At 42.8% G+C, this 43,236-nt stretch carries 33 protein-coding genes and 2 tRNA genes; 10 read left to right on the top strand and 25 right to left on the bottom strand.

Going from position 1 to position 43,236, the window contains the following annotated elements; all coding sequences use genetic code 11:
- The 3 genes from ACT3QP_RS06405 to ACT3QP_RS06395 form a co-directional block, all read right to left on the bottom strand.
- A partial coding sequence (locus ACT3QP_RS06405; protein ID WP_444524887.1) for a Na+/H+ antiporter NhaC family protein occupies positions 1-1,070 on the bottom strand: 1,070 nt, incomplete at its 3' end.
- 231 nt (positions 1,071-1,301) lie between these two features.
- Complete coding sequence (locus tag ACT3QP_RS06400; protein ID WP_444524886.1) at positions 1,302-4,235, bottom strand: valine--tRNA ligase; 2,934 nt, start codon at positions 4,233-4,235, stop codon at positions 1,302-1,304.
- A 129-nt stretch (positions 4,236-4,364) separates the two neighbouring features.
- Entirely contained in the window at positions 4,365-4,943 is a 579-nt protein-coding gene (locus tag ACT3QP_RS06395; RefSeq protein ID WP_444524885.1) for a hypothetical protein, read from the bottom strand.
- A gap of 240 nt (positions 4,944-5,183) precedes the next feature.
- Between ACT3QP_RS06395 and ACT3QP_RS06390 the strand changes: the two genes are divergently transcribed.
- Positions 5,184-6,320: a formate/nitrite transporter family protein gene (locus tag ACT3QP_RS06390; protein ID WP_444524884.1), complete on the top strand. Its 1,137-nt coding sequence runs from the start codon at positions 5,184-5,186 to the stop codon at positions 6,318-6,320.
- A gap of 383 nt (positions 6,321-6,703) precedes the next feature.
- On the opposite strand, the gene ACT3QP_RS06385 is transcribed toward ACT3QP_RS06390, so the two are convergent.
- The 10 genes from ACT3QP_RS06385 to ACT3QP_RS06340 all read right to left on the bottom strand — a co-directional run bounded on the left by ACT3QP_RS06385 (position 6,704) and on the right by ACT3QP_RS06340 (position 18,369).
- Positions 6,704-7,627 (bottom strand): bile acid:sodium symporter family protein, encoded by a 924-nt coding sequence (locus ACT3QP_RS06385; RefSeq protein ID WP_444524883.1) that lies wholly within the window; start codon positions 7,625-7,627, stop codon positions 6,704-6,706.
- A gap of 191 nt (positions 7,628-7,818) precedes the next feature.
- On the bottom strand, positions 7,819-8,520 hold the full coding sequence (locus ACT3QP_RS06380; protein WP_444524882.1) for an IS1 family transposase: 702 nt from the start codon (positions 8,518-8,520) through the stop codon (positions 7,819-7,821).
- Positions 8,521-8,738: 218 nt separating this feature from the next.
- Positions 8,739-8,825: transfer RNA gene (locus tag ACT3QP_RS06375), tRNA-Leu, on the bottom strand.
- Positions 8,826-8,949: 124 nt separating this feature from the next.
- Positions 8,950-9,023 (bottom strand) — tRNA-Cys (locus ACT3QP_RS06370).
- 190 nt (positions 9,024-9,213) lie between these two features.
- Positions 9,214-9,348 (bottom strand): putative transporter small subunit, encoded by a 135-nt coding sequence (locus ACT3QP_RS06365; RefSeq protein ID WP_444524881.1) that lies wholly within the window; start codon positions 9,346-9,348, stop codon positions 9,214-9,216.
- Between the two features lie 110 nt (positions 9,349-9,458).
- Positions 9,459-11,129, bottom strand: coding sequence for a sodium:solute symporter family protein (locus ACT3QP_RS06360; RefSeq protein ID WP_444524880.1), 1,671 nt, complete (start codon positions 11,127-11,129; stop codon positions 9,459-9,461).
- Between the two features lie 1,018 nt (positions 11,130-12,147).
- Positions 12,148-13,200 carry a formate dehydrogenase accessory sulfurtransferase FdhD gene (locus ACT3QP_RS06355; RefSeq protein WP_444524879.1) on the bottom strand — a complete coding sequence of 351 codons (1,053 nt, stop codon included), beginning with the start codon at positions 13,198-13,200 and terminating at the stop codon, positions 12,148-12,150.
- Between the two features lie 88 nt (positions 13,201-13,288).
- Entirely contained in the window at positions 13,289-15,676 is a 2,388-nt protein-coding gene (locus ACT3QP_RS06350) for an FdhF/YdeP family oxidoreductase (RefSeq protein WP_444524878.1), read from the bottom strand.
- A 348-nt stretch (positions 15,677-16,024) separates the two neighbouring features.
- A complete protein-coding gene (locus ACT3QP_RS06345) occupies positions 16,025-16,993 on the bottom strand; it encodes a c-type cytochrome (RefSeq protein WP_444524877.1) in 969 nt (322 codons plus the stop codon).
- On the bottom strand, positions 16,993-18,369 hold the full coding sequence (locus tag ACT3QP_RS06340) for a cytochrome c (protein ID WP_444524876.1): 1,377 nt from the start codon (positions 18,367-18,369) through the stop codon (positions 16,993-16,995). Before ACT3QP_RS06340 ends, ACT3QP_RS06345 begins: the two co-directional genes overlap by 1 nt.
- Positions 18,370-18,871: 502 nt before the next feature.
- Between ACT3QP_RS06340 and ACT3QP_RS06335 the strand changes: the two genes are divergently transcribed.
- Both ACT3QP_RS06335 and ACT3QP_RS06330 read left to right on the top strand, forming a co-directional pair.
- Positions 18,872-20,977, top strand: coding sequence for a sensor histidine kinase (locus ACT3QP_RS06335; RefSeq protein WP_442063332.1), 2,106 nt, complete (start codon positions 18,872-18,874; stop codon positions 20,975-20,977).
- Positions 20,978-21,006: 29 nt separating this feature from the next.
- A complete protein-coding gene (locus tag ACT3QP_RS06330) occupies positions 21,007-21,708 on the top strand; it encodes a response regulator transcription factor (RefSeq protein WP_442063335.1) in 702 nt (233 codons plus the stop codon).
- Positions 21,709-21,779: 71 nt separating this feature from the next.
- On the opposite strand, the gene ACT3QP_RS06325 is transcribed toward ACT3QP_RS06330, so the two are convergent.
- The 4 genes from ACT3QP_RS06325 to ACT3QP_RS06310 form a co-directional block, all read right to left on the bottom strand.
- Complete coding sequence (locus ACT3QP_RS06325) at positions 21,780-22,574, bottom strand: ABC transporter ATP-binding protein (protein ID WP_442063338.1); 795 nt, start codon at positions 22,572-22,574, stop codon at positions 21,780-21,782.
- A 31-nt stretch (positions 22,575-22,605) separates the two neighbouring features.
- The gene (locus ACT3QP_RS06320) at positions 22,606-23,505 is read right to left on the bottom strand and encodes an ABC transporter permease (protein ID WP_442072949.1); all 900 of its coding nucleotides are present in this window, start codon (positions 23,503-23,505) and stop codon (positions 22,606-22,608) included.
- Positions 23,506-24,008: 503 nt separating this feature from the next.
- Positions 24,009-25,046, bottom strand: a complete 1,038-nt coding sequence (locus ACT3QP_RS06315) for an ABC transporter substrate-binding protein (protein ID WP_442072948.1) — start codon at positions 25,044-25,046, stop codon at positions 24,009-24,011.
- A 109-nt stretch (positions 25,047-25,155) separates the two neighbouring features.
- The gene (locus tag ACT3QP_RS06310) at positions 25,156-26,208 is read right to left on the bottom strand and encodes an ABC transporter substrate-binding protein (RefSeq protein WP_444524875.1); all 1,053 of its coding nucleotides are present in this window, start codon (positions 26,206-26,208) and stop codon (positions 25,156-25,158) included.
- Positions 26,209-26,672: 464 nt separating this feature from the next.
- Here ACT3QP_RS06310 and ACT3QP_RS06305 point away from each other — a divergent pair, with 464 nt between their 5' ends.
- Positions 26,673-27,035 carry a hypothetical protein gene (locus ACT3QP_RS06305; protein ID WP_442440100.1) on the top strand — a complete coding sequence of 121 codons (363 nt, stop codon included), beginning with the start codon at positions 26,673-26,675 and terminating at the stop codon, positions 27,033-27,035.
- A 573-nt stretch (positions 27,036-27,608) separates the two neighbouring features.
- Here the strand turns inward: ACT3QP_RS06305 and metG are convergent.
- Both metG and ACT3QP_RS06295 read right to left on the bottom strand, forming a co-directional pair.
- On the bottom strand, positions 27,609-29,702 hold the full coding sequence (metG, locus tag ACT3QP_RS06300) for a methionine--tRNA ligase (protein WP_192520351.1): 2,094 nt from the start codon (positions 29,700-29,702) through the stop codon (positions 27,609-27,611).
- Between the two features lie 356 nt (positions 29,703-30,058).
- Positions 30,059-31,474, bottom strand: coding sequence for a GntP family permease (locus ACT3QP_RS06295; protein WP_444524874.1), 1,416 nt, complete (start codon positions 31,472-31,474; stop codon positions 30,059-30,061).
- A 271-nt stretch (positions 31,475-31,745) separates the two neighbouring features.
- Between ACT3QP_RS06295 and ACT3QP_RS06290 the strand changes: the two genes are divergently transcribed.
- The 6 genes from ACT3QP_RS06290 to dcd all read left to right on the top strand — a co-directional run bounded on the left by ACT3QP_RS06290 (position 31,746) and on the right by dcd (position 36,709).
- Positions 31,746-32,459, top strand: a complete 714-nt coding sequence (locus tag ACT3QP_RS06290; protein ID WP_442062868.1) for a CoA transferase subunit A — start codon at positions 31,746-31,748, stop codon at positions 32,457-32,459.
- Between the two features lie 54 nt (positions 32,460-32,513).
- Positions 32,514-33,143, top strand: a complete 630-nt coding sequence (locus tag ACT3QP_RS06285; protein ID WP_442062870.1) for a CoA transferase subunit B — start codon at positions 32,514-32,516, stop codon at positions 33,141-33,143.
- Positions 33,144-33,286: 143 nt separating this feature from the next.
- The gene (locus tag ACT3QP_RS06280) at positions 33,287-34,087 is read left to right on the top strand and encodes a 3-hydroxybutyrate dehydrogenase (RefSeq protein ID WP_442062873.1); all 801 of its coding nucleotides are present in this window, start codon (positions 33,287-33,289) and stop codon (positions 34,085-34,087) included.
- A gap of 260 nt (positions 34,088-34,347) precedes the next feature.
- A complete protein-coding gene (gene apbC, locus ACT3QP_RS06275; RefSeq protein ID WP_442072969.1) occupies positions 34,348-35,577 on the top strand; it encodes an iron-sulfur cluster carrier protein ApbC in 1,230 nt (409 codons plus the stop codon).
- An 11-nt stretch (positions 35,578-35,588) separates the two neighbouring features.
- Positions 35,589-36,026, top strand: a complete 438-nt coding sequence (locus ACT3QP_RS06270; RefSeq protein WP_442063419.1) for a hypothetical protein — start codon at positions 35,589-35,591, stop codon at positions 36,024-36,026.
- Positions 36,027-36,133: 107 nt separating this feature from the next.
- Positions 36,134-36,709 (top strand): dCTP deaminase, encoded by a 576-nt coding sequence (gene dcd, locus ACT3QP_RS06265; RefSeq protein WP_442063417.1) that lies wholly within the window; start codon positions 36,134-36,136, stop codon positions 36,707-36,709.
- A 79-nt stretch (positions 36,710-36,788) separates the two neighbouring features.
- Here the strand turns inward: dcd and ACT3QP_RS06260 are convergent, their stop codons facing one another.
- The 6 genes from ACT3QP_RS06260 to abc-f form a co-directional block, all read right to left on the bottom strand.
- On the bottom strand, positions 36,789-37,223 hold the full coding sequence (locus ACT3QP_RS06260; RefSeq protein ID WP_442072968.1) for a ClpXP protease specificity-enhancing factor: 435 nt from the start codon (positions 37,221-37,223) through the stop codon (positions 36,789-36,791).
- A 131-nt stretch (positions 37,224-37,354) separates the two neighbouring features.
- Complete coding sequence (locus ACT3QP_RS06255; RefSeq protein WP_442072967.1) at positions 37,355-37,969, bottom strand: glutathione S-transferase N-terminal domain-containing protein; 615 nt, start codon at positions 37,967-37,969, stop codon at positions 37,355-37,357.
- 212 nt (positions 37,970-38,181) lie between these two features.
- Entirely contained in the window at positions 38,182-38,898 is a 717-nt protein-coding gene (locus tag ACT3QP_RS06250; RefSeq protein WP_192520097.1) for a cytochrome c1, read from the bottom strand.
- Complete coding sequence (locus tag ACT3QP_RS06245) at positions 38,898-40,103, bottom strand: cytochrome b (protein ID WP_192520100.1); 1,206 nt, start codon at positions 40,101-40,103, stop codon at positions 38,898-38,900. Before ACT3QP_RS06245 ends, ACT3QP_RS06250 begins: the two co-directional genes overlap by 1 nt.
- Positions 40,104-40,125: 22 nt before the next feature.
- Positions 40,126-40,710, bottom strand: a complete 585-nt coding sequence (gene petA, locus ACT3QP_RS06240; RefSeq protein WP_192520098.1) for a ubiquinol-cytochrome c reductase iron-sulfur subunit — start codon at positions 40,708-40,710, stop codon at positions 40,126-40,128.
- 458 nt (positions 40,711-41,168) lie between these two features.
- Complete coding sequence (gene abc-f, locus ACT3QP_RS06235; protein WP_192520099.1) at positions 41,169-43,106, bottom strand: ribosomal protection-like ABC-F family protein; 1,938 nt, start codon at positions 43,104-43,106, stop codon at positions 41,169-41,171.
- Positions 43,107-43,236 lie beyond the last annotated feature (130 nt).

Genomic DNA, 43,236 nt, shown 5'->3' with positions numbered 1-43,236 from the left:
TCACCTGTGGCCGTTAATACCGCACCGAAACTAGAGGCGATAGTAATAATCACAGCGATTTCAGCCATTAACCGAACACCTTGAGTAAAGACATCATCCTGAGCCCGCCAGCGATAAATACCAGAGAAGCCAAGAATCATAAACCCTATCATTGCGCCAATAAACAAAGAATCAAAATACATTTGGAACAGCAATACCACTATCACGGCCAATGCGGTAAATAGCAAAGGCTGTATGCCTATTTCTATTTTTTCTTGATCGGCTGATACTGGCGTTTCTTGTTTTTCTAATTCGATATAAGCGCGTGGCTTACGATACGTGATAAATACAGCAACCAACATGCCCGCCAAAATTCCCATCACTGGAAAAAACATCGCTTTAGGCGCCATACTCGCTGTAGCGACAAACCCAGATGCCGCGCCTACCGTATTAAAATTTTCTAATAAAATTTCATTGAGATAAATCGCACCAAAACCAAACGGTAATAACAGATAAGACGCACTGATACCACAAGCCAGAATACAAGCGATGGCACGGCGGTCAATTTGCAGACGATTCATCAATCCAAGTAATGGCGGGATCAGTACGGGAATAAAAGCAATATGTACTGGAATCAAATTTTGTGAGAGTAATGAGGCGACAATGAACAGTATAAATAGCATCCATTTGACTTGTTTGCGCACATGAGCATCTTCACGATTTAGGCTACGAGCCATTTTCTGCGCCACCCAATCAAGAACACCGCTTCGCGATAGCGCAACGGCAAATGCCCCGACCATGATATAAGTCATACCTACCTGCGCACCACTGAGTAAGTTGTCATTCAATACTTGCAAGATATCTGGAAACGCCATTTGCGCATGCATACCACCTAGCAAAGCTGCTGAGACCAGAGAGACCGCAACAGGAATCTTAATAAGACAAAATACAACCATGAGTACAATCGCCAATACCACGGCATTGATCGGAATAGACAACAATGACAACAGTCCATAAATAGCCGCTAAAGCAACCAGTACGGGTAACGCTCGACTAAGAAAAAACGTATCATCTCGATAAGCAGCTAACATAATATCTCTCAAAATAATGTTTCAAATAAATCAAATGGGTAAAGTGAGCTCAAAAATAAAAAACAGCATGCAATATACACCTATTCACGATAAGGACTCATTCCTATTTGACTACTAGGGTATTACTACTCTTTAACAGTATACGTCTGAGTCTTGACCGTCATTCTGACAATAAAAAACGCCATCACAATTGTGACGGCGTTTTTATTCATACAGCTGTTGTTATAGCAATTACAGGTTCTTTAACTCTTCCATCTGCGCTGTCATGGCGGTCAACTGCCCTTCTAGCTCAGCCAATTTCGCTTTCTCTGCTTCAACCACTTGTGCAGGTGCTTTACTGACAAAGCCTTCATTGCCTAACTTACGAGCGATGCCGTCGGCTTGACCTTTCAATTTATCATATGACTTACCCAAACGCGCCAGCTCAGCCGTTGGATCGATTAGCCCTTTCATCGGTACGAGTACCCGTAGCTGACCGACCATACTTGATGATGATAATGGTACTTCATCACCTTCTTTTAGAATGGTTAAGCTGTCTACTTTGGCAAGTGCTTTAAACTGATTGGCGATACGTGATAGACGCTCGTCTTCTGCTAGCGAAATATTTTGTAGTAGCACTGGCAAGCGTACCGCATTACCCAGTTTCATCTCACCACGGATATTACGGACGCTAGCGATTAGCTCCTGTAGCCATGCCATATCCGCCTCAACTTGCTCACTGATTTGTGCCTCATCCGTTTTTGGATAGTCAGCGACCACGATGCTGTCGGTGTTTTTACGACCCAATAGCGGTGCCACTGTCTGCCAGATTTGCTCAGTCAGATACGGCATGATTGGATGCGTGAAACGCAGCGCTGTCTCAAGCACATGCAGCAGCACATAGCGGATTTGCGCTTTACGCTCGTCCGATACCGAGTCATCATTTAGACTGGCTTTGGCAAGCTCAACGTACCAATCGCAGTACTCATTCCAGATAAACTCATAGATATCTTGGCTGACCATATCGAGACGATACTGAGCGAAATGCTGATGGATATTGGCGATACTAGAGTTCAGACGGCTCATAATCCATTTTTCTGGTAATTCCCAAACGTCAGGGTTTGCCGCTTGATCAATAGGCTTGGCATTGCTGTCACCATCGACACAGTTCATGAGGACAAAGCGGCTGGCGTTCCAGATTTTATTACAGAAGTTACGATAGCCCTCGACACGCTTTAGATCAAAGTTGATATCGCGACCCGTACTGGCTAAGGACGTGAAGGTAAAGCGCAATGCATCCGTACCAAAGGCTGGGATGCCTTCTGGGAACTCTTTACGCGTTTGCTTTTCGATTTTGGCCGCGTCTTTTGGATTCATCATATTGCTGGTGCGTTTTTCTACCAGCGCTTCTAGATCAATACCGTCGATTAAGTCAATCGGATCTAAGACATTACCCTTTGATTTTGACATTTTTTGACCATTGCCATCACGTACCAGACCATGCACATAGACGGTCTTAAACGGTACTTGTGGCGTGCCATCTTCGTTTTTCACGAAGTGCATGGTCATCATGATCATGCGGGCAACCCAAAAGAAGATAATATCAAAACCTGTCACCAACACGCTGGTTGGATGAAAAGTATCCATCACGCGTGGATCAGCGTTGACGTCTGCCCAGTCAAGCGTACTGAACGTCCATAGACCTGAGCTAAACCACGTATCGAGTACATCATCATCTTGACGCAATACAACATCGTCGCTGAGATTATACTTGCTACGCACTTCGGCTTCGTCACGGGCGACATAGATTTCACCCGTCGCATCGTCATACCATGCAGGGATACGATGTCCCCACCAGAGCTGACGACTGATGCACCAATCTTGTAGATCGGTCATCCACGCCATGTACATGTTTTTGTACTGTGCAGGGACGAACTCGATGCTGCCATCTTCTACTGCATCAATCGCAGGCTTGGCAAGCTCTTTGACCGCGACATACCACTGATCGGTTAACCATGGCTCAACGATCGTACCGCCACGCTCAGCACGTGGGGCTTTGAGTGCATAATCTTCGATATCTTCTAGCCAGCCCTGCTCGCCTGCTTGCGCCACAAGGAACTTACGCGCAGCGAAACGCTCAAGCCCTGCATACTCGCTAGGCGTGGTTTCTAACTCTGGCTCACGTGTCTGCAGGTCAGGATAGACTTCCATCGCTGGCAAAATGTTAGCACGCTCATCAAGAATATTGATGAGTGGCAAGTCATGACGACGGCCGAGTTCATAATCATTAAAGTCATGCGCTGGGGTAATTTTTACGCAGCCCGTACCGAAGTCTTTTTCGACATAATCATCAGCAACGATAGGCACGATGCGACCAGTGATTGGCAAGGTAATAGTTTTACCAACTAAGTGTGCATAACGCTCATCGCTTGGGTTTACAGCGACAGCGGTATCACCTAATAAGGTTTCAGGACGTGTGGTTGCTACCACTAGGTAGTTTTTACCATCTTGAGTGGTTAGGTCTGCATCCGTGAAATGATAGCGGAAATGCCACAAACTGCCTTTTTCGTCATGGTTTTCTACTTCTAGGTCAGACAGCGCGGTTTGGAACTTAGGATCCCAGTTGACCAAACGCTTACCACGATATATCAAACCATCATCGAATAGGCGTACGAACACTTCTTTTACCGCGTTAGACAGACCATCATCCATGGTAAAGCGCTCACGCGACCAATCGACCGAGCTGCCCAAACGGCGAATTTGGCTGGTGATATTGCCGCCCGATTCTTCTTTCCATTCCCATACTTTATCGACAAAGTCTTCGCGAGTCATATCGCGGCGCTTGATGCCTTGTGCTTCTAGGCGACGCTCAACAACCATCTGGGTCGCGATACCTGCATGATCCGTACCTGGTTGCCACAGCGTATTGTCACCATCCATGCGGTGATAACGGGTGAGCGCATCCATAATAGCGTTGTTAAACCCATGACCCATATGCAGCGAGCCTGTGACGTTTGGCGGTGGCAGCGCGATAGAAAACGACTCGTCTTTGTCAAAGGTCGGTTGAAAATAGCCGCTTTCTTCCCAGTCTTGATACATACCTGCTTCGACTTCTGCAGGATTATACGCATTCTCTAACTGGCTTAAGGCCGCTTGAATAGATGTGGTGAGGTTGTGGTTACTCATAATGGCATTATCTTTTATTGATTGAATGTGAACAAAGTTAATTGAGTTAAAGCGAATATAAAATTAGGAAAATAACGAATAGAGTGATTTTAACGCAGATAGGCAGATTTTGTTAGATGGTAAGACAATTTAAGCGTATAGCGCTTCGAAAATACACTCTATTTTTGGCTTATTATCTTTTATCCACTGTTGGCAAAGCTGGAAAAACTGACATTGCATACGATACAACGTTACAGGATCATTACAGCCATGCGTGATGTATCCCATATAAAAATTGTCGCTAGCATCCTCTATACAATAAAGTAAATCCTTGAGCTTACTTATCTCTTTTAAATGATTATCATTGTTGAAAAAATCATCAAATTTATAATAAAATCCTACTGCCTCATTAGCAAAAACATAGTGATTGTTTGGTGCTGTCGCATATTTGTTCATGAGCCTGTAAGTATAAATCCACTTAGCCTGCTCTGTATTAATGTCTGGAAAGCCTAAATTAAAAATCGCCCTTTGGAACGACTCTTTATTGCCTCTCGGATATATAGGATCATCATCAATTATCGATAACATCGCATCACCATAATATCCATTATCAAGTAAATAATGAGTGTATTCGAAAATTTGATTATCGGATAATAAATCAAGCTTTAGGAGACTAGCCGTCACTACCATCTCGCTCTGCCAAGGGCTATATTTAGATAATGTTCTCATAATCTCTCACCGCTACATTAGACCTCTTGCATAAGTCATCGCTAGCCCTTGTGGTTCTATCAGTGGAAGTCAATGAACTGGTACTTTTGCAAGAAGTCTATTAAAAAAATAACTTTGACTAAGAGTCAGGATAAACAATTAACAACAGCAGTCAGCTGAATACTAAACATAATAAATTATAGTCCTGCTATAAAATAGATCAGATACTAAAATTATTATCTCTTAACCAGTGAGCTGACCGTGCCCCAAGATATTGATAGTCGTACTGATCATCAGAAAGACCCGCAGAACTCATATGCAGATTATGAGGGTGTGGTTGATGACAATCATAAAGCAGGAAAGCAAAAAGATCAGCAAGAAAGCCGTCAAGACAGTCAGCAAAAAAGCAATCAAAAAGACTCTGAGGAAGACAGCGCCGACGGTCAAGCTAATGACAATGCTGATAAAACAGAAACCACTGAAGACCTAAAAGGAGACGATCTCCCAGAAGAAATCAGTGACGAAGACAAAGAAACCATCAAAAAAGTCGCCAATGACAATGATTCGAGTCATGCAAAAAGCTATGCCAGTATCCTAGTCGAGCAAGTCATGGATGCCAAAGAAACCTTTGAGCGCTCGCTTGGCTCACTTTTTACCAGTGCTTTTACCGCTGGGCTTGAGATTGGTATTAGCTTCTTTATGATTTTATCGGCTTTTGCGCTCCTAAGCGGAGTAATACCCAGTGAATACGCCATCGTACTCGCCTCATTACTTTACCCCATCGGCTTCATTATTGTGGTCATCGGTCAGTCACTGTTATTTACCGAGCAAACCTCCCTACTAAGCTTGCCAGTGCTCAACGGTATTGAACCCTTGAATAAATTGCTACGTTTATGGGGCATTGTGATTGCTGGTAATCTGGTTGGCGGTTGTTTATTTGCCGCGTTAATGATTGGCCTCGGCTTGAATATGCAGTTGTTTAGTACCAGCGACATTGATGCATATGCCGAGCATGTTTTAGCATTTGAGTGGTGGGTGATATTTGGTAGCGCAGTACTGGCTGGTTGGATGATGGGCGTGACCGCGTGGCTGGTGACCTCAGCACGCGATACCCTTAGCCGAATTGTCTTAGTCACCATCATCACAGGTAGTATCGGATTTTTAGGCTTACATCATAGTATCGTGGGCAACATCGAGGTGTTTTCTGCCTTACTGTATGGCAGTAGTGTCAGTCTTTGGCGTTACTTACTGTTTTTAGCGATAGTGCTGGTGGGCAATACGATCGGTGGCGTGGTGTTTGTCGCAGTGCTCAAAAACCGTACCTTCCTATTTGAAGTTGAGAAAGTAAAAGAGCAGACAGCCAAGACCAAAGCAAGAGTAGATGTACATCATCGCTAAGCGCTATCTTTAATCCTATCCTGCTCTATTTCTCATTTTCTTCTATAGTCGATCCACTATAAAATAAATATAGCGATACAGGTTACATTTTGCGCCACCTCTGTCTACGTAGGCACAGCAAGCAAGAAAAACGTAACCCGTATCGCGTGGTTGTGTCTCTTTTATTTGGGACTGACTATACCACTTATCGGTAATTAGGGAATGCATCATGACGGCTGCGTGACGACTATATAGCGGCTATATAACGACTATAAATGCAAAAACCCCACAATCTGCTTTAACATATCAAGCGGGTTATGGGGTCAGTTAATAAAGCATTGGTCACAATTTAAAAAATAGTCAATTAAAAAGCGCGTGAGCGATTTCGATTTAAAGCTTAACAGTTAAAGCCTACGTGCTGCCATCACACTACGGTCTATCTCAATTTGCTTCGCCTTATTGTGTTGCGCGCTGAATACTCTCACCATAATACCTGCGGTTAAAAACATAATTAGCGTATAAATAGCTGGGGTCATCGACATTTTATAATTGGCCAATAGCGTCAATGCCATAAACATCGAAAGCGTACTGTTCTGTAGGCCAACTTCCATGGTGATCGATCTTCTTTGTTCTGGATTCAGACCGAACCATTTACTGGTGTAATAACCAAGTGCCATCGTTGACACATTCAATATCAATGATACAGGGCCAGTGGCAATCAAGGCCTCTACAATGATATCTTTTTGCACATAGCTTAAGAATAGAACCAAAAAGCTCAAAAACATCACGCCAAAACGAGAAACCATAACTTGCGTTTTATCTGCCACAGTAGGGGCATAGCGTTTGATCAGCATGCCAATACTAACAGGTAGAATAGTCAGGGCAATTAAGCTAATCATAGTTTTGGCGACTGGCAATTGAAACTCACTGCCAGCACCCATGAAGTATATCAATGAAAAACTGAGTACAATCGGGATGCTAAATACCGTGACCACGCTTGAAATAGCCGTCATGGTCACCGAAAGCGCGACGTCGCCTTTGGCTAGATAAGTGAATAAGTTGGAGGTGGTGCCACCAGGACACAGTACCAATAACATCACCCCGACTGCGTATTCGGGCTCTAGTGACATCAGGCTTGCAAAGGCAAAACCAATTAATGGTAAGAACAGTAACTGATTGGTGAGCCCTATCGCGACTGCTTTGGGGTATTTGACGACTCTTTTAAAGTCATTGGTGACTAGGGATAATCCCATTCCCATCATAATCAAAAAGATACCAATGGGAATGACTTTTGAATTTACAAACGTGACTAACTCCACACCTTCCATAACTACATCCTTGTAGATAGGACCCTTTTTTGGGCCAGTTTGTGTTGCTTCTATGATGTCCTATCAGCCATCCTGCCGATATTTAGGGACACCAATGTCATGGATGCGTTACGTGCAACATACCTTCCTAGTATTTGCAGTCATCACTAGACACTAAAAAATAGGGTGGTGTTCTAAAAAGTATGCTGGCATCAGACATAGCCATAATTGACATAGAAGAATACCAAATCAAACACCTTAAAGTGGTTATCAAACTTCTTTGAGAAGCAGCAGGTCTTTCGAACGGCTCGTCGCAATCGGTGCCTAAGGCGACAGTTATTACCTTCTATGCCTACCGTATGCTGCTTGCCGATTTGTTTCTTGTCAGGCTTGAATGCGGTTATAAAGCTATCCCAGTTATCCATGCTAATAGAGCCATAGCTGACTTTCAGTTGTTTAAGACGGGCTCTTAGCTTCTTAGCTGTTTTCAGGTCACGTTTGCCCCAAACATAAGCAACAATCTCATTGGTAGCGCGGTCATAAGCATAAATAAGCCAAACTTTACGCTTTTTGCGATACACGTAAGTCCAAAACTCATCAACTTCTAAGCGTTCATAATAGCGCTTTTTAGGTGTAATCTTATAGACCGATGAGCCTATGGTGCTAAGGACTTTACCAATACTAATAGAGGCTATAACGGCTATGTCTCTGACGCCGCAACCTCTAACCGTCATTAGCCGTATGATGTCTTCTATTTTAGAGTGACAGCCATGATAAGTTAAGGCATGGTCGCCAATGAATTGACGTTTGCAGTTCTTACACTGGTAGTTCTGCTTGCCATAGCTTTTTATACCATTTTTCTTTAAACTGGAGCTGTGACAGTCGGGGCAATTGATCTGTATTTGTGTCTTCATAACCTCAAATATATCATCTTGCTTCGGCTGTCACCCTTCTTTTATTACTCCAGCATACTTTTTGATACACCACCCAATTATGAAAGAGTGGTTCTGAAAAAACATAGCCTAGAAATATGAACTTCAGCTTGGAGACCTCTAAGAAGAGACTGACTTTAATAATAGACGTTATCGCATAAGAAAAAGGCCTCCAATTGCTTGGAGGCCTTTTAATATAATGGTACCCGGAGCCGGACTTGAACCGGCACGCTATTGCTAGCGAGGGATTTTAAATCCCTTGTGTCTACCAATTTCACCACCCGGGCAAAACTTGTGTTATCTAATACGTAAGCTAGCTGATAGACCATCTAGTTACTAGATAAGTGCTGGCTATTATAATCAGTTATGATAATAATGCAAGCTTAAATTAACGTAAAGTTAATAAATAATTGGAGGCTGGAGTCGGAATCGAACCGGCGTTAACGGAGTTGCAGTCCGCTGCATGACCACTCTGCCATCCAGCCAATCAAGGTCGCCTATATTAGCAAAAATATAACAAATTACAAGCCCTTTTTTCATTAAAAATAAGTTATTTGCTACCTTACCTATAAATAACCCTTATTTAGAGTGATTTATACTATCAATAGGCTTGATAACAATACCACTAAGCTAGTGCTCAGGAATATTTTCTAGAAATATAGTGGTAATGGCATATTAAACGATATCTTCATTATTGCGTTTGGCTTTTTTAATATCGCGATAAGTAGCGGTGCAAATTAATATCAGTACACCAAGTGTTATGGCTGGCCAGATTAAAATATATGAGCCGTAGATAAAGACGTTATCCATAATATCTCTCCTTATAGTCTTTTTTAACAGTTTACGATTAGTCAGTTGTATTAAGCTAATTCAGACTGACTAACCGTTATTTGCATAAGACAGTTTTTGTTTAAGACAATTTAAATTTTTGGTACTTGTGACGCATCAGGCTTTTTATCGTAGTCGCCCACACGCTGTTTGATTAAGTCAAAGTCAAAATGCTCGTTACTCATGAGGCTGACTATGACACAAACGATAGTACTGGCACCATAAGCGGTCAGTGATGCCAGTAAGACCATGTATTGACGTAAGAAGCCCGTGGCAAAGATTAACATCAGCACCAGCGTGATAGCAGCGGCTCCCATACCAACCTTACGACCTAAGAAGCCAAATACCATTAGACCTATAACGACAGCGCCACCGACACTGGCTAGTATTTCAAAAAATAGGGCAGTGAAACCTGTAATCGGTAGTAATTCAAAGCGCACAACGCAGAACAAGAGTAGTCCGACGATAACCGCAGAAGTAAAGGCGGTATTGGTCACGCGATTCCAGAACACACTAGCGATGACAGGGAAAACAATCGCACCCCACAATGCACCAACAAAGACCAGCATAACCAAAATATCGAGCTTAAAGCTGGCAAAAATCAATCCTGCGGCTGTTGCGACAATCATGGTGCCACGACCAACGAGCATCATGGTTTTTGGTTTAACTTTGCCTTTTTTAGCAATATTTTTGCCGTAGACATCCGCCATCATAATCGTCGATAGCGCTGATAAATCAGAGTCAGCCGTTGAGGATAGAGAACCAATCACTAAAATAAAGAACAAAGCGATAAAAATAGGATGCAGATAAGTACTCACCATTTGTGGAATCAGGTTATTCATATTGCCATCAAGTGGTTCGATACCAATGGTGACCGCCATTAATCCAATCATGCCTAGGCCGATGACGATACCTGCATAGCCAACAGTAGCAGTGACAAAAGTCGCTTTAATCTTGGTTTTGTCTATCGCAAATAATCGCTGAGTAATGGTCTGATTACCGATAGCGTATGCTAATACCGCGACGAAATAGGGCGCACCTTGTTGGAAAAATGCTTCAGAAGAAAAGAAGTTTTGCTGTTCCAATGTCAGATTTGACAGTCCTTCAACCATGACTTCAGGTCCACCCATAGCAAACAACACCGCTGGGATAATGACGACACCAATCGCCATCAAGGCGACTAATTGGGCAAAGTCAGTAAAGACAGATGCACGAAAGCCTGACGTTAACGTATAGCTCAGGACGCCGATACCCGCGATTATCACACCAGTTTGGAAGGATAACGGTGACAAGACTGACACCAATGCCCCAGCGGCAGTAAAGTTGACCATCAAGCTAATTAAGCTGCCCATAATATTGGATATCGCTAAAATTAATTGGCTTGATGAACCATGGCGGGCATGGATGAGTTCGCCTAATGTATGACCGTCTGGCGCCAACTCACGAAAGCGCATACCAAAAGGATAGATGAATAAAATCATCAAGGCGCCCCAGAACCCATAATGTATCGGTCCTGACACCCCATATTTATAACCTGAAGTGGCAGCGGCGTAAAATGATGCTGCCCAAATCCAAGTGGCCGTCATACTGGCTGCACCCATACCAAAGCCAACACCGTGACCTGCGACCATAAATCCAGACGTCGTTTCTTTGTCTTTTTTGATTAATAAAGACAGTAAGTAGGTGCCGCCATAAAATGTTAGCAACAATAAAATAATGGTTAATGATGAAAATTGGAACAATGACTCAGTTTTCAAATTCATACCTCGCAATTGTTTGAATTAATAAAGTTTAGTAAAATTAAATATACCAAACCTTTCGGAATATAATACAGCCCACAAATTCTCATACTGAGTGAATGTACGTGGCTAAGATAAATAGCAAAAATATCAACGGTAGTGATAAGCAAATGCTAAGTGTTGTGTCCCTGTCTTTTTAATGACTCACATAGTGATAAATCAAAAAGACAGGGGCTACTCTTAATAGGCGTTAGTTGATGGATAAACCACCACGCTATTAATATGCATACACAAAGGTAGCTAAGTACTAAAGAAGGCTCATATGATGAGCGTCTATAGCAAAATTACGAATAAGCACTAAGCCATGACTGCATGGCTTGAGCTAGGTTTAGACAGCCTTATCAGCTGTAATACGCAATAGTTAAGAGGTTTTTACTCAACTATTGCAATTGATGCATCATCTATCGTTTGAATGCTAAGAAGCGTATTGTCTGAATTATCAATACAATAGGTTTAGCATCGATAAATAAAACGACAGATCTGTTAAGTGTATGTAACATGTTCGTGGACTAAGGGTAACCTATTATCTCTCTAACCTCAAATTTTAGACGATATTGATTAGGAAATGTCTTTAATTCACTCGATGGGCTAAAAATGGCTAAATTTTGCCAAACATCGTCAAACAGCTGGTTACTATTCCGATATTATCTGCGCTATTTTTCTTGTTTGACGGCAATTTATCTCATTCTTATCACCACTTTTGAAATGAAGACACGTCCTAGTGCTATAGTCGATTCAATTTAAAAGTAGTACAAGACAACCAAGTGTAGATGTATATGTGATACTTCAAGCGAGGTTGACGCTGTAGTACTTTTATAGTGGAATGATTATATAGCGGAAGTAAGCGATTAACAGATTTTATAGGTATAACAAAAGAGGTGTTTTGGAAGGGGTTTACTGATTTATACGAGAGGATTTAAGGCTGAGCTATCTACAATTTTTCGAAGAAAGTAATATGGATTCAATGATGTGTGAGGGTCGTTTAAACGCCTGAATAATAAGTCACTCTGTCGTTACGCAAGAATCCAGCCAATCCCAATCCATAACGCTCAGCGACACGTACAGCGGTACTGGTGGGTGCAGACATACCGACCAGCCAAGGGATGCGACCACGGATAGATTTTTGTACCAGTTCAATGGATAAGCGAGAGGTCATTAGAACGCAGTCGTTCTCAGTTTTTTGTCGTAGCTGCCAACCGATCAGTTTATCAAGGGCATTATGGCGTCCCACATCCTCAAATAGATATAACTGATTATCATGTATCGTTGCTGCGGCATGTACGGCACCGGTTAGTTGATGTGTGTGCTGCATAGTATCGACTTGTCGTCGCATGTCTAATAAATAATCCAGACTTGGTATGGTTGCTTCTCTCTGCGTGTTATTTTGCAAATCGCCTTGAGTGTAGCTGCTTAGATCAGGTAGCGCTTGTGTCAATCCAGTGATGCCGCACATACCGCAACCTGTACGCCCTGCGAGCTGACGTTTTTGGGCTTGGATACGTTGATGGCAGCGTTGGTTTAGTACCAGATCCACGATATAAATATCGTAGTCCTGTAGCTGCTTTAAGGTTTGTTCGAGGTTTTCTGATTCAATATTTTTTGACTCAGCGCGTTGATCAACAGAATCTTGATCAAAGGTGAAAGGTTGATAGCTAGCAGTATCGGTAAGTTGAGTTACCTCCCAATCGAGTAATTCATGACTGTGTTGAATGAGACCTTCGCTAAATAAAAACCCAACGGCTAAATACTCTAGCTGATGAGGACTTGCCATCAGCACCGCGTAGTGAATACCATTGATGATAATGGCAACCGCAGCTTCTACAGCGAGGCTAGCTGGTTGGCAATCAATAAATGCTCCATCGGTATTGTCACGGTCTTGACTGGCTGCTGCATAAAAATGCTTTTCCGAAAAATGAGTACGAACCAGTGGTGACATAGGTTTCTTTATGGCTGTCTTTGTCACCTCAGCTGTCTTGCTTTCACACTGTTGCTTGCTAGTTCGCTTATTATCTTTGACAGGGTTTTTAGTCATCATCATGGTTCGTATATTATTTTACTAACAGTATTGTTTCGGCGTCTGTATCACGAACATTGTCATTATTTGACGACCCATTTATCACTTACTATGCAGGCTCAGCCGTGCTTGCATCGACGCGTTGCAGGACGACCGTTGTTGATTTATACGCTGGTATGTGTGAGTCTGGTGCATACGTGTCTAAGTCAAACAAGTCATTACATTCAGGATAGTAGGCAGCGACGGCGTTGGACGCAATATCCATTTCAGTCAATACGAGTGGCCCTAATATGCGCGGTTGGTCGGCGCTATTCTGGCTAGCGTATCTAGTTACCATGACGCTATCACCTTTTTGCCAACCCAAACGGCTTATCTCATCGGGATGCATAAACAGAACATCACGGCGATTGGCCTGACGATAGCGATCGTGAAACCCAAAAATCATGGTGTTGAATTGATCATGGCTACGAACGCTGGTCAATTGCCAAATTTTTTGCTCGTCATTTTTTACATTGCCTTGAGCATTATCTTGTACATTGTCACTACTGCTGTCTGTTCTCGGACTGTTTTTACTCACATTGTTTTTAAAGGTTAATGTTGTTTCTGCCATCTGTGCGGCAACATAGGTAATTGGGTATTGTGGTACCTCAAACTGCGCTTTGCCACTCTCCGTATTCCACACGCGATGACGGGCCGAATGATACAAATGAAAGCCTCGCTCAGTGGTGCGAATACGTTGATTGAAGTCTTCAAAACCGTCGATAGCTTGGGCAACATAGTCACGAACGACATCGAAATCTTCGCTCATTGCTTGCCAAGGAATAGACGAGTCAGTGCCAAGGACGTGCGTGGCAATATCTGCGACAATTTGTGATTCAGACTTTAGTGTATCACTAACAGGCTTGAGATTGCCTTGTGTTGGTACAATCTGACACATGGAATCTTCGATAGTCGCAAACTGTTCGCCTTTGGCAGTGACGATACGTTCAGTACGACCTAAGCAGGGCAAAATAAGATTGTTTGCGCCTGGGTATAGCATGGTCTCATTTAACTTGGTACCCACAAAGATATTAAGCTGTGTTGTGGTCAATGCTTGTTCAATGGCGGTGGTATCAGGTGCTGCCACGGCATAATTGCCACCCATACCCATGAAGATCTTTATTTTACCGTCGATTAATGCCTTTGCGCCTGTGACCACGTCGAAGCCGTGTTTTTGCGGCATAGGTTTTTTAAATACTCGTTCTAGACTGTCGAGAAGCTTTTGAGCGGGACGTTCATGGATACCCATAGTACGATCGCCTTGCACATTAGAGTGTCCACGAACAGGAGATGCACCCGCGCCATCTATACCAACCATTCCCATCAGTAGTAATAGATTGGTAATCATTGCCACATTGTCATCACCTTGCACGTGTTGCGTGATGCCCATACCCCACGTGCAGATAGTCGCTGGACTATCAGCGACCAGTTTAGCCAGACCAATGATTTCCGCTTGAGGAATACCGCAACCGAGCTCTACATCCGCCCATGTTTGCTCTGTAAGCCACTGTTTTAATGGTTCAAAACCTGAAGTATGGGTAGCAATGAAGTCGTCATTAATCTTATCGTTCTCAATCAGCCATTTTGCGATACCTGTTAGTAGCGCTGCATCCCCACCAATTTGAAGTTGAACCACTTCATCGACCATCTCATCACTTTGACCTGCAGCCATGTGTGTGGGCTTTTGCGGATTTCTAAATTTACTTAGACCTTGTTCGCGCATGGGATTAATCGAGATGATTCGACACCCTTGCTCGTGAGCGTGGGCAAGCATTTCTAGCATGCGTGGATGGTTGGTCGCTGGGTTTTGTCCAAACATTAATATCAGTTTGGCCTGCTCAAAATCTTCTAACCTAACGGTTGCTTTGCCGATACCTAACTGTTTACCAAGCATCACAGAAGTCGGCTCATGACACATGTTTGAGCAGTCAGGTAAGTTATTGGTACCAAAACAGCGTACGAACAGCTGATACATAAATGCTGGCTCGTTGGTGACACGACCTGAAGTATAAAATAAAGCTTCATCTGGTGAATTAAGCTGTTTGAACTGTTCAGCAATACGCTGGTAAGCCGCTTCCCAAGAAATCGCTATATAGCGGTCTTGCGCTGCATCGTAATATAACGGCTCGGATAAGCGGCCACTGTGCTCTAGCTCGTAGCCCGACCATCCTTGTAGTTCGGTGACCGTATGTCGCGCAAAGAATGCAGCATCGGCTTTTTTGGTCATGGTCTCGCTGGCAAGTACTTTGATGCCATTTTCACAGACATCAATGGCTTTATGGGATTTGTGGTCGGGCCAAGCACAACCAGGACAGTCAAAGCCACTTTTTGGTTGGTTACTTTGGAATACACTGGCACTACCACGCAAAAAAGTCTGATAATCCATTAGTTTGCGAGTAGAAGAAAATAGTGCAGGCCAACCAGCAGCAGGATGAGAGTATATAGGGATTTTACGCATGACAGACCTCACAGTTAAATGGCAATAGCTAAGCTGTATATAACACTTATATGATATAAGAGATTGCTAGGGCGTGTCTTCAATTTGAGTATTAAAATTTACATAAGCTAAAAATCGCTAACTCCTTGCCAAACTGCATCAAGTCGCTTCGTTAATATCTCGATATATCTGTATGACGCTCTTTGCTGTATGACGCTTTTTGTTTGGCTACAGTTTATCTGTTTTTACATGAGGACACGTGCTAGAAGTTTATAGACTATGATAACAAAAAAGCCTTTAAGAAAAATTAGTTTCCTTAAAGGTTTTTTAATAATAAGAGGGTGTAGAAATTCATCTCCTTAATAAGTATTAGTACCGCGCGTCTTTAGGCTTTTTGCCACTTGGCCAATCATGTATCTTACCAGCAAAGTCGGGGCGTGGCTGATGAGTAAAGAAATGTGCGACATCGACTGCATCTTGATCACTTAATACATTACCGTGACCCCATAACCCTTTGGTCTGAATACCCATCGGCATATTGTATTTTACAAATGCTGCCGCTTTATAGGTACGCGCCATACCCGCGCCAATATTGAAAGATTCATCACCCCATAGTGGTGGAAAGACGATATTGCCGCGACTGTCTTTGAGACCTTCACCACTGTCACCATGACAGGTAGCGCATTGAACCTTATAAATTTGTTCGCCGCGTACTGGGTCTGGAGTTAAGGATTCATCCACTTTACCAGCATTTTGGATATCGACTTTTTGCTCTCTGGGAGTATTTTGTGACAGCCATTTCATATAGGCCATTATTGCGTGCATTTCAGGTGATTCACGATCTAACGGTTTGCCATTCATTGAGCGTTGGAAACAACCATTAATACGGGCTTCCAAATCCACTTCTTTTCCAGAACGAGGCATGACACGAGGGTAAGTGTTATAGCTGTTGATATATGGATCACCCAGTGGAATTTTACCTTGCGAGATATGGCAACTGTTACAGTTCATTTGTGCACCAACATTCGCTGGTAATAAACGCTTGGTCTCATTTAATAAGTGTTTGCCATAAAATATTTCATCAGCGTTTGGCTCATCTAAGATAGAGGTATCTTGCGGCAGCACATAAGTGCCGATATCTTCGTTGGCATCATCTGTGGTTGCTAAGCCATACTCAGGTGCGTTTTGCTCGATAGGCTCTGGCTGTGAGCAACCACTACTGATCGCTGCAACGCCGATCATTGAAACAGTAAGGATAGCTGTGGTGATTTTGCTCATGGTCATTTTTTGAGAGATAACGCTAGCAACAGTAGGCATGTTTAGTGGAGATTTATTCATTATTCTGCTCCTTTTGTTTGCGTATCAATACTTAGGTCTGGGGCGATATCGGTACTGGTTTTTGGTTTTTTGGCGAGGAAAGCGCGCATTTTTACCACATCATTGACATCGATTTTGGGCGCTTGATTCGTCCAGCTGTTACGGACATAGTTGACCACTTCTGCTACATCCGCATCACTTAGGTTAGTGAATTCAGGCATGGTAAAGGCCATACGGTCATGTGGAGTCTCAGGCATTCGCCCACCGCTTAAAGTAATCTGTAATACTGAATCTGCGCTTTTAGAATAAACCGCACTATTGGCATCAAGTGCTGGAAAAATACGTGCGACACCTTTGCCATCAGCACGGTGACAAACTTGGCAATACTCTGCGTACAATATTGCGCCACGTGAATCATAGTCACCATCTAGCATTTTTTGTGTGGTGAGGTCTTCTTTCTCAGGCAGTGTTGCTTCTTTGTTGGGCGCTGGAGACAGTGTTTTTAAGTAGGATGACATAGCATTGATGTCGTAGTCAGTCATATATTGGGTGCTGTGTTCGACCACTTCGGCCATGGCACCAAAAGCAGCGGTGGTATCTGTGCGACCTGTTTTAAAGAAGTCATTTAATTCTGTAACTGTCCAAGTACCAAGTCCACGATGTTCACCGCGTATGCTTTTTGCACGCCAGCCATCGATGACCGCACCGCTCAAATACTCGGCAGAGTCGGTATTACTTAAAGTGACTTCTTGGAAGCCAATACCGCGATCAGTGTGACAAGAGCCGCAGTGCCCAGGACCTTCGATCAAGTATTGACCACGTGTTAATAGAGCGTCGTCTGTCTCAGGGACAAAATCTCGTTTACGGTCAAACAGGACTTGCCAGTAGGCCAAGGGCCAGCGCCAATTTGCTACTGGTGGCAGTTCACTTTCTAGGTTGGGTTGATTGATCGCTTCGACATCCGACATAAAAAAAGCATACATCGCTGCCAAATCTTCATCTGGCATGAGCTGATAAGATGGGTACGGCATGGCAGGATACAGTGCTTTATTACCTGGAGCGACGCCATGTTTGACCGCATTTTTAAAATCGTCAAAACTATAATTACCGATACCTGTTTCTTTATCAGGGGTTATGTTGGTTGAGTAAATAGCGCCAAGCGGGGTCAGCATAGGTAGGCCACCCGCATAATTTTTGCCATCCAATGTGGTATGACAAGCGACACAATCCGCAGTGCGCGCGATATATTCGCCTTGCTCGATGAGAGCTGGGTCAGTAATGTTGACCTCGATATCGCTGCTGCTCGTGCGTATATTTGGCAGTAATTGCCCAATAATAAACGCAACTGCCAGCCCAATGATGGCTGCCATTATTATAATCAGTGGCCACTTTTTCATAAGCCTGCCCTCCATAAGATGTTTTTACCAAGCTTATAATTCATCACCAATACTTTATGAGTAGTCTTAGGCATCTATATTGAAAGTAAATACTTAAGCTTAGCGAACTAAAATTTATACGACTGTTATCTAGTATAGGGTGGCAGGTAATATTGTGATATTGTGGAAAACCACATTATGAGAAAGGTTTTTATTTATAATGTAAGTTCGGTAGATTAGGGTCTGTTGAACATTCAAATGTGGTGCTGGCAGTGACTATTTTTTAGACAATATGCAGTGAAATTTTTGATGCCTAGTCATTCTAGGTGAAACAATTTCGCCATATATTGGCAAAAAAGAGTACTGCCCTGAAAGGCTGATGCTAAAATCACCCCAAACGTTGTTACAAACCTCGCTAAGGTCTCGACATTATCGGCGGCTTACGCCTAGTTTAGTGCAATTTTAGCGATCAGCAGCCCTAATATTTGAATGTTCAACACGCCCTAAATGCAAGGCTGGGTTTATGTATAAAAAGTTTAAAACTCGAGCTATCTTAAATACTTATTGCATTACTGTGGTTATGATGTTTGTGGCTTGGACAACGTTATCTCAGGCGAGTGCTCAAACCTACTATCTAGGTGTGCTAGCACCTCAAGGAGAGATAGCTGCGCAAACGCGCTGGCAACCATGGCTCGATGAGCTTAATAGTCAGTTGTCAGATGACACCGTGATATTGGTACCCTTAGCGCTGGAGAATTGGCAACAACAAATAGAAGCGCGACAGTTTGCACTGGTTCTTGGTCCACAAGTACAGTTTGTAAAAATGAATACCATCAGGTGGCGCTGGCTGTCTACCTTACAAGCAAATACTGATCCATTAAATAGTAATGTCCAAAACGCTAGCATTAATAGATTTGGTACCGACGGCTTCGATAGTCCGAAATCTAACCAGCTCTCGGCGACAGTCAGTCTCATCGATGAATTTAATAAACTAAATGAGCAGACGCCATTAAAACAGCCTAGCGCGATGGAAGAAGTTGCCAGTGCATTATGGGTCGCAGCTGACAGTGATATCTATCGTTTGCAAGATTTACAGCAACGCCGTATTGCGGCTGTCGACGCTGATGCATTTGGTGGATATTTATTGGGAGCGCATTTATTGCAAGAAAAGGGTATAGCGCCTAGCCGTTATCAAACACAGTTTGTTGGTTATCCGATAGAGCGTACTTTGCAGGTTTTGGCCAGCGGAAAGGTAGATGCGGCTATCGCGCCACTTTGTCTAATGGAGGAGATGGCAAGAAGCGGTCAAATCAATGAAAAACAATACCGTCTAATTCATCCCATTGCGACGGCATCGAGCTGCCAATCGTCAACGAAAATATACCCAAACTGGACACTGGCAGCGACTGAGCAAGCGCCAGATTCCTTAATAAGGCAGATTAATCAAAATTTATTCGGAAAGAGTCAGTCAGAGCATGAATTCGAGTTATTAGGATTGAGTAATCGCTGGCTACCACCAGAATCGAGTAGTGATGCTGAGCGCATTCTTTATGAAATGAATCGTCATCCAGCTCAAAAGCAGTTAAGCACTCATGTCATAGAGTGGATGCAATCACACCGTTTATGGGTAGGCGTAATGGCATTGATCTTCATCGTATCGACAGTGAATTATGTTTGGATGAGCTGGCTAGCATGGCGACGACAAAAAGAAATCGTACAGCAAAATCGATTAATCCGTGACTATGATCAGCAATTGCACCAATCAGAGCGCTTTGCGGTCATGGGTGAAATGAGCGGTGCTATCGCCCATGAAATCAATCAGCCGTTAGCGACCATTCAAAATTATGCGCAAGGGTTGTTGATACGTGGCCAACAAGCAAAGTTGTCTAAAAAGGCTGTCAATAGAGCATCATCTGATAATGCAGCGACAGAGGATGCTCTGCAGCAGATTGTAAATGAAACTGAACGTGTCGCTGCAGTGGTGACTAATATCCGCCGCTGGGTAGGACAGTCAAAAGCAAATGATGTTAGTGTCGATATCGCCGCGACCTATCAACAATGTATCTTATTATTGGGTGAGCAAGCAGTAGGTATCAATTTTTGGCTGGCGAGTGAGTATCAGCGTCTAACCTTGCCAAACTTACTATTAGATCAATTATTGATAAACAGCGTAACCAATGCTGCACAGCAAGGGGCAGGCAATATCATACTACGCTGTCAGGTAGAGGGGTATAATAATAAGCAATGGCTGGTGTTGCACCTAAGCGATGACGCAGGCGGTTTTGATCAATCTCAACTTAAGGCGCGGCGGTTACAGGAAAGTCTGACTGGTCAATATGCCACCCAGTCAACGAAAACAAATGGCCTCGGGTTGGGATTGATGATATGCCAACGTTTGTGTAAGTCCTTGGGCGGTATCATGCAGCTAAACAATATTGATGCGAACAATGAAATTGAGACATTCTATCAGATAGAAAGTAGCGGACAGCGACGCTTTAAACGTACTTCAAATGGTAAAGTTCAGCTGCTGCAAACTGATACTGGCTATCAGCTATCAAACACGGTTGGTGCGCAACTCTCTTTTTATTTGCCATTATCTTTAGCAAAGACTGGCGATAAACTGCAATAAATATCAATAATCTAGCCACAAGGTTGCATATGACTTCTAACCACAGACCAAACGAGCTTTTATACTGGCAAGATAAAAATAGTTATTCATCTGATAATTCATCAGGTATTACGCCAGAATCGCTTATCGTTCATATCATTGACGACGAAGAAAGTGTGCGCACTTCCTGTGATTTTTTGATTAGCAGCTTAGGACTATCGACTCAGGTGTGGGCGAATGCACGGATATTTTTGCAGCAAGTTAACATCTATCGTCCAGCAGTGATTGTTAGTGATTTAATGATGCTAGAGATGAGTGGTCAAGCGCTACAAGAGTATCTCAGTCAACAGGATAGTCCTATGGCGTTGATAGCCTTAACCGGAAATGGTGAGATTGCTGATGCTGTCAGTATGCTTAAACAAGGTGCGGCTGACTATCTGGAAAAGCCGATTAATAGCCGCCGCTTACAAGAAGCACTGGCACGTGCGCAAGCGCTCTCTCTAAAGCGGGCCAAGCTTTATGACATTAAAAAGCTCTATGTACAGCTGACCGATAAAGAAAAACAAGTGGCTAATGAATTATTAGAAGGTAACTTAAATAAGAATATCGCCGATCATTTGGATGTTTCTGTTCGCACGATAGAAGTACATCGCTCACAAGTGATGAAAAAAATGCAATCGCAGCATGTCAGTGAGTTGATTCAAAAGTTAGTATTGCTTAATTCTGAATATTCAAAATACTTATATCTATGAAAGTAATTATAAAAAACGCCCATTTACAAGGCGTTTTTTATTTTAGAATTCAAATGTGATTGTTTTATAAATCAACTCAAAATCAAACTGTCATCTTCGACTTTTTCGCCGCGTGTTTGCTCAAACATATCGAGCAAGTCATGCACAGTCATACCTTTGCGAGCATCACCAGAGACATCTAGTACCACTTGGCCTTGATGCAGCATAACGGTACGTGTGCCATGCGCTAATGCTTGTTGCATTGAATGTGTGACCATCATCGTCGTCAGTTTATTGTCCGTTACGATTTTATCGGTCAGCTCTAGCACAAACGCCGCAGTTTTTGGGTCAAGGGCAGCGGTATGCTCATCTAACAGTAGTATTTTAGAGGGCTGTAATGAGGCCATTAATAAGCTAACAGCTTGGCGTTGTCCACCAGACAGTAGACCCATACGGTCGGTCAGACGGTTTTCTAGTCCAAGTTTTAGGACGGAGAGCTTTTCTCGAAATAGTTCGCGGTTACTTGGATTGAGTGCAAAACTCAAACCACGTTTGCCGCCACGCTTATAAGCAAGCGCCATATTTTCTTCGATAGTGAGTGCTTCACAAGTTCCAGCCATTGGATCTTGAAAAACACGGGCAACCCAATGCGCACGTTGATGTGCTGTTTTTTTGGTGACATCAATACCGTTCAATGAAATGCTACCACTATCTACGCGAGTAGTACCGCTTACTGCATTCAAAAAAGTAGATTTACCAGCACCATTGGTACCGATGACGGTTACAAACTCACCATTCGCAATGTTTAAATTGATACCACGTAATGCAGGGTTTTCAATCGGTGTTCCAGGATTAAAGGTCAACCGCAAATCTGTAGCTTGCATCATAATCATTATTCCTTATGGTTGCACATTGACATTAAGCCCGAACTTTACGACTTAAAAATTTATTTTTAGCTTTTGGCAATACCAAGGCAAATACCACGAGTAGTGCAGTAATTAAGTTTAAGTCTTGCGGACCAAAACCAATACTACGCAGTGTGTCACTCGATAGTGCGACTTGAATAAATAGCTTGTACAGCACAGCACCGACGACCACAGCAAAAGTAATCAGCCAGATACGCTTGGCAGGAATGATGGTTTCGCCGATGATAACCGCGGCTAGACCGATGACAATCGTACCGATGCCGATAGAAATATCTGCGCCACCTTGAGTCTGCACAAACAGGGCGCCTGCTAGGGCGATCAGACCGTTAGAGACTGCCATACCAACGATGGTCATCCATGAGGTGTTGATGCCTTGAGCCTGTGCCATTCTTAGGTTTGAGCCAGTTGCGCGCATCGACAGACCTGATTCGGTACTATAAAACCAGTTTAAAAATAGCATGGCAAGCAGCACGACCATACCAATAATTAAACAACGCATCCAATAACCATTGCCATCGGTCACCAATGTACTAAACACCGTGGTTTCACCCAATAGCGGCAAGTTTGGTGCACCCATGATACGTAAGTTGACAGAGTAAAGTGCCACCATAACTAAAATACTGGCAAGCAGTTGCAGTATGCCAAGTTTGACATGTAACCAAGCAGTGACTATACCAGCGACTGCGCCTGCCAGCATGCCAAGCGCACAGGCTAACCATGGATTGATACCAGCGATGATGGATATACCAGCGACTGCGCCACCTAGTGGAAAGCTACCATCAGCGGTCAAGTCGGGGAAGTCTAGTGTACGAAATGAAATCAGTACACCAAGTGCAACGAGGCCATAAATTAGACCGCTTTCAAGCGCACCAAAAAAAGCAATTAAGGACATAAGAGATCAGTAAGTCATAACCAAGCGTTTAGTGAATAATATTCTAGTGATCTATTCTCTGATCAATCCTATATAAATCAGATACGGTATCAGGCTTGTTTAGTCTACTAATTGTAGTACTTTTACTCGTCTGCTTTGTATCTCAATTATCTCGAACTGACCGTATCAATGAATATCAACTAAACAGCGAAGCGGTGAATTTAACAGATTAAGCAATCTGCGGTTAGGGTAAACCAAAACATGTCACGATGAACGACTATCATAAGTTACCTTGGTTCAAAACTTTGATATAAAAGATAGCTCATTTAGAAAGCACACAACCTACCTGATATTGACTAAGTGCTTTATAAATAAGCCAAACAAAAGTATTTAAGCGGTAGTGTTTTAAAAAATCACTTAAACAACAGTCGCTTAAACAAGAATCCCAGCCTACTGGTTCATAGCTGGGTTTCTTGTTTAAATGTTTATTTATGGCTGTATTATATGCCAAATATAAAAGTGCGTTATTCTACCACTTCTTTTGCATTATCGATAACGGCTTGTGGTAATGTGATGCCTTCAGCGGTGGCATTTGTTGGGCTAACATATAAATTAAGCGCTTGTGGCGTATAAACTGGAATCTCGCCTGCTTTTTCGCCGTTTAAAATACGCACGACAATTTTACCTGTTTCGCGTCCCAATTGATAATAATCAACGCCTAATGCCGCCACTGCACCACGTGCAACTGAGCTAGTATCAGAGGCAATGAGTGGGATTTTACTTTCTTTGGCTACTTGAAACAGTGACTCATATGCTGATACCACATTGTTATCTGTTGAAGTGTAAATCATGTCGACTTTACCTTCTAGACTGCGTGCTGCCATCGGAATATCGTTACTACGCTGGGCAGGAGCTTCAAGCACATTGATACCAAGTGGTGTTAGCTTTTCTTTTAGGTTTTTGAGAATAATGGTTGAGTTTACTTCACCTGGACTATAGACATAACCCACATTTTTGAGGTTAGGAATGATTTGGCGCATTAACTCGATTTGTGGCTCGTAAGGAAGCGCATCAGAGCCACCTGTTACGTTGGTGCCAGAACCATCTAATTTAGGTACCAATTTGGCTTCGACTGGGTCGGTCACAGCAGAGAATACCAAAGGAATGGTGCTGGTAGCAGCTGCAACCGACTGTGCTGAAGGTGTGCCAATGGCAACAATAACATCTGAGCTGTCTGCAACGAATTGCTTAGCAATCTGCCCAGCTGTTGCCGTGTTACCTTGTGCGCTTTGGAAATTAACAGTTAAGTTTTCACCATCTTTAAAGCCCGCCTCATTTAGCTCATCGATGACACCCTTGCGTACATCATCAAGCGCTGGATGCTCAACAATAGCTGTAATAGCGACGTTTTTCATCTCTGTTGCGGCATCGCCAGTGGCACTGTCAGCACTACCAGTATCTTGTGCTGATTGATTACAACCAGTCAAAATAGCGGTACAAACGCCGCCTAACAATAGCGCCTTACTAAAATTAAAATGACCAAAACGGTTTTGATACAACATGGGTCTCACTCCTAAAAAAAATAATATGTCCGTACATTATTTAATGGGTAAATAAAGGTTAAAGCACATCATTTATATAATAGATGGCAAAGTGTTACTTAAGTTAGTACTACTTATTATCAGCACTCTGCACTTCTTTATCAACATTGATGGCATTTTTTAACAAGTCATCTGTCAAGATTACGCCTTGCTCAGCACCATGTTTTGGGCTGGCATATAAAGTTAGGATATTCATAACTTCAGGCTTAACTGTATTGACGGCTTCGCCATTGAGCACACGATATACCATTTTTCCCGTGGTACGACCAAAGTCATAGTCATTGACACCAAGTGCGGCAGTAGCACCGCGTCTTACGCTGAACTCATCTGAGGCAATGATGGGGATATCTAGCTCATTGGCGGCACCTGCCATCGCTTCAAACCCAGAGACGACATTATTGTCTAAAGACGTATAAATAACATCAGCACGACCAGAAAGACTACGTGTTGCCATGGCAACATCCGTTGGGCGATTGGCGGTCACATCTAATATTTTAAGTCCACGTGCTGGTGCAAGTTCTTTAAGCTGATTGAGTACCACTACAGAATTAATTTCACCTGGGCTATAGACGTAGCCAATGGTCTTAGCATTGGGTACAATTTTTTGAATATTATCTAATTGTGGCTCAATAGGGAGTTCACTAGATAAGCCTGTCACATTAGATTGGATAGGTACCGCATTTGCATCGATAAGCTTTGCGGCAACAGGATCTGAGATTGCGGTATAGATGACGGGAATGGTTTTGGTTGAGGCCACGATTGATTGAGCAGAAGGTGTTGATATTGCCACGATGGCATCTGGATTGTCTCCTGCGAACTGTTTGGCAATCTGACCCGCAGTCGCTGTGTTTCCTTGTGCGCTTTGGAAGTTAATCGTTAGGTTTTGGCCTTCGATATAGCCATTATCAGCTAACTCATCTATGATGCCGCGACGCATCTCATCTAGAGAAGGGTGTTCGACGATTTGAGTGATGGCCAATGTTTTGGCAGGTTTCGCATCAGTTGCTGTGCTTTCATCAGTCGTTGTGGCAGTATCTGTAGAGTTTGAGCAGCCAACCAGTCCGAGAGTGGCACTGATAGCAGCACTATATAGGCTCAAGCGTAAAGTAGAAGCAATAGTCATTATTAGGTTAACTCATCAGTTATATCAATCGTAAAAACCAAGTAAATATCGTTAGATGCGCTCAGTCTCTTTATGAGAAACCTTGCAGGTCTTCGTTATACTTGATTTTAAAGATGATATTGGAAAATGCAGGTTAGCCGAGTCAATGCTATGTTGATGCCAATATAGCAGGCTAACAATAAAGTAATCGTTCCATCGATTATTATGTTCATATTATGACAGCAATGTAAGTTATCGCAATAAAAAATTAAAGCGCATTCGTCATAGCCATGTTTGGGAGAGTCGCTTATGATTAAACCACATGCTATCTTGTGTACTTTCTCATCGAAAAGATGCCACTAAACGTATTAATGTGCTAACTGATGATACGGCCTTAGTTAAGATGGAACGAAGCAAACTTGCCTAATGATTGAGATAACTTATATAGTGATTGTATTTGAAAAAAATTTAAGGTCGTAAATATTATGAGATTATTAAACCAATCATTCACACTCCTATCAGGTGTGATAGTTTTGACCGCTCTGACTTTTGGAGTAGCAAATGCCAATAATGAATATGCTATGGAACAAGCCCAACAATCTAGCACAGACGCGCGCGCCAGCGTAGCTATGGCAGAAGCAGAAGCAGCGCTAGCAAAAGCAACAGCTGATGAATACGAAGCTAGAGCAGAAGCTCTTGCGAAAGTAGCAGAAACGGCAAAAGCTAATGCATACAAAGCTAGAGCAGAAGCCATTAAAAAAACAGAAGCATACGAAAAAATAAAAGCAGAATTAAAAAAAGTAGAGCTAAATGAATTGAGAGAGCAGTCGCTATTAGACACACATTGAGCGACTACCCATAGTTAAGCATTAAAGCCTACAGCGTAGCAATCAGCAACCCTCATATTTGAATGTTCAACAGACTATAGTTATGAGTCAATATGTGAATGCTAAATAATTGTAATTCGCTGCTATCGTTATTAGCTTATCTTAATGCAATAAAAAAGATGCCACTTAGGGCATCTTTTTGTGTATTTGAACGCTCAACAAACGCTAATCAAAGACTCGCCATAAACTACGGAATAGCCAGCCAATTATATAAAAAGGAATCTCTATTATATCTATAAAATATAACCAATCCCATATACTCGAAGGATCTAAACGACTGCTGCGTCGCGAGCGTCTGATATCCGCAGTATATATAAATAGTATGGCACTAAACACACCACTACCGATAGCCACCCAGAGTGCGGTCGTATCTGCTGTAAAAAACCAATAAGCGATTAAACCTAATGCCAAATAAAAGAGAATATCTGCCAAAAGCCTAAGCAATACCAATGTTGTTCTCCGTTATTCAGCAAGATAGCTTATTCAGCACGACAGTTATGCGGATTAGGTCAGCTCTTTTTAGGCAGATATATCTTATGCGAGTACATCACCAACGACACAAGCATCCGGTAAGGTAACGACCGTCAAGCCCGTCTTTGGCTCACCAGTTGATAGCACCATGCCTTCTGATATACCGAATTTCATCTTACGCGGGGCAAGGTTGGTCACACAAATGACCTTTTTATCAACCAATTGCTCAGGCTCATAAAACTTACGAATACCGCTGAACACGTTGCGTGGCTTGTCTTCACCAACATCCAACGTAAACTGTAGAAGCTTGTCCGCGCCTTCTACATGATTGCACTCTAAGACGTGTGCTACTTTCATCTCAACTTTGGCAAAGTCTTCGATACCAATATAATCGGCTTGCTCAGTATCAACGTCTGTTGTTTGCGCTTTGTCTTTTACGGCAGGCTTGCTATTATCGGACACAGCTGGAGCGTCTGCTTGTGCGAGAGAGGCTTTTGAATCTTCAATCATTGCTTCAATGTCTTTTGCCTCGATCCGTTGCATCAATGGTTTAAACTTATTGATTTTATGACCTAGTAACCACTCATTACGACTGGCAAAGCTTAAGTCGTCTACGTTTAAAAAGCCCTTAGCATTATCGGTCAGTTCTGGTAATACTGGCGCGAGATAAACCATCAATTGACGGAAAATATTAATAGCGACCGAGCAGACGTCTTGAACTTCTTGCTCAGTACCTTCTTGCTTAGCAAGTGACCAAGGTTTTTTACCATCGATATATTCATTGGCTTTGTCTGCACACTGCATGATTAAGCGCATGGCGCGAGAGAACTCACGGTTTTCATAAGCGACCGCGATTTCATCACCCGTTTTAGTAATGTCTTCTAATAGCTCTGACTCGACGCAAACATCCGATAGCATGCCATCGTATTTCTTAACCAAGAACCCTGCACTACGACTGGCGATATTGACTACTTTACCAACCAAGTCAGAGTTAACCTTTTGCATAAAGTCTTCTAAATCAAGGTTGATATCTTCTACTTTGTCAGACAGCTTACTGGCGAAGTAATAACGTAAATACTCAGGGTGTAAGTGTTCAGCGTAAGTTTCGGCCTTAATAAAAGTGCCGCGTGATTTACTCATTTTTTCGCCATTGACCATCAAGAAGCCGTGGGCAAAAACACCAGTTGGTGTGCGTAACTCACTACCAGCTAGCATAGCTGGCCAAAATAAGGCATGGAAATAAACGATGTCTTTACCGATGAAGTGATAAACCTCGGTTTTATTCTCGTTTTCTTGTGCCCAGTAGCGGTCAAAATCAAGCGCTTGCTCAGTACCTTCACGTTTGTCGCATAGGCTTTTAAAGCTTGCCATATAGCCGACTGGCGCATCTAGCCATACATAGAAGTATTTGTCTGGCTCATCGCTTGGGGTATCTGGAATTTGAAAGCCAAAATAAGGTGCATCACGTGAGATGTCCCAGCTGGTAAGGCCAGCGTCAAACCATTCTTGCAATTTATTTGCCACTGACGTTTGCAAGCGGTTGTCACTGCGTGTCCAGTCTTTTAGGAATTGCTCAAACTCAGGCAAATCAAAGAAATAATGCTTTGAGGTCTTTAGGACTGGTGTGGCATCAGATAGCGTTGAATGTGGGTTTTTAAGTTCGGTAGCGTCGTAGGTAGTACCGCATACTTCACAGTTATCACCATATTGATCAAGGGCACCGCACTCAGGGCATTCTCCTTTGACAAATCGATCGGCTAAAAACAATTTCTTTTCAGGGTCGAATAATTGTTCAACATCCTTTGTGCTAATGTGTCCAGCACTATTAAGACGACGATAAATCAATTCAGAGAAATGCTTGTTTTCCTCTGAGTGAGTAGAATGATAATTGTCAAAATTGACTAAAAATTTGGCAAAATCAGCTTCATGTGACGCTTTTACGGACGCAATTTGTTCTTCTGGCGTTACGCCATTGGCTTCTGCTTTTAGCATGATGGCGGTACCGTGTGCATCATCTGCACAGACATAAGTGACCTGATGGCCTTGTGCCTTCATCGCACGTACCCAGATGTCTGTCTGAATATATTCTACAAGATGCCCCAAATGGATATAGCCATTGGCGTAGGGCAGCGCACTGGTTACTAAAATCTCACGCACTTTTATCACCTATATTTTTATATAAACGGGTTGATTATCAAACGTCTTAGCAGTTTATGGCCATTGGACGCGATGTTATCAATACTAAAAACTTCTAAAAAGAATGAAAACTTAAAAAGTGTGCCTATGATACCGTAATTCGGTTAAATTTGTGACATTCCTCCGTAATTAATCAGGCAATGTATTCTATGTGGCATATAGCGAACTCTTTATTTATCTACTATAAATATTGGCCTTGAACCATAACTGATTGTTGCAAGAACTGTCATGAAAAACCCACCAAGCAATCGCTAAGTGGGTTTTTGGTTAGGCGCCATGGTTTAGATTTTATGATTGAAAATTAAAATAAACCAAACTTAAAATGAACCAAACATTGTCCCTAAAGTGATGACAGTGATGACCGCCACTAGTGGGATAGCCATCGTTACCATTGCAACGTTTAGATATGACTGCTTGTGGGTCAGGCCACAAATTGCTAGCAAGGTGATGACCGCACCACTGTGTGGCAAGGTATCTAAACCACCGGCTGCCATGACAGCGACTCGGTGCATCAGCTCTGGATCGATACCAGCATTGATGGCCATTCTTAGATAATCTTCGCCCAATGTCGACAGCGCGATACTCAAACCACCAGATGATGAGCCGGTAATACCTGCAAGCGTGGTCATTGCGACAGCTTCTGAGATCAGAGGGTTGTCAGGGTTTAGGTTTAAGATACTATCACGAATGATCAAGAAGCCTGCTAATGAAGCGATAACGGCTCCATAACCCACTTCTGATGCCGTATTAAAAATCGGCAACATAGAGTCGTAAGTACCGCGGTTAATGGTCTTTTGTAGGTTATCCCAATGTCCAATACGGAGTAGGACTAGTACTACACAAGCCACGACCAATGAGATGATAATTGACCATAATCCGAGTGAGCCGGCAATATTTAGGTCAGGGAATTGTGTTTGTAAACTGCTAAAATCCATCGAGGGAAAGATAGCATATGTTAATAAAGCATTTAAACCGATGACTAATATCAGTGGAATCATCGCAATGGTAAATGAAGTGTGATGCGTATTTAATGCTTCAGCTTCTTGTGCAGCTGCACCAAGCCCGCCCACATCCTCTTCATCATGCTGACCATAGCCTTCGCCTGCTGCGTTGGCTTTTCTGGCACGTGACTGCAACCATAACCAACCGCCGATAAACATAACCAGACCACCGATAATACCCAAAATAGGTGCGGCAAAGACGTTGGTATTGTAGTAAGGAATTGGAATGGCATTCTGAATGGCTGGTGTGCCTGGCAGGGCAGTCATGGTAAAGGTAAATGAGCCCAAGGCAATCGCTGCTGGTATCAAGCGTTTAGGAATATCGGCCGCTTTGAACAAATCTTTAGCGATTGGATAGATGGCAAATGCCACCACAAATAACGACACACCGCCATAGGTCAAAATAGCACAGACTAAGATAACGGCCAGAATGGCTTTGCTAGCACCCAGCTTTTCGACCACAGTATTGGCAATCGCTGTCGCCGCACCAGAGTCTGCCATCAAACGCCCAAAGAGCGCGCCCAATAAGAAAATAGGAAAGAACTTAAGTAAAAATCCACTCAAAGCACCCATGAAAACATCGGTATAGGCGGGAATACTGCTTAAGAAGTCACCTGAAAGAAATACAGCTAATGTCGCCATAATCGGTGCTAGGATCAGCACAGAATAACCGCGATAAGCAAAAAACATCAATAGTAGTAAAGTAATGACAATAGCAAATGTGCTAAACATGTTCGCCCTCCTTGGCAAAATAAAATCAGCAATGAGATAGCATAATCTTGATACGGATGACTATGATGCTACCTCCTGTGCTCTTAATGTTATTTTCTAGTCGCTGCTAAAATAATATGTTAAGTTAGCACACATAGCTTTTGTATGATATATCGATATAAAACGTATTAAGATGATTTTTAAAAATACTGTGTGATCTATTGGTGTGTACATGGAAAAATCATTGATAATAGCAGTGAATAACAAAAATGAGACTTGCAAGGAGATAAGCATGAGTCAATCAAAAGTATATAGTAGCGCTGACGCCGCGCTGAAAGGCATCGTGAGTGATGGACAAACGCTTGCCATTGGCGGCTTTGGTCTATGCGGTATTCCAGAAGCACTAATTGAAGCATTGCGTGATAGCAAGGTTAAATGTCTAACTTGCATCAGTAACAATGCCGGCGTCGATGATTTTGGTCTAGGATTACTATTACAAACTCGTCAAATCAAAAAAATGATTTCGTCATATGTCGGTGAAAACAAAGAGTTTGAGCGCCAATATCTGGCGGGCGAGTTAGAGGTTGAGCTTACGCCACAAGGCACACTGGCTGAGAAATTACGTTCAGGCGGGGCAGGTATTCCAGCCTTTTATACCGCAACTGGCGTAGGGACGTTAGTTGCTGAAGGCAAAGAAACCCGTGATTTTGATGGCCGCACTTATGTGCTTGAGCATTCATTACGAGCTGATGTGGCGTTAATTAAAGCGCAAAAAGCTGATAAAGCAGGGAACTTAATATTCAACAAGACTGCTCGTAACTTTAACCCTGACTGTGCGATGGCTGGGAAGATTACTATCGTAGAAGTAGAAGAAATAGTAGAGACTGGGATGCTAGACCCAGATGAGGTTCACCTGCCGGGTATTTTTGTTCAACGTATTGTATTGAATAATAGCCCCGAAAAACGTATTGAAAAAGCGACAACTAAGACGGTTGAATGTGCTTAAGTAATTAGTTGATTGTTTGATTAAATTTTATTCAATAATAATAAGGAAATTACCATGGCATGGACAAGAGAACAAATGGCACAGCGTGCTGCAAAAGAATTGCAAGATGGCTATTACGTAAATTTGGGTATTGGTTTGCCTACGCTCGTAGCTAACTATATTCCTGAAGGCGTAGATGTTTGGCTACAGTCAGAGAATGGGCTACTTGGTATTGGTGAGTTCCCAACAGCAGATAAGGTTGATGCAGATTTGATCAATGCTGGCAAGCAAACCGTGACGGCAGAAAAAGGTGCCAGCTATTTTGGTAGTTCAGAGTCTTTTGCAATGATTCGCGGTGGTCATGTTAATTTGGCGATATTGGGCGCGATGGAAGTCTCAGAAAAAGGAGATTTGGCCAATTGGATGATTCCCAAAAAAATGGTCAAAGGCATGGGCGGGGCGATGGATTTAGTCGCAGGCGTGCAGCGCGTGATTGTCCTAATGGAACAAGTCAACAAACACGGTGACCCTAAGATTTTGGCCAACTGTGAGTTACCACTGACGGGCAAAGGCGTGGTTGATCGCATTATTACTGAGCTTGCTGTGTTAGACGTTACTGATAGCGGATTGAAATTGATTGAGCTAGCAGATGGTGTCAGTTTCGAAGCGTTACAAGAAAAAACGCCAGTAAACATTGTGCAGTAATCCTTGTACAGTAAAGCGACTGTCCTAAGATTACTATGTTTTATTCTATAGATATATACGCCGCTATCGTTATAGTGGCGCATCTGTTCAGTTCAATTTTTATAAAAACTAATAATATTCTTAGACCATCATAAGGAATCGATATGGCGACTCAATTACAACAAGATTTGACAGGCAAGGTAGCGTTAGTCACTGGCTCTGCAAGTGGTATCGGACGTGATATCGCCGAAACTTACGCAAAAGCAGGCGCAGCGATCGGTATTGCCGATATCAATCTCGAAGCCGCGCAGAACGTGGTTGATGAGATCGAAGCCGCTGGTGGGCGAGCACTGGCGATTGAGATGGATGTTACATCAGAAGATGCCGTAAATGACGGGGTACAACAGTTGGTCGATACGTTTGGCGGAATCGATATCTTGGTATCTAATGCGGGTATCCAAATCATTGACCCTATTGACAAAATGGCCTTTAGCGACTGGAAAAAAATGCTCGATATCCATTTAGATGGTGCGTTTTTAACCACCAAAGCAGCAATTCAGCACATGTATAAAGATGAGAAAGGTGGTACGGTCATTTATATGGGGTCTGCACATTCGCATGAAGCCTCACTCTATAAAGCGCCTTATGTAACTGCCAAGCACGGACTGCTAGGTTTGTGCCGTGTATTGGCAAAAGAAGGTGCTCAGCATAACGTACGCTCACATGTGATCTGTCCAGGGTTTGTTAAAACGCCTTTGGTTGAAAAGCAGATTCCTGAACAAGCGGCCGAAAAGGGTATCAGTGAAGAGTCAGTGATCAACGATATCATGTTGGTGAATACGGTCGATAAAGAATTTACTACGGTTGACGATATTGCCCAGTTGGCTTTGTTCTTAGCTGCATTTCCGACCAATGTCTTTACGGGGCAGTCAATCGTAGCGAGTCATGGTTGGTTTATGAACTAAAAAGCGAGCGACCAGTATTTTTTAGCATCGAGCTTGATGTTTATCATGTTTGATCTTTTATTACGCCAAAAGTCTCGTTTATCACCACAAGGTCAGTCGTACTGGCGTTGTGGTTTTTTTATGCTTGTAATTCAGCTACACTATCACGATAAAAGGTTTGGCTGAAAAGCTCATAGGCTACCTTGTTTATTGGATTAGCAATGATACACAAAGAGCTGTTTTAGCATACCCACCCACTTGTATAGGTAGTAATGGTCGTTATGTTTAACTTTATGAAAAAAAAGCCCACAAAAAAACCAGAAACGCCAGAACAGCGAGCAGCTCGAGACAGTGCCGTAGATAAGGTGCTGCTTGGTTATGAAGTTGGTACGGTTAGTATTGCGACTATGGTGACGGGTCTTAATCGTGAGGGAGATCAGCTCACTTTAGACTTGCGTTTACCACAAGACAGTAAGCCTGAAACCATTCAGCAAGAGCTTGGGCAGTTACTGCATCCGCATGGTATTACTACGATTCATATGAACGTGCGTCTACCAGCACCAGGGAAAGGGGCAGGTTCAACGTTGCCAAAACCAATGCCAAAGACGACCAATGCCATGGACAGTCAGAGTAAAATGGCCGTAAATCCTGATAGCAGTCAAAATACCGATGTTGAGCCGCCGATTACTAAAGCGGCACCGACACAATCGTCATTAGCAGCACATCCGCGTATTCGTCATATTATCGTGGTAGCGTCTGGCAAAGGCGGTGTCGGAAAATCAACGACGACTGTCAATATTGCCTTAGCATTACAAAAGCTCGGCAACCGTGTTGGTGTGCTAGATGCTGATATTTATGGCCCAAGTATGCCTACCATGCTAGGCGTTGCTGATGTGAAGCCGCAGTTAGAGAACGAGCAATTTGTGCCTGTTGATGCGCATGGTATGGCGATGCTGTCTATTGGTAGTTTGCTTGATGGTGATAATACACCTGTCGCGTGGCGCGGACCAAAAGCTACTGGTGCATTGATGCAGCTCTATAATCAAACGAACTGGCCACAGCTAGATTACCTAGTGATTGATATGCCACCAGGTACGGGAGATATACAGTTAACGCTAGCACAGCGGATCCCAGTCACCGGAGCCGTGATTGTGACCACTCCGCAGCATGTTGCTTTACTGGATGCACAAAAAGGCGTTGAGATGTTTAACAAGACCAATATTCCAGTACTTGGTGTGGTCGAAAATATGGCGTTACATACTTGTAGTAATTGTAATCATACTGAAGCTATTTTTGGCTCCGGTGGTGGTGAGTTTATCGCTGAACAATATCATGTACCACTATTAGGACAGTTGCCACTTGCGAGTGGCATTCGTGCGCAAGTGGATAAGGGCGAACCAAGTGTATTGGCTGATGATGAGTTTGCGCCATATTATCTGAGCATTGCTAAAAATATCGAAGCCAATATCGATAAGTTTGCCAAACCTGTCGATGACAAGCGAATTTTTTAAAAGAGAACATTGTGAGCTTAGCTATTTATCAAAGTTATTTAGACTATGCGCCTAAGCAATATAAGTTTTTAAAATTATTGCGCCCACTGATATATGTAATCGAACTCTTAAATAATCAATTGATTGCTACTTGCTATTATAAAGAGGGTAGTAGCAAGCAGTATCAAATCAATGCTGACTTTAGCAATCGGCGTATGCCGGTTGCTAATTTCAATAATTTCTTGAAGGCTATCGTTGAGTTATTACTAAAATTTCCCAGCCACTTCTTATGGATAAACGCTATCGTATTCGTGAATGTGGATGAAACGCTCATCGATGGATTAACAAGTATTGAAGTTAAGGTGATTACCGAGGCTTTGTTTGTGGGTTCTGCCCAAGCAAAAAGAAAGATAGTTCATATCACTGTGAGTTATCAAGGACAGGTAGTACCATTAGAAAAATTTGGCTAGAATCTGAAAAATCGGCTGAAAATGACTGGTATTGAATCAAGGCTACTATAAATTGGGCCATCAATTCCGTATAATCGTCGCTATTAAATACTTTCTAAGGAACAATAATGTCTATCAAGTCTGACCGCTGGATTCGTAAAATGGCCGAAGAGCAAGGCATGATTGAGCCGTATGAGCCAGGTCAAGTGCGCTTCAATGATGCAGGCGAGCGTTTGGTGAGTTACGGTACTTCAAGCTATGGTTATGACGTGCGCTGCGCACCTGAATTTAAGGTATTCACCAACGTACATTCAGTCGTCGTTGATCCTAAAAACTTTGATGAAAAAAGCTTTATTGATATCGTTGGTGATGAATGTATCATTCCACCTAACTCATTTGCGTTAGCCCGCACCATGGAGTATTTCCGTATTCCACGTGATGTACTGACTATTTGCCTTGGTAAATCAACTTATGCACGTTGCGGTATTATCGTTAACGTCACGCCGCTTGAGCCAGAGTGGGAAGGTCATGTGACTTTGGAGTTTAGTAATACCACCAATTTACCAGCACGTATCTATGCTGGAGAAGGGGTTGCGCAAATGCTATTTTTCCAAAGTGATGCTGATGATGTCTGCGAGACCAGCTATAAAGATCGCGGTGGTAAATACCAAGGTCAACGTGGTGTGACGTTACCAAGAACGTAGACAATATCTTGGGTAAGCTACAGCACAAAAAAAGCCCGTCATATTCGATATGACGGGCTTTTTGGTGCAGAAAAACCAATTATTTTAATACCTTTAAACCCGCTTTGTTATCACGTTTTGGCTTAGGTGTCGCATTGCTCTTTTTAGCAGTAATTTCTGACTCATCTTCAGGCTGATAGTTTTCATATTCGTTAGGGTCAAAAAACATACCTTGCGAGTTTTCTTTTGCATAGATACCCATCACAGCAGTCAGCGGTATCCAGATTTCTTGTGAAACCCCACCGAAACGCGCACTGAAATTAATATAATCATTGCCCATATGCATATTACCAGTCGCACGGCTAGCAATATTGAGTACGATACGCCCGTCTTGTACATGTTCTCTTGGAATCTGCAGATTCTCAGCAGTGGCATCAACCATCAAATAAGGGGTAAGGAGGTTGTCTTCTATCCACTGGTATAGTGCGCGTACCATATAAGGACGGGTGGGGGTAATAGAGGTGGTTTCACTCATCTGATGATTTCCTATACAAATTATGTCTAGTGATTAAAAATGTTTTATTTAGCAATTTATCGCACGATAAACGCCATTGTATGTTTGTTTTATTTGTAGTTATTTTAGGACAGCTTTTAATACTTGTCTAATCAACGCACACTTTTTTGAAAGCTGCTACGCTCAAAAACTCTAGTTTGATACTCATATAATGGTCGACTAATCGCGCGTGGTAGCTCGATACCCATTTCATCTAGTCGCCATAGCAGTGGTGCTAATAGCACATCACACCAGCCAAACTCATCGGCCATAAAATAGGGTTTATGAGCAAAGAGTGGGGATAAAGTAATAAGGGAATCGCTTAACTGCTTTTTAGCAATGGCAGCTTGTGCTTTATTAAAACTGTCTGGATGCATCAATAGGCGCTTACCAAGTACAAGCCAATCATGTTGAATTCGCCAAGCCAATTGCCGAAACTGTGCACGCTCTTGTGGCGTCTCAGGCAGTAGTTTATTGGTATGATAACGCTCTTCTAGGTACTCAAAAATGACATTAATTTCATAGAGCGCAATCTCACGCTGCTGTAGTACAGGCAAGGTATGATAAGGGTTGAGCTCGGTCAAATCTTCAGGACGTTCAGAGTGTAAACGTGATAAATAATAAGCGAGATTTTTTTCTTCAAGTAATAGGCGTACCACATGACTGTTGTAGCCGTCATCAGCATATAGAATTAGCTGACTACTTGGAATGTCGTTCGCATCGATCATGAAAGCCTAATGTTAATAGTGAAGGTTGTCATCGTAAACAAAGTTGTCCTGTTTATCAAGGTAACGTACGTAAACATTGATATTGAGCGTTTTATTTGTCTATTTTGGTTGATGGAGCGTTTGGTGTTCATTATTGATTATTATAATAGAAAAAAGGCACTACCAAAGTAGTGCCTAATATCTTGCTTGGTTTTGATGTTTTTAGTATTGGCTTATTTTACATCTTTCCAGAACTCTTTATTCAATAAGTAAACTGGAATCAATAAGACCAATAAGAACAAAATAACGAAGAAACCAATTACTTGGCGGTCATGGCGAGCAGGTTCGCCCATCCATGCCATAAAGTTAACCAAATCGCCAACCTCACTCTCAAACTCTTCTTGGCTCAACTCTTCTTGCATGTTATGCAAGACATGAGGCATGGCTGCGTTCGCTAGTACTAAGTTGTTAGCACCCCAAGGACGGCTTGGATCTTCATAGAACGACAGTAGGTAAGTATATACCCAATCATCGCCACGCAGTCGTGTCTCAAGTGATAGGTCAGGAGGCGCTGCACCAAACCAAGCTGCTTGGACTTCAGGGTCAATTTCAGCATTGATATGGTCACCAATTTGATCAGTGGTTACCATTAGATACTTTTCAACCAACTCAGGTGGTATTTCTAAATCTTGAGCAATGCGAGAATGACGAACGTACTTAGCTGAGTGGCAACCCGCACAGTAGTTCATAAAGGTTTTCGCACCGTTTTGTAGTGAGCCCTTATTGGTAAAATCAATAGGGGCTGTACTACAAGCTAAATGCTCTTCGACACCATCGGCGTTTACGAATGTACCACATCCGTGACCGCCAGCTGCCATTGCAGTACCAGCAGTCAAACTCAATGCCGCGCCTAAGCCTAGACCAGCTAGGGATTTAATTAGCGTGTTCATTAGTGACCTCCGGTAACGCGTTCTGGTGGCTGTTTACACTTTTCAATGGCAGTGTAAAATGGCATCAATAAGAAGAATAAGAAATAGAGCACTGTACATATACGAGCCATGAGTGTTGCTGTTGGCGTCGTTGGCGTGGCACCTAAGTAACCCAATATGATAAAGCTGATGGCAAACACAGTCAGTGCAATTTTAGACAAGATGCCTTTATAACGTATTGAGCGTACTGGTGATCTATCAAGCCATGGTATTAAGAACAGTACGGCAATTGCGGCACCCATTGCGATAACACCACCAAGCTTATCAGGAACGGCACGTAAGATGGCATAGAATGGCGTGTAGTACCATACTGGTGCAATATGCGCTGGTGTTTTCAGTGAGTTCGCTGTCTCAAAGTTTGGTGGCTCAAGGAAGAATCCACCACCTTCTGGGAAGAAGAATACCACTGCAAAGAAACAAATAAAGAAGACCACAATACCAACCATGTCATGCACAGTGTAGTAAGGATGGAACTCGATACCATCTAATGGTATGCCATTCTTATCTTTTAGCTTTTTGATGTCGATACCATCAGGGTTGTTCGAACCAACATGATGTAGCGCCACAATATGCATAAATACTAAGCCTACCAAGACTAGTGGAATAGCCACTACGTGTAGTGCAAAGAAGCGGTTTAGGGTAATACCTGAGATGATATAATCACCGCGTACCCATTCAGCAAGACCGTCACCAATCACTGGTAGAGCAGCAGGAAGGTTCAAAATAACCTGAGCACCCCAAAATGACATGTTACCCCAAGGTAGTAGATAACCAAAGAAGCCTTCTGCCATAAGTGCTAGGTAAATACCCATACCGATGAGCCAAATAAGCTCACGGGGTTTCTGATATGAACCATATAGCAAGGCTCTGAACATATGCAGATAGACCACGACAAAGAACGCAGATGCGCCAGTGGAGTGCATATAACGAATGAGCCAACCACCTTTTACATCACGCATGATATATTCAACAGACGCAAATGCCCCTTCGGCACTTGGGTTGTACATCATCGTCAACCATATACCAGTCACTAATTGGTTGACCAATACAATCATTGATAATACGCCAAAGAAATACCAAAAGTTAAAGTTCTTTGGTGCGTAGTACTTTGACATATGGTATTCATAGGTTTCAGTCGCAGGAAAACGCGCGTCCACCCAATGCATCAATTTCTTACCAATACTCATATTAAGCCTCCCCAACCGTCAAGATAGTACCATCCATACCATATTCTGGAACAGGTAAATTAAGCGGTGCTGGAACGCCACTAAAAACGCGTCCTGCTAAATCATACTTAGAACCATGACAGGGGCAGAAAAATCCGCCGAACCAGTCATTACCACCCAGATCGGCTGCGCCAACATCAGGGCGATAGTTTGGTGCACAGCCCAGATGTGTACAAACACCTTCAACCACCAAAACATCTGGTGAGATAGAGCGTTCTGTATTTTTGCAATATTCAGGTTGTAATGATGCTTCAGAATCTGGATCAGACAGCAAAGGTTTTACAGATTCTAAAGTCGATAACATATCTTCTGTGCGTTTAACCACATAGATAGGCTTACCACGATATTTGACAACAATCATCTGTCCAGCTTCGATAGAACCAATGTCTTGGGTCACTGCAGCCCCTGCAGCCTCAGCTTTAGCGCTTGGATACCAAGAACGGACAAAAGGTGTTGCCACAGCAGCGACTCCAACTGCACCAATCGCGGCAGTTGAGGCAATAAGAACTCTACGGCGTTGTACGTTAACGCCTTCGGCTTGGCTCATTAATACTTCCTCCAGGTGAATGAAATGGGATTATCCCACACTGGGTTTGTGGCTTAGAAAATATACAATATCAAGCCACTTTGGCTATGCCTAATTTTGCTAATTGTTGCTATTCTAAGCTATTTCGGTGATAAAATAAATTATTGCGTTAAAAATAAAGCAACCTCAATAGGGTATATTATAAGGTTGAAAGTGATAATCACCGCAAAACGTCTAGAGGTATTACTGTCTAACATCCATCCTTTACGAGGATTGTAGACGTAATGACCTTAAAATTAATAAGGATATTTAGCAATAGCGAATGATACTTGAAAATTAGGTAACTTTCACTATATAACTGCTTTGTAAGTAGCTATAAGTAAATAATCACCACTTCATATCATAAAGTGGTGATTATTTCTGATAATTAAGTACCTGTCACCATAAATAAGCTGCTATCGCAAAATATCAAGTATGCTTTAACCTTCAAGCGTACTCCAACGCTCTAACTTGACCATCATCTCATCTTCTATAGCCAATAATCGCTCGCTAGCCGCTGTTGCTGCAGTGATATCAGTAGTGAACCAAGAACCATCTGCCAGCTGTTCTTGCAATTGATTTTGCTCAGTTTCTAATGCTGCGATTTCTTTTGGTAGATTATCCAGTTCGCGTTGCTCATTAAAATTAAGCTTTTTGGCCACTTTATTGGGTTTTGCAGCCGTTGGTTTGCTGGCTGTTTTAACTGCGGTATTGCTTACGGGCGCTCTAGCTGCCTTGGCTGCTTGTTCACGGTTTTTTTGTACCAGATATTCTTGGTAGCCGCCAACATACTCACTGACGACCCCTTTGCCGTCTTCATCTTCGTCAAATACCCATGTTGAGGTAACAACGTTATCCATAAATGAGCGATCATGGCTGATAAGCAAAATCGTTCCGCCAAAGCTGGCAACTGATTCTTCTAATAGCTCAAGTGTCGCCATGTCCAAATCATTGGTTGGCTCATCGAGTACGAGAATGTTGGCAGGTTTTAATAGTTGTTTGGCAAGTAGCACACGGTTACGTTCACCACCTGATAGTGCCTTGACAGGAGTACGTGCACGCTCTGGGGCAAATAAGAAGTCTTGCAAGTAGCTCATGATGTGTGTCTTGCGACCACCCACTTCTACAAAATCTGAGCCTTCTGAGACATTTTGTGCCACACTAGCTTCAAGGTCTAACTGATCGCGTAGCTGGTCGAAAAATGCAATTTTTAAATTGGTACCCAATTCGACGTTACCAGATTTTGTGACTTCGTCATCAGACATATCGAGTAGAGCTTTAATAAGTGTGGTTTTACCTGCACCGTTAGGTCCGACAATCCCGATTTTATCACCACGCATGATAGTCGTGGTAAAGTCATCAACCAGCACGTTGCCATCATACTCAAGATGTAAGTTTTTGACTTTACAGACGAGCTTGCCGCTTTTCTCACCTTGACCCATGGTGATATTCACATTACCGACTTGCTCACGACGGGCGCTACGCTCTTCGCGCAGTGCTTTTAGATCGCGAACACGACCTTCATTACGGGTGCGGCGGGCTTTGATACCTTGACGAATCCAAACTTCTTCTTGCGCCAGTTTTTTATCAAAGTTAGCGTTATTTTTTTCTTCAGCCAATAACTGTAGTTCTTTTAGCTCTTGATAGCGTGCATAACCACCTTCGCCTTGGGTGACATCATAGCTGGTCAACTGCCCACGATCTAGCTCAATGATACGAGTCGATAGTTTATTCACGAACGCTCTATCATGGGTCACGAATAATAGTGTCAGACCTTGCCAATCTAATAAAAAGTGCTCTAACCACTCAATACTATCAACGTCTAAATGGTTGGTCGGCTCATCGAGGAGGAGTACATCAGGTTTGGTAACCAATGAGCGTGCTAATAGCACACGACGTTTACGACCACCTGACAATGAAGACAAGTCGTCTTCTGGGTCTAGCCCCATGGTTTTGATAAGACGAGTTGCTTCACGTTCCAAATCCCAACCGTGTACGGCATCGATATCATGCTGCAACTCCGCCATACGCTCGCAAGCAGCCATGTCGCCATTCGCACACAAATCGGTCTGTTCGTTGTAGTTGATCAACAGATCAGCAGTACGTCGGCTACCACCCATCACAATGTCTAGGATGCGACCACTACTTTCAGGTACGTCTTGTTCTAGCATCGCAATACGTACGCTACTATTAATAATAACTTCGCCACTATCAGGTTGCAGTGAGCCATTGATCAGTTTAAACAAAGTAGACTTACCTTCGCCATTACGACCGATCAAACAGACACGTTCGCCTGCTTCAATCGAAAAGTCAATGCCATCAAGAATAGGAGCAACGCCAAAAGCGAGGTGAATATCTTTTAAATGTATCAGTGCCATAGAATATCTTAAGCTTATATAATAGTGAGGTAGGGGTTGTTGCAGAATTGCTAGCAGTATAACATGCCACTACATAACTGTAGTGAGTGTAAATGGTTTTATGCACACTATTTATAGCTACTATATTTAA

Source organism: Psychrobacter sp. AOP7-B1-24 (genome assembly GCF_052376215.1).
In the GTDB taxonomy this organism is placed as follows: domain Bacteria; phylum Pseudomonadota; class Gammaproteobacteria; order Pseudomonadales; family Moraxellaceae; genus Psychrobacter.
This window is presented reverse-complemented; position numbering and strand designations above follow the sequence as displayed.

Bases quoted from the DNA above. Each gene is read 5' to 3' on its own strand.
- ACT3QP_RS06305 (WP_442440100.1), top strand. From the start codon at position 26,673: ATGAGATTATTAAACCAATCATTCACACTCCTATCAGGTGTGATAGTT.
- ACT3QP_RS06255 (WP_442072967.1), bottom strand. From the start codon at position 37,969: ATGATCGATGCGAACGACATTCCAAGTAGTCAGCTAATTCTATATGCT.
- ACT3QP_RS06315 (WP_442072948.1), bottom strand. From the start codon at position 25,046: ATGTTGTATCAAAACCGTTTTGGTCATTTTAATTTTAGTAAGGCGCTA.
- ACT3QP_RS06395 (WP_444524885.1), bottom strand. From the start codon at position 4,943: ATGAGAACATTATCTAAATATAGCCCTTGGCAGAGCGAGATGGTAGTG.
- dcd (WP_442063417.1), top strand. From the start codon at position 36,134: ATGTCTATCAAGTCTGACCGCTGGATTCGTAAAATGGCCGAAGAGCAA.
- ACT3QP_RS06350 (WP_444524878.1), bottom strand. From the start codon at position 15,676: ATGCGTAAAATCCCTATATACTCTCATCCTGCTGCTGGTTGGCCTGCA.
- ACT3QP_RS06325 (WP_442063338.1), bottom strand. From the start codon at position 22,574: ATGATGCAAGCTACAGATTTGCGGTTGACCTTTAATCCTGGAACACCG.
- ACT3QP_RS06260 (WP_442072968.1), bottom strand. From the start codon at position 37,223: ATGAGTGAAACCACCTCTATTACCCCCACCCGTCCTTATATGGTACGC.
- ACT3QP_RS06245 (WP_192520100.1), bottom strand. From the start codon at position 40,103: ATGCATTGGGTGGACGCGCGTTTTCCTGCGACTGAAACCTATGAATAC.
- ACT3QP_RS06290 (WP_442062868.1), top strand. From the start codon at position 31,746: ATGAGTCAATCAAAAGTATATAGTAGCGCTGACGCCGCGCTGAAAGGC.
- ACT3QP_RS06360 (WP_444524880.1), bottom strand. From the start codon at position 11,129: ATGAATTTGAAAACTGAGTCATTGTTCCAATTTTCATCATTAACCATT.
- ACT3QP_RS06385 (WP_444524883.1), bottom strand. From the start codon at position 7,627: ATGGAAGGTGTGGAGTTAGTCACGTTTGTAAATTCAAAAGTCATTCCC.
- ACT3QP_RS06365 (WP_444524881.1), bottom strand. From the start codon at position 9,348: ATGGATAACGTCTTTATCTACGGCTCATATATTTTAATCTGGCCAGCC.
- ACT3QP_RS06345 (WP_444524877.1), bottom strand. From the start codon at position 16,993: ATGAATAAATCTCCACTAAACATGCCTACTGTTGCTAGCGTTATCTCT.
- ACT3QP_RS06285 (WP_442062870.1), top strand. From the start codon at position 32,514: ATGGCATGGACAAGAGAACAAATGGCACAGCGTGCTGCAAAAGAATTG.
- ACT3QP_RS06250 (WP_192520097.1), bottom strand. From the start codon at position 38,898: ATGAACACGCTAATTAAATCCCTAGCTGGTCTAGGCTTAGGCGCGGCA.
- ACT3QP_RS06295 (WP_444524874.1), bottom strand. From the start codon at position 31,474: ATGTTTAGCACATTTGCTATTGTCATTACTTTACTACTATTGATGTTT.
- ACT3QP_RS06310 (WP_444524875.1), bottom strand. From the start codon at position 26,208: ATGACTATTGCTTCTACTTTACGCTTGAGCCTATATAGTGCTGCTATC.
- ACT3QP_RS06320 (WP_442072949.1), bottom strand. From the start codon at position 23,505: ATGTCCTTAATTGCTTTTTTTGGTGCGCTTGAAAGCGGTCTAATTTAT.
- apbC (WP_442072969.1), top strand. From the start codon at position 34,348: ATGTTTAACTTTATGAAAAAAAAGCCCACAAAAAAACCAGAAACGCCA.
- abc-f (WP_192520099.1), bottom strand. From the start codon at position 43,106: ATGGCACTGATACATTTAAAAGATATTCACCTCGCTTTTGGCGTTGCT.
- ACT3QP_RS06380 (WP_444524882.1), bottom strand. From the start codon at position 8,520: ATGAAGACACAAATACAGATCAATTGCCCCGACTGTCACAGCTCCAGT.
- ACT3QP_RS06280 (WP_442062873.1), top strand. From the start codon at position 33,287: ATGGCGACTCAATTACAACAAGATTTGACAGGCAAGGTAGCGTTAGTC.
- ACT3QP_RS06330 (WP_442063335.1), top strand. From the start codon at position 21,007: ATGACTTCTAACCACAGACCAAACGAGCTTTTATACTGGCAAGATAAA.
- ACT3QP_RS06340 (WP_444524876.1), bottom strand. From the start codon at position 18,369: ATGAAAAAGTGGCCACTGATTATAATAATGGCAGCCATCATTGGGCTG.
- petA (WP_192520098.1), bottom strand. From the start codon at position 40,710: ATGAGCCAAGCCGAAGGCGTTAACGTACAACGCCGTAGAGTTCTTATT.
- ACT3QP_RS06400 (WP_444524886.1), bottom strand. From the start codon at position 4,235: ATGAGTAACCACAACCTCACCACATCTATTCAAGCGGCCTTAAGCCAG.
- ACT3QP_RS06335 (WP_442063332.1), top strand. From the start codon at position 18,872: ATGTATAAAAAGTTTAAAACTCGAGCTATCTTAAATACTTATTGCATT.
- ACT3QP_RS06355 (WP_444524879.1), bottom strand. From the start codon at position 13,200: ATGATGACTAAAAACCCTGTCAAAGATAATAAGCGAACTAGCAAGCAA.